The following is a 55714-nucleotide window of genomic DNA, read 5'->3' as shown; positions in this document are numbered from 1 at the left end:
GACGTCGCCCGAGAACATCTCGCCGCGCCCGACCGCCGCGAACACGTCCTCCGTCGAGCCGCGGGCGAGGCGGGGGAGGGCACCCCGCAGCTTGTCCTCGGAGAAGCTCTTGCCCGCCCGCTCGAAGGCGCGGTCGAGGATCTGGCGGCCGAGGCCGGCATATTGGCGGCGCACGGCCGAGCGCGTCGCCCGCCGGATCGCGGCGCGGGCCTTGCCGGTGACGACGAGGGATTCCCAGGCAGCGGGCGGCGTCTGCCCGTCGGAACGGGCGATCTCGACCTCGTCGCCGTTGGCGAGCTCGTGCAGGAGCGGCGCCATCCGGCCGTTGATCTTGGCGCCGACCGCCGTATTGCCGACATCCGTGTGGACCGCGTAGGCGAAGTCGATCGGCGTCGCGCCCCGCGGCAGGGCGATGAGCCGGCCCTTGGGCGTGAAGCAGAAGACCTGGTCCTGGAACAGTTCGAGCTTGGTGTGCTCCAGGAACTCCTCCGGGCTGTCGCCCTCGGCGAGCAGCTCGATCGTGCGGCGCAGCCACTGGTAGGCGCCGCTCTCCGTGGCGAGCTTCGGGTGGATCGAGCCGTCGCCGGCCCGGTTCGCCTCCTTGTAATGGGCGTGCGCCGCGATGCCGTACTCGGCGATCTCGTCCATCTCCGCGGTGCGGATCTGCAATTCGACGCGCTGGCTCTTCGGCCCGATCACCGTGGTGTGGATCGAGCGGTAATCGTTCTGCTTCGGGGTCGAGATGTAGTCCTTGTAGCGGCCCGGGACCATCGGCCAGCTCGTGTGGACGACGCCGAGCGCGCCGTAGCAATCGGCCACCGTGTCGACCACGACGCGGAAGCCGAAGATGTCGGAGAGCTGCTCGAAGGCGACCGACTTGCGCTCCATCTTCGACCAGATCGAGTAGGGCCGCTTCTGGCGCCCCGACACCTCCGCGGTGATGCCGCGGGCGCCGAGCTTGGCCGTCAGGTCCTGCTCGATGCTCTCCACGAGCCGCTCGGACTTCGCCGAGAGATCGGTGAGGCGCTGCGTGATGGTGGCGTAGATCTCGGGCTTGAGATTGCGGAAGGCGAGGTCCTCGAGCTCGTCGCGCAGTTCCTGCATGCCCATGCGGCCGGCGAGCGGCGCGTAGATGTCGAGCGTCTCCTCGCCGATGCGGATCCGCTTCTCGGGCGGCATGTGGTGGAGGGTGCGCATGTTGTGCAGGCGGTCGGCGAGCTTGACGAGGAGCACGCGCACGTCCGCCGCCACGGCCAGCAGAAGCTTGCGGAAGTTCTCGCCCTGGGCGGCCCGCTTCGAGACGAGATCGAGCCGCTTCAGCTTGGTCAGCCCGTCGACGAGGGCGCCGATCTCGGGGCTGAACAGCTCGCGGATCTCGTCGAGGGTGGCGGCGGTGTCCTCCACCGTGTCGTGCAGCACCGCGGCGACGATCGTCGCATCGTCGAGGCGCAGATCCGTGAGGATCGCCGCGACCTCGAGGGGATGGGCGAAGAACGGGTCGCCGGAGGCGCGCTTCTGCGTGCCGTGGGCCCGCATGGCGTAGACGTAGGCGCGGTTGAGCAGGGCCTCGTTCGCGGCGGGGTTGTAGCGTTTCACCCGCTCCACGAGTTCATACTGGCGCATCATCCGCCGACGGACCCTTCCCCTGCTTGCAATGCCGCGCCGCGAGACCGCGGCGGTCGCTGTCCCGCGCGATCGGGCGGCAAGTCTCCCGCATCGCACAGGCGCGCGCCAGACCCTCGGCGTCGCAGAGGCGCCGAATTCGGCCGGAAACGAGAAAACCCGGCCTCGCGGCCGGGTTTCGAGACAGGGAGCCTGTCCGTTCCGGCTCAGTCGCCCTCGTCGTCGGTCTCCACCGGCGGGGCGAGGTTCTCCAGGCCGCGCAGGAGGTCCTCCTCGCTCATCCGGTCGAACTGCACCGCGCTGTCGTCGCTGGAGGCGGCCTGCGGGGCCACCGCCGCGGCGGCGGGCGAGGAGGAGAGCAGCGGCACGGTCTCGGCCTCCGGCTCGTCCACCTCGACGTATTTCTGCATCGAGTGGATCAGCTGCTCCTTGAGGTCGTCCGCCGTGATGGTCTCGTCGCCGATCTCGCGGAGCGCCACGACGGGGTTCTTGTCGCGGTCGCGGTCGACGGTGAGCGGCGCGCCGGCGGCGAGCAGACGGGCGCGGTGGCTGGCCAGCAGGACCAGCTCGAAGCGGTTCTCGACCTTGTCGATGCAGTCTTCAACGGTGACGCGAGCCATGGGCGGCGGCTCCTTCCTGGACTTAAGACGCGAGGATTTTCGGAGATGATCGCGCGTCTTACACCGGTTGGCGCCATGCAACAAGCTGAACGGTGGCGGCGATTTGTGCGCTGCATTGTTGACACCCGAGGGCTTGCGATGCGACTGCGCCGCGCTTTCTCAAGCCTTCAGAGCGACGAAGGGCGGCTCTCCATGACGCGAGCACTCATCTTCCCCGGTCAGGGCAGCCAGGCGGTCGGCATGGGCAAGGCGCTCGCCGAGGCGCACCCGGCCGCCAGGGACGTGTTCGCCGAGGTCGATGCCGCGCTCTCGCAGAACCTGTCCCGGATCATGTTCGAGGGGCCGGTCGAGGAGCTGACGCTGACGGCGAACGCCCAGCCCGCCCTGATGGCGGCGAGCCTCGCGGTGCTGCGCGTGCTGGAGGCCGAGCGCGGCCTCGACCTTTCCCGGGACATCGCGAGCGTGGCCGGCCATTCGCTGGGCGAGTACTCGGCGCTGGCCGCCGCCGGGACCTTCTCGGTGGCGGATGCGGCCAAGCTCCTGCGCATCCGCGGCGAGGCGATGCAGCGGGCGGTGGCGCCGGGCGAGGGCGCCATGGCGGCGCTGATCGGCGCCGAGTTGGAGGCTGCCCGCGAGATCGCGGCGGAGGCCGCAGAGGAGGCCGCAGGGGGCGGGGTCTGCGACGTGGCGAACGACAACGGCGCCGGTCAGGTCGTGCTCTCCGGCCACAAGGCGGCGGTGGAGCGGGCCGTGTCCATCGCCCAGGGGCGCGGCATCAAGCGGTCCGTGCTCCTCAACGTCTCCGCCCCCTTCCATTGCAGCCTGATGGGCCCGGCGGCCGACGCGATGCGCGAGGCCCTGGGCGCGGTCCGCGTCGCCGCCCCGATCATTCCCGTCTACGCGAATGTCCGCGCCGCGCCCGTGACCGATCCGGAGGCGATCCGCGCCGCGCTCGTCGAGCAGGTGACGGGCACGGTGCGCTGGCGCGAATGCGTCGCCGCCATGGCCGGGGCAGGCGTCGACACGTTCTACGAGCTGGGTTCCGGCAAGGTGCTGACCGGCCTCGTCAAGCGCATCGTGCCGGGCGCCGCGGCCAGCCCCGTCGGGACGCCGGACGACGTCGCGGCCTTGCCCACGCTCTGACCATCCGCCACACGCGAGGGACGTAATCCCATGTTCGATCTCACCGGCCGCAAGGCCCTCGTCACCGGCGCCACCGGCGGCCTCGGCGGGGCCATCGCCCGGGCGCTGCACGCGCAGGGCGCCTCCGTGGCGTTGTCGGGCACCCGCCAGGAGGCGCTGGAGGCGCTGGCGGGCGAGCTCGGCCATGAGCGGGTCCACGTCACCCCCTGCAACCTCGCGGACGCGCAGGCCGTCGAGGCGCTGGTGCCGGCGGCCGAATCGGCGCTCGGCGGGCTCGACATCCTCGTCAACAATGCCGGCATCACGCGGGACAACCTGTTCCTGCGCATGAAGGACGAGGAGTGGGAGCAGGTGCTCGCGGTCAACCTCACCGCCGCCTTCCGCCTCTCGCGCGCGGCCGTGAAGGGCATGATGCGCCGCCGCTCCGGCCGCATCGTGAATATCGGCTCGGTGGTGGGCTCCACCGGCAACCCGGGCCAGGGCAATTACGCGGCGGCGAAAGCCGGCCTCGTCGGCCTCACCAAGGCGCTCGCCGCCGAGGTCGCCTCCCGCAATATCACCGTCAATTGCATCGCGCCCGGCTTCATCGCCTCGCCGATGACCGACGAGCTCAATGACAAGCAGCGCGAGGGCATCCTGACCCGCGTGCCGATGGGCCGGCTCGGCAGTGGCGCGGAGGTCGCGGCGGCCACCGTCTACCTCGCCTCGGACGAGGCGGCCTACGTCACCGGCCACACGCTGCACGTGAACGGCGGCATGGCCATGCTCTGACCGGCGGGGCTCCCCCGGCGCATCCTCCGGCCCCGGTACAACCCGAGGAAAACGTTCGGAAAACCACAGGGATGAACGGTTCGTGAACCGGCTCTCGCCAGCGCGGGAACCCTGTGTTAACACCCCGGCAGCCGTGCAAGGGGGGTTGACGGTTCAGCGGGTTGCAAGTCCAAGACGACACGCGATCGGACACCGGCCGCTTGAGCGAAACGCCCGGCAACGGGAGAGCGGCCACGGCGCCTTCACCATCACGATGGACACACGAGGACCAACAATGAGCGATATCGCTGAGCGCGTGAAGAAGATCGTCGTCGAGCACCTGGGCGTCGAGCCCGAGAAGGTGGTCGAGGGCGCGAACTTCATCGACGATCTCGGCGCCGACAGCCTCGACACCGTCGAGCTCGTGATGGCGTTCGAGGAGGAGTTCAACGTCGAGATCCCGGACGACGCCGCGGAGACCATCCAGACGGTCGGCGACGCGGTGAAGTTCCTCGAGAAGAACTCCGCGTAAGATATTTCGAGCGGCGCGGCCGGGGCCGAAACGCCCCGCCCGCCGTTCATAGGGAACGGAACGGTTCGGGATAGCGCGATGCGTCGGGTTGTCGTTACGGGTCTGGGCATGGTCACGCCGCTGGGCAGCGGAGTGGAGCACACCTGGAGCCGCCTGATCGCGGGCGACAGCGGGGCGGCGAAGGTCACGGCCTTCGCCACGGACGACCTCGCCTGCAAGATCGCCTGCTCGATCCCGTTCGGCGACGGCACCGACGGCACCTTCAACCCCGACCGGGTGATGGAGGTGAAGGAGCAGCGCAAGGTCGACCCCTTCATCGTCTACGCCATGGCGGCGGCGGACGAGGCGCTCAACGATGCCGGGTGGCACCCCAAGACGGATGACGATCAGTACGCCACGGGCGTGCTGATCGGCTCCGGCATCGGCGGCATCGGCGGCATCTACGACGCCTCGATCACGCTCCACGAGAAGGGGCCGCGGCGGGTCTCGCCCTTCTTCATCCCCGGCCGCATCATCAACCTCGCCTCCGGCCAGGTCTCGATCGCGCACGGGCTCAAGGGCCCGAACCACGCCGTCGTCACCGCCTGCTCGACGGGCGCGCACGCGGTGGGCGACGCCGCCCGCCTGATCGCCCTGGGCGACGCCGACGTCATGGTGGCGGGCGGGGCCGAATCACCCGTGAACCGCCTCTCGCTCGCGGGCTTCGCCGCCTGCCGGGCGCTCTCCACCGGCTTCAACGAGGAGCCGACCCGCGCCTCCCGCCCCTACGACAAGGACCGCGACGGCTTCGTCATGGGCGAGGGCGCCGGCATCCTCGTGCTGGAGGAGTACGAGCACGCCAAGGCCCGCGGCGCGAAGCTCTACGCCGAGATCGTCGGCTACGGCCTCTCGGGCGACGCCTACCACATCACCTCGCCCTCGCCGGACGGCGACGGGGCCTTCCGCTGCATGACGGCCGCCGTGAAGCGCGCCGGCATCGACCCGAGCGAGATCGACTACATCAACGCCCACGGCACCTCGACGCCGATGGGCGACGAATTGGAGCTGAAGGCCGTCGAGCGCCTCCTCGGCCCCGCCGCCGCCAAGGCCTCGATGTCCTCCACGAAATCGGCCATCGGGCACCTCCTGGGTGCGGCGGGCTCGGTGGAAGCGATCTTCTCGGTCCTCGCCATCCGCGACGGCGTGCTGCCGCCGACCCTCAATCTCGACAACCCGAGCGTCCAGACCGAGATCGACCTCGTGCCGCACGAGGCGAAGCGCAAGCGGGTGGACGTGGTTCTGTCGAACTCGTTCGGGTTCGGCGGGACGAATGCGTCGCTGGTGATGCGGCGGGTTTAATCACACCGTCACCACCGCCTCCGCTCCTCCTCACCCGGCACCCGCCCCTGCGGCGTCAGCCCGTTGATCACCTCCGGCAGCACCTGCGCGAGCTGCGAGAGCAGCGTGTCGCGGTTCATCCCGGTCTGGCGCTCCAGCGTGTCGAGCGTGTCGGGGCCGAGCGCCTGGGCGAGCTGGTTCGGCTGAACCGGCCGGTTCTGGCCGTGGCCGATCCAGGATCCGATCACGTCGCCGAGGCCGCCGCGCTGGAAGCGCTCGACCAGGCCGTCCAGTCCGCCGAGATCGGGGCCGCCTTGGCCGCCTTGACCGCCCTGCCCGAACGGGTCCCCGGGCTCGCGGTCGAGATGGGCGTAGGGGCCGGCGCCCGGGCCGCGGCCTGAGCCGGCATCGCCCGGCCCGTCGAGCATGCCGGAGAGGTCGCTGTAATCGCCCTCGCGCGGGGGAGGGCCGTCGCGGCGGGCGCCGCTCGGGTCATAGCCGCCCTGGTTGAAGCCGCCGATGTCGCCGGACGGGTCGCGGTCGTCGCGCCCGTAGGGGCCGGCGCCGCCGGAGCGGTCGTCCTCCGGGCCCGGCTCGTCGTCGGGGCGGTGCTGCGGGCCGCCGCGCCCGAAAATGTCGCCGAAGCCGCCGCTCGCGCCCTTGGCGAGGAGCAGCATCAGGAGGGCCTTCACCAGCGGCGACATGCCGGGGCCGCCCTGGGCGCTGCCGGGGCCGCCGGACCCGCGCCCGCCGCCGAGCACCTGTCCCAGCACCCCGCCGATGACCGAATCGAGAAGTCCCATGGCGCGCTCCCTTGCCGGCATTCCCGTCTCAACGGCGGAGATGCGGGCGCGGTTGCGCGAGCGGGGCGGTTCGGGCGCTGCGCCGCTATTCCCGGCGGCCGCTCAGGCCGGCGCGGTCGCTCTTCGGCAGGTGGTCGAGGGGGTTCGTCACCGCCGCCTTGCCGCCGCCCGAGGCGGGCACGACCGCCGTGGTCGAGCGGATCGCGCTCGGGGGCGCCACGCCGCCGACCCGCTGGTCGGCGGCGCGCTCGCCGCTCTTCACGGTCGGGAAATCGGCGGGGAGGGTCGAGGCGTTCGGCTGGTCGCGCCGGCTCTCGACGCTCTGCGCCTTCGCCGGCACGGCGATGGCGGCGGTGGCGGCGGCGAGGAGGCCGCCGAGGAACAGGCCGGTCGCCGCGCCGCCGGCGCGGGGACGAAGGCATCGACGAGAATGGGGCACGACGGCCTCCCGTTCAGGCAAGGTGAGCCGCAGCATCTGCGGTGTCTTGCCGAAGGAAAGCGCGAGGTCTCCCCAGGTTCCGGACCTGCCCGCCGCTCAGCGGTCCCGCGAGCCGCGGCCCTTGTATTTCGGGCGCTGGCCGCCGATCCCCTGCGTCGAGCGGGCCTTCGGCCGTTCCTGCCACGCGGGCGGCGGGCCGCCCACGGGCACTTCGCGGTCGGTGCCCGGTCCCATGTCGTCGAGGCTCGGCTTGGCGATGCGGCTGCCGCCGGAGGGCCGCCCACGTCCGCCGCGCTCGCCGTAGCGGCCGGCCTCGCGCTCCACGTCCGCCTGCCGGGCCATCGGGTCGTCGGCGACGAGGAGTTCGGTCGCCTGGAGCCGCTTCAGCTCGTCGCGCAGGCGCGCCGCCTCCTCGAAATCGAGATCGGCCGCGGCCGCCCGCATCCGCTTCTCGAGATCCGCCAGCACGGCCTTCATGTTGTGGCCGACGGTGACGGCGTCCTTGGCCAGCCCCGTATCGACCCGCACGTGGTCGCGCTCGTAGACGCTCTCCAGGATGTCGCCGATGTTGCGCTTGACCGATTGGGGGGTGATGCCGTGCTCGGCATTGTAGGCGAGCTGCTTCTGGCGCCGCCGCTCGGTCTCGGCCATCGCCCGCTCCATCGAGCCCGTGACCTGATCGGCGTAGAGGATGCAGCGGGCATCCGCGTTGCGGGCGGCGCGGCCGATCGTCTGGACGAGCGAGGTCTCGGAGCGGAGGAAGCCCTCCTTGTCGGCATCGAGGATGGCGACGAGGGCGCATTCGGGGATGTCGAGACCCTCGCGCAGCAGGTTGATGCCGATCAGCACGTCGAAGGCGCCGAGCCGGAGATCGCGGATGATCTCGATCCGCTCCAGCGTGTCGATGTCCGAGTGCATGTAGCGCACGCGCACGTTGTTCTCGTGCAGGTACTCGGTCAGGTCCTCGGCCATGCGCTTGGTCAGCGTCGTCACCAGCGTCCGGTAGCCGGCCTGCGCCACCTCGCGCACCTCGCCCAGCAGGTCGTCGACCTGGCTTCGGGCCGGGCGCACCTCGATCACGGGATCGACGAGGCCGGTCGGGCGGATGACCTGCTCGGCGAAGACGCCCGCCGTGCGCTCCATCTCCCACTTGCCCGGCGTCGCCGAGACGTGGACCGATTGCGGGCGCATCGCGTCCCATTCCTCGAAGCGCAAGGGGCGGTTGTCGAGGCAGGAGGGCAGGCGGAACCCGTACTCGGCGAGCGTCGCCTTGCGGCGGAAGTCGCCCCGGTACATGCCGCCGATCTGGGGCACGGTGACGTGGCTCTCGTCGGTGAAGACGAGGGCGTTGTCGGGCAGGTACTCGAACAGGGTCGGCGGCGGCTCGCCGGGCTTGCGGCCCGTGAGATAGCGCGAGTAGTTCTCGATGCCGTTGCAGGAGCCCGTCGCCTCGATCATCTCGATGTCGAAGGTGCAGCGCTGCTCGATGCGCTGCGCCTCGATCAGGCGGCCCATCCGGGTCAGCTCCTCGACGCGGCCCTTCAGCTCGTGCTTGATGCCCTTGATCGCCTGCTGCAGCGTCGGGCGCGGCGTGACGTAGTGGCTGTTGGCGTAGACCTTCACGAACTTCAGCTCGTTGATCTTCTTGCCCGTCAGCGGGTCGAACTCGACGATGCTCTCGATCTCGTCGCCGAACAGCCCGATCCGCCAGCCGCGATCCTCCAAGTGGGCCGGCCACAGCTCGATCACGTCGCCGCGCACCCGGAAGGTGCCGCGGGCGAAATCCGACTGGATGCGCTTGTACTGGAGCGCCACGAGGTCGGCGATGAGCTGGCGCTGCTCGATCTTCTCGCCGAGGCTCACGGTGAACGACATCGCCGTGTAGGTCTCGACCGAGCCGATGCCGTAGATGCACGAGACGGAGGCGACGATGATCACGTCGTCCCGCTCCAGGAGGGCGCGGGTCGCGGAGTGGCGCATGCGGTCGATCTGCTCGTTGATCGAGCTCTCCTTCTCGATGAACGTGTCCGAGCGCGGGACGTAGGCCTCCGGCTGGTAATAATCGTAGTAGGAGACGAAGTACTCGACCGCGTTGTCGGGGAAGAAGCTCTTGAACTCGCCGTAGAGCTGCGCGGCGAGCGTCTTGTTCGGCGCGAGGATGAGCGCGGGGCGCTGCGTCGCCTCGATCACCTTGGCCATGGTGAAGGTCTTGCCGGAGCCCGTGACGCCGAGCAGCACCTGGTCGCGCTCGGCCGCCTTCACGCCCTGGACGAGCTCGGCGATCGCGGTCGGCTGGTCGCCCGCGGGGGTGAACTCGGATTTCAGCCGGAAGGGGACGCCGCCCTCCGATTTCTGCGGGCGCTCCGGCCGGTGCGGCACCCAGGTCTGCCCGTCCTTGAAGAGCGGGTTGCCCTCGGTCAGAAGCCGCTGGAGGGCGTCGACCGTGGCCGAGACGCCGTCCGCGGCGAGCGAGGTCTGCCCGTCCTCGACCGCGCCCTCGGGCGCCGGCCCGTCCTCGCCGTCGCGCAGGCCGAGCGCCTGGGCGAGGCGCGGGTCGACATCGGCCGCGCTGCCATGCGCGTAGCTCGCCTGGGGCGCCTCGCCGAAGCCCGTCGCGGCGGCCGGATCGGCCTTCTTCGCGCGGCCCTTCCGCTTCGGCTCGCCGGGTCTCGCCGGCGGCGGCTCCGGCAGGCGGTTGCGGTTCAGGGCCGGGTTGAGGAGTTCGGCCAGGAAGGGGTCGAGCGGCTTCAGCTCGGGCTTCTCGGCCTTGCCCGAGGTGTGGCGGGGCTTCTTGGGAATCGGCATACCCCGAATATGGCGGCTGCGGCCCGCGCCGGAAAGGGCAGCCCCCGTCAGACCTTGGCGACGGCGATGGCACCGCCGTCGAGGAGCGAGAAGCGGATGCCGGCGGCGCGGAGCGCCGCGACCGCCGTGTGGCGCGACCGCGCGGCGGTAGCCTCGACATCCTCCTCAAGTCGTCGGATCGTCGAGAAGGACAGGCCGCTCGCCGCAGCCAGATCGTGCATCGACCAGTCGAGGAGGCCACGGGCCGCTCGCATGTGATGGCCGCCGACCCGCTCCTGCAGCGCGCGCAGCAGATCATCGGTCGGCAGCATGGCCTGGCGATCCGCCGGGAACGCGAAATTGTCCCACCTCTCGATCCCGCCATCCGCATTCAGCGTCGGAACGACGACGGTGCGGAAGCGGGCCGTCTGCCCATCTGCCAGTTTCAGAAGCGGCTTGGCGATGAAGGGCTTGCCGGACGGAAAGTACTCGTTCCCGAACGCGATCCAGAAGGCTCGTTCCTCCCTGGCGATGATGAGGCCACGCTCTGAGCGCAAGATTTCCGGAGGCAGGCCGGTCAGGACACTGAGTTCGTGAGGGAGATTTCCGACGGGGAAGTTCGAGACCGAGCACGTGAAGGAGCGGGTCTGCTCGAACAGGGCCCATTTCCGCCGCCTCTCGACAGCCCGCGCGCGGACCAGCGCCTCGCGGTCGGTGACGTTCAGCACGATCCCGGCGGCTGCCTGCGGGCGCCCGTCCGGCGCGACGTAGATCTCGGCCCGGATCGACAGGATGCGCATCGCGCCGTCCGGCCGGATCACCCGTACGGTGGCCTCGCGCGCCAGCCCCGCCCGCACCTCGGCGGCGGTGTCGATCGATGCGCGATCCTCGGGATGAACGAGGTGGAGGAGCAGGTCGTAGCTCGGCCGCACGAGTCCAGGCTCGAGCCCGAGCAGCCGGAACAGCCCAGGCGACCAGACGTGCTCGTCCGTCGCGAAGGTCCAGCCCCAATGGCCCGTCAGACCAAACTCCTCGATCATCCGCAGGAACTCGCGGGAGGAGAAGGCGAGGTCCGAGGCGGTGACGGGGCCGTTCACGGCAGGCCTCAGACCTTGGCCACCGCGATGGAGGAACCGTCGATCCGCGGGAACCGGATCCCGGCCTCGCGCAGGGCGGAGATCACGGCCCGGCGGGAGCGGTTGGCCGGCCCTTCCGCGTTCTCCTCGAGGCGCCGGATCGTCGAGAAGGAGAGGTTGCTGGCATTGGCGAGATCCGTCATCGACCAGTCGAGCAGGCCGCGCGCCGCCCGCAGGTGGTACCCCTCGATCCCCTCGTCGAACTCGGCGCTCTCCTCGGCGCGCAGATCGGATTCGGGGCTGGCCGGCTGCATCAGGCTGATCCATTCCAGGATGGAGCCGTCGACGTCGCGCATCGGCACGAGCGTCGTCTGGAAACGCTCCCGGCGCCCGTCGGGCAGGGCGAGTGTCCCGATCGAGGTGAAGGTGTTGCCGCTGCGGAAACCGGCCTCCAGCACCTCGCGCCAGAGCGCGTGCTCCCCCGGCTCCCCGCCAGCCCCGACCGCGGCCCCGACCGCGGCGCTGGAGAGGCCCGTCAGGGTGGCGAGGTCGGGCGTCTCGCCCTCGGCCAGCACGGGCGGCAGGGTGTGCGTGATCACGCCGGCCTGCTCGAACAGCGCCTGCTTCCGGCGCCGCTCCGCGGCCTGGGCGCGGGCGAGCTGTTCCTGGCCCGTCACGTCGAGGACGATCCCGGCCGCGGCCCGCGGCCGCCCGTCGGCTGTGAGGTAGACCTCGCCGCGGCCGGACAGGATCCGGAGCGACCCGTCCGGACGGATCAGCCGGTAGGTGTGGTCGTGCAGGATGCCGTCCTGCATCACCTGCGTCGTGGTCTCGATCTCGGAGCGGTCGTCGGGATGGACGAGGCTGAGGAAGTAATCGTAGCTCGGGCGCACGCGGCTCGGGTCCAGGCCGAGAATCCGGTAGAGCCCGGGGGACCAGACCTGCTCGTTCGTGGCGAAGGTCCAACCCCACGTCCCGGTCAATCCGCAGCTCTCGATGAGCCGCAGGAACTCGCGCGAGGAGAAGGCGAGCCCCGTCGGGGCGATAGAGGCTCGGTTCAGTGCGTCGTCCCGCATGCGATGCTCACAGGCGTCGTGTTTCGGTCTCTCTCAAGCCTCGGCTTGGCGCGTCGAGCCTCCGAGAAATCCGCGCCGTCCCGCTTCGCAGCCACAGTTCTGGCGCCGGCCTCACAAGGTTTGCGAGCGCTTCCAGTCGCGCCTCGGGGCGAAACGCAGGACCAAGCCCGGCGCGTCCGATCCATGCTGCGCCGGTAAGCGATCACAGTTAACATATGATAAGCGCGAAATGTGTTCGAAGCAAGCGGCGGAGCCGAACTTTTGTTCAGGTTGTTCCGGCGGGGGCAGGTTTTGCTTGAGCATGACGCTGTAGACTGAAAAGATTCCGTTCCTGGGCGGTTTCGCCCCATGCCGCATCAGTATCGGCTCCACCGCGTGCCCGCCGCCGCGAGCGGCGGGTCCGGTTGCGCCCGCGTCGAAGCGTGATGCGCGAGCGCTGGACAGGTGATGCGTCGAGTCCCAGATGCGCGGGCGTTCTTCCTGATCCGAGACCTCGATGCCCGACGCTCCCGACACCCCGCCCCGGACCCTCGACGACGACACCATCGCCTTCGCGGGCCGCGTCTTCCAGATGTCCCGGATGGGGCATGCGGAGGACCTCGCTTCCCTGTTCGGCCAGGGCCTGCCCGCGAACCTGCGCAACGACAAGGGCGACAGCCTGCTGATGCTCGCGGCCTATAACGGGCAGGAGGAGGCCACGCGCGTGATCCTGGAGGCGGGCGGGGACCCGGAACTCGCCAACGACCGGGGCCAGACGCCCCTGGCCGGCGCGGCCTTCAAGGGCGAGATCGGGATCGCCCGGCTCCTCCTCGCGCACGGGGCGGCGGTGGACGGGAGCGGCGAGGGCGGCCGCACCGCCCTGATGGTCGCGGCGATGTTCAACCGGACCGAGATGGTCGACCTGCTCCTCGCTCACGGGGCGGATCCGGACCGGCGCGACGCGGGCGGCCAGAGCGCGTCCGAGATGGCGCAGGCCATGGGCGCGGCCGACACCCCCGCCCAGCTCGCCAAGGCGGTGCGCTCATGATGGGCGGCCGGCTCGCCGCGGCGCTGGCTCTCGCCGCCGCCTTCCCGGTCTGCGGACCCGCCCACGCCGAGGATTGGCCGATGTTCGGGGGCGATCCCTCGAACCGGCACCATGCCGGGCTCGCGCAGATCGACCGCGGCAACGTCGCCGCGCTGCGGCCGGCCTGGATCTTCCAGACCGGGGTGACCGGCTACTTCCAGGCCGAGCCCGTGATCGTCGAGGGCGTGATGTACGTCTCGGCGACGGGCAACCACGTCGCCGCGCTCGAGGCGAAAACCGGCCGCGTCCTCTGGACCTACACCCACAGGGCGCGAACGGAGAAGATCTTCGGGCCGCCCTCGAACCGGGGCGTCGCCGTCGCGAACGGCCTCGTCTACGAGGCGACGATGGACGGGCGGGTCATCGCCCTCGACGCGAAGACGGGCAAGCTCGTCTGGGACAAGGAGGCGGTGCGCCCTGAGGAGGGCGAGACCGAGACGGCCTCGGCCCTCTCGGCGCAGCTCGGCGACAAGCCGGTCCAGGGCTCCAGCCGCCTTGGCTTCAAGATGCCGCCGCTCGTCGCCGAGGGGCTCGTCATCGTCGGCGTCACGGGCGCCGGCTACGGGCTGCACGTCGAGGACGACAAGGGCGGCCTCGACGGCGGCTCCGTCGTCGGCATCGAGGGCGGCTACGGCCGCCGCGGCTGGCTCGCCGCCTACGACGCGAAGACCGGGGAGGAGCGCTGGCGCTGGTACGTCACCAAGCAGGACGGCTGGGAGGGCGAATTCCGCGCGACGACGCCGGACGGCGTGCCCCTCCACCGGGACATCGCCGCCGAGAAGGCGGCGGCCCCGCAGCACCGCGAGGCGTGGCGGGTGGGCGGCGGCTCCCTCTGGATGACCCCGGCCTACGACGCGCAGGCCGGCCTGATCTTCCTCGGCACCGGCAACCCGGCACCCCAGAATTTCGGCCTGACCCGCCCCGGCGACAACCTCTACACGATGAGCCTCGTGGCGCTGGACGTGCGCACGGGCGCCTTGCGCTGGCACTTCCAGCAGGTGCCTCACGAGGAATGGGGCTACGACGTGGCGAGCCCGCCCTTCCTCCTCGACCACCCGACGCCGGACGGTCCCGTGAAGGCGGTGGCGCAGGCGAGCAAGACGGGCTGGATCTACGTGCACGACCGGGCGACGGGCCGCCTGCTGGCCCGCTCTGAGCCGGTCATCGCGCACAAGAACCTGTTCGCGCCCCCGAGCCCCGAGGGCACGATCGTGAGCCCCGGCCCCCTCGGCGCGATCTCATGGCACCCGGTCGCCTACGACGCGGCTCTCGGCCGGGCCTTCGCGCAGGTCCGCCACGGGGCCGCGACCTACACGGTCAAGACCGTGCCGGCGGCCGGCGGCCGGCCCGAGATCCGCTACACCGAGACGAGCGAGGCGAGAGGCGAGCCCGCCTTCAGCACGCTCACCGCGGTCGATCTCGCGCGGGGCGGCGCCATCGCGTGGTCGGTGAAGGCGGGAAGCCGCCTGTCGGGAGGCACCCTCTCGACGGCAGGGGGCCTCGTCTTCTCCGGGGAGGAGGACGGCCATCTCGACGCCCACGACACGCGGGACGGCCGCCTGCTGTGGCGCTTCCAGTGCGGCGCCGGCATCAGCGGCCCGCCCGTGACCTACGCGGTCGACGGGCGCCAGTACGTGGCGGTGGCGGCCGGCGGCTCCTCGTTCACCAAGGCGTCCGGCTTCGGCACGGGCGACGCGCTCGTCGTGTTCGCCCTGCCCGAGTGAGGGGGCGCCTCCCTCGTGCGGCGCGGGTCAGCGCCGCACGAGGGCGTGCTGCGTGCGCATCCGCAGCCCGAAGATCGCGAGCATCACCATGCAGCAGGTCGGGTTGTTGCCGTTGAAGAGCACCGACTCGAACGAGGCCGAGATCATCGCGAAGAACCACAGCCGGATGAACAGCATCGTGGTCGGGTCGATCGTGCGCGCGCCCGCGATGCGGTTCAGGTCGCGCAAGGGGCCGTAGAGATAGACGAGCAGCGCGATGCCGAGGCCCGGCAGGCCCGTGGTCAGGGCCGTGTCGAGGAAGGCGTTGTGGGCATGGCGCGCCCCGTTCACCCAGGTCGAGATCGTGGCGCTGCCGTACATGGTACGCTCGGTGAGCCAGAAGGCGCCGTAGCCCCAGCCCTGCACCGGCCGGACGAGGATATTGTCGACGGCGAATTGCCAGATCTCGCTGCGGCCCGTGAAGCTCGCGTCCTTGAGGAGGAGTTCGAGCACGTCCTTCACGGGAGGCAGGAAGATCGAGCCGATCGAGAGGATGGAGAAGGTGAGGATGGGCGCCACGAGGAGCAGGGCGCGCAGCCACGGGCCGCGGAAGACCTGGCAGAGGCCCGTCACCGCGAGGATGACCGGCACCGTGGCCATCGCGGTCTTCGAGTTGGTGCCGACGAGGAAGATCGCGGAGAGCAGCACGATGACCCAGCCGGTGAAGCGGCTCAGCGTCGCCGCCACGTAGAGGCCGACGAGGATCAGGATCACCATCACCGAGCCCGCCTCGTTCTTGTGCGGGAAGATGCCCCGCCAGAGGCCGGCATGGTCCGGCTCGGCCTGGACGTCGAAGGCCGAGTGAACCGAGAGCTGCGGCACCAGGGCCACCGCCAGGAAGGACGAGATGACGATGATGAGCGCGCTCGCCGCCAGGGTCAGCGCGAATTGGCGAGCCGAGCGCGCGACGACGAGCACGCCGGCGGCGAGCATCGCCGCGATCAGAAGCAGGATCGCGCGCCGGATCGAGAGGAGGGGCTCGACGGAGGTGAGGATGGTGAGGGCGAGCCAGCCCGCGCAGAGCAGGATCGGCCAGCTCATCAGCGGTCGCAGCCGCTCCAGGCCGAGCCGCCAGAGGGCGGCACCCATGGCCAGGGCCAGGGCGATGAAGATGCCCTGCGTCAGCAGGCTTCCCGATTCGGCCGCCTCCAGGAGGCTGCGGTCGCTGAGGTCGGCGAACCAGAGATGGTTCCAGAAGACGACGATGACGGTGCCGTTGAGGGCGATCCGCATCCAGTCGGGGATGTCCCGGGCGGCGCGCCCGGAGCGCGCCTCCGCGACCCTGCCGGCGTCGATCTGTGCGGCCGATGACACGGGGCGTGGCCTCTCAGCGGGGGGTGGGCGGCTGACCCGCGGACGGGGTTCATCCTAGCGCAAGCCCGCGCGCCTTCCGTGCGCGCAGGCCAGGTTCTGCCCCGAATTCGCGTCGTAAGGTTGACGGGCCAGAGCCGAACCCCCTGGTCAGGGCCGCGTCCGGTTGAGGCCCCGCTGTCCCTCGGACAGGGCGCGCAGGCGCGTCATCAGGAGCTGCGTCTCGCCGAGCGTCGCCTGGAGAGCCTCGCGCTGCTCGCCGACGGACGCGATCAGCCGGCGGGTGCGCTCGATCTCGGTCTGCGCCTTGATCGCCGAGGCGGGCATGCGGCGCGGCCGGGAGGAGAGTCCGTCGAGGACCTCCGTGAAGGGCACGTCCATCAGGAGGCGGCCCTCGGCGTCGGTGATCTCGAAGGCGTAGCACCGGACCTCCGTCCGCGGACGTCCCGTCTGCAGATACTCGACGGCGATCTCGCGGACCGCCTGGCACACGTCGAGATAGGCTTCGTCGAGCCCCGGAAAGCAGACGCCCTCCGGGTCCCATTGCAGCGCATCCCGGGTGCGGAGGTGGAAGTAGTATCGCGGCATCCAAGAACTCGGTTGCGCACAATCATGCACCGGGCCGGGTCGAGTGTCCAGAAGAGCACGCCCCGCCCAGTCGAGTTCTCTTCACATAGTTGAGTTTCGGGCGGGGGGTGTGTGCTACTGTGCCGCTACTCTGGCAGGAGAGGCATGGCATGCCGCAGCACTTCATCCGCAAGCTGGAGCAGTTCACGCGCCTGTCCGCCGCGGACCGGCGCGCGGCCTGGGACATCGCCAGCCAGCGTGTTCGCTGCCTCAGGCCCCACCAGGACATCATTCACGAGGGTGACCCGCCCGAGCACGTCAACCTGATGCTCGACGGCTGGGCCTGCCGCTACAAGACGCTGGAGGACGGGCGCCGGCAGATCATCTCGTTCTTCCTGCCCGGCGACCTCTGCGACCCGCACATCTTCGTCCTGCGCGAGATGGACCACTCGATCAGCACCATCACCCAGGTCCGCTTCGCGGAGATCGCGCGCGAGCAACTCCTCGACCTGACCGAGCGGCATCCCCGGATCACCCAGGCGCTCTGGTGGGAGATGCTGGTCACGGTCGCCGTGCAGCGGGAATGGACGGTCAATCTCGGCCAGCGCACCGGGCTGGAGCGGGTCGGGCACCTCTTGTGCGAGCTGTTCATCCGCCTGCGCGCGGTCGGGCTGACCGAGGGGGACAGCTGCCTCCTGCCGGTCACCCAGGTCGATCTCGGCGACGCGACGGGCCTGTCGAACGTGCACGTCAACCGCGTGCTGCAGGAATTGCGCGGCAACGGGCTCATCGTCCTCAAGGGCCGGCAGCTGACGATTCCCGATCTCGAGGCGCTGCAGCGCGTGTCCCTGTTCAGCGCGAACTACCTGCATCTCGACCGCGAGGGCCGCCACCTCGACGCCAACGGGACCGACCTGCTCCAGGCCTGAGCGGCCGGCGGGGCGGCTCAGTACCGGACGCCCACCGTCATCTGCTGGCGGGAGGCCGCCTGCGCCTTGAGGAAGGCCGCCATCTCGGCGAGTTCCGGCGCCTTCGAGCGGAAGGTCACGGAGAGGGCGAGCAGCGTGTCGCTGTGGTCGAGCCCCGGATAGATCCGCTCCTGCACCGGCACGCGGGCCGCGCGGAGCTTGGCCGCGAGGCTCTGCGTGTTGCGCGGGCGCACGACGGTGTCGGCCTCGCCGGTCGCCAGGAAGGTCGGCGGTGAGTGCGGGCCGGCGAAGGTGACGGGTTGGGTGAGGGTCGGGTCGGCCGCCTGACCGAAGACGCGCTTCGAGGTGTCGTGGTCGAAGGGTAGGAAGTCGTAGGGACCCGACAGGCCCGCGACCGCGCGGATCACCTTGGGGTCGACGCCCGCCGACCGCAGGTAGCGCGGGTCGAGCCCGAGCATCACCGCGTTGTAGGCCCCGGCCGAGTGCCCCGCGAGCACGATCCGGCGCGGGTCGCCCCCGTAGGCCGCGATGTTGTCGCGCACCCAGGCCACCGCCGCCGCCCCGTCCTCGAGGAAGCCGGGGAAGGTCACCTCCGGGTAGAGGCGGTAATCGGGCAGGACGGTGACGAAGCCCTGTGCGGCGAGCGCATGGCCGACGAAGGCGTAATCCTCCTTCGAGCCGCTCTGCCAGGAGCCGCCGTAGAAGAACACGAGGACCGGCGCCTGCGCCCGCGCGTCGACCGGCACGAACACGTCGAGGCGGCGGCGCGGGTTCTCGCCGAAGGGCTGGTTCCTCAGGGCCTGCCGTCCGCCGTGGTCCCGCGGCCCGAGCGCATCGAACAGGGCGAGCGGCGAGCAGCCGCCCATCCCGAGCGCCGTGAGGGCGAGGCAGACGAGACCGGCGAATGCGGTGATGGCTCTGAGCATGCGTCTCTCTGGTTCGCGCCGAGCCGCGTGATCGCACGCCGGTCGGGGCGGATTCATGGCCAAGGTATGGTTTCGGACGGATTCCGGCCGGGCCTTCGGGTGGTGCGGTCAGGTCTTCAGGACGATGCAGGCGCCGCCCACGGTGCGGATCTTGCCGCAAAGCGTGTCGGCGGCCTGCCGGCTCTGGGCCGGGATGCGGATGCGGTAGAAGGCGCGGGTGCCCCGGTTGCGCAGGCGGGTGCCGATGATCATCGGTCGGACCTCGCCGATCACGCTCGCGTAGAGGTTGCGTGCCCGCGAGAAGCTCTGCAGGGCGAGCGACTTCGAGAAATTGCCCGCGAGCTGGATGCCCCAGGGCGCGGCCGGCCCCTCGTTCAGGCCGAGGGCGAAGCGGTCGCCGCGCGACGGGATGCGGAGCGCTGCCGTCACCTGCAGGCAGGTCTGGGGGCCCTCGATGGCCACCGCGTTCCGCTCGTTGTTGCTCGTCCTCCCTGCGCCCCCCGGCGGACCCGCCCCGGGCGGCCCCGCGTTCGCGTCGGGCTGCGCCGGCGTCTTGTCGGGCTGCGCCGGCTTCTTGTCAGGCTGCGCCGCTTGGCCCCCCTCCGGCGCCCCCAGTTCGACGCTGCCCGCGCCCGGGCGCCAATCCTCGGCGGGGCGCCCCGTGATGGCGTAGACGTAGGAGCGCGTCTCGGCGGGCAGGCCGCCCGAGCCCGCGAGCCAGTTCGCGACGCGTGTCGGGCCGCCGTTATCGGCCGCGGCCGCGAGCCCGAGATTGCCGAACTGGCGCCGGTGGTCGGCCAGGAGATGCGCGGCGTGCGGGATCGCCTGCTCCGGGTCGAACGGGTCGAGGAGGCCGCGCTCGCGGGCGGTGCCCGGCATGAACTGGGCCACGCCCTGCGCGCCCGCCGGGCTCACGACGCCGACCCGGAAGCTGCTCTCCCGCCAGATCAGCCGGGTCAGGAAGGGCACGGGCAGGCGGTGGGTGCGGGCCGAACCCTCGATCAGGCGGCAGAGCGCCTGCTCGACGGTCTCGGTGGCGCCCTCCGTGGGAAGGGCCTGCGCGGGCGCGGCGAGGACGAGGAGGCAGGCCGCGGCCGCCGGGATCTTGGCTGAGGGAATCACCCGGCGGGTTCTAGAGCCCCCGGCCTCTCGTTCAATGCGCAAGCGGCGTCCGGTCTGCCGGGAGGGATTTGGCCGCGCCGGCTCAGGCGGAGGCCGGCCGCCGCCGCGCGCCAGATGTCGTGGGATTGCAAGAAGATCTCACTTTCAAATCGCAAGTTGTACTGTCGGGTCAAGGAGCGATCACCTGTCGATATCTGCCTTCGTAAAGTCTAAATTTCAATCGGTGTTGCTTTTGCGCTCTCGTCGATTGAGGCGCCCCGTCTAGGCTCGCGGCGGGGAGCACGGCGCGGCAGGCGAGGCGGGGGGCTTCGGCCGCCGGATACGCTCGGCGCATGCGCGCATCCCCTGGGGGAATCCGCATGCTCGCAGGCCGCGCTTCATCGTCCCGTCGCGTGCGGGCCGCGCTCTTCGTCTCGACCGCGCTCGCGGGTGCCGATCCGGCCCGAGCGCAGACGGCGCCGGACCTGACCACCTTCCCCTATTTTCAGCCCCGGACGCCGCCTGCGACGGAGCAGGATCCCTACGGCTTCGCCTTCCGGCAGCCGACGCTCGCGGCGGGCACGCCCCAGGGCACGGTGCTGGAGTTCAACGCGAACTGGGGCAACCGGGCGGTCGGGCAGGCCGCCGCGCTCAACGCGACGGCCCGTCCGGACGGCGCGCCGGTTGCCGGCGGGCTGACGGGGCAGGGCGTCACCGTGGCGGTGATCGATTCCGGCATCGACGCCACGTTCCGCACGGGGAACCCGGCGGAGGGCTTCGCCAGCACCCACCCGGAATTCGCGGGACGGATCGACGCCCGCAGCCGGGCCTTCCCGCGGGACCAGGACCCCACGCTCGCGATCATCGACGTCGACGGGCACGGCACCCACGTCGCCGGCACGATCGGCGCGGCCCGGGACGGCGGCGGCATGATGGGCGTGGCCCCGGACGTGAACCTCGTCGTCCTGAAGGGCATCGGCGCCGAGAGGGAGGGCGCCTTCGATTCCGATCGCGCCCTCGATTATGCCGCGGGTCTCGCCGACGTCCGGGTGATCAACGGGAGCTACGGGCCGACGATCGCGGCGGGGGCCCGGATCTGGCGGACGGGCGATCTCGGCCGGGAATACGAGGCGGCCTCGAAGGCGCTCGCGGCCGGCAAGATCCTCGTCTACGCCAATGGCAACGACGCCACGAATGCGCCCGCCACCGCCGGAAACCCGACCGGCGTCGCGCTCTTCCCCTATATCCGCCCGGAGAACCGGAGCCGCGGCGTCTACGACGATGGCGGCCGCTCCTACGACTTCTCCGCCCTGGGGCGGCTGCCCGGCAGCATCGTGGCGGTGGCCAATGTCGGCGCCGACCTCACGATCGCGCCGAGCTCGAACCGCTGCGGCGTCTCCGCCCGCTGGTGCGTCTCCGCGCCCGGCGGCGGCAACAGCAGCGGCGCGGAGGGCATCCTCTCGACCTATCCGCGCTCCGTGAGGACGGACGTCGTCGGTCCGAACGCCGAGGCGGTCTACCACTACACCGCCGGCACCTCGATGGCGGCGCCGCACGTGTCCGGCGTGCTCGCCGTCCTCTTCCAGGCCTTCCCGACCTACTCCTCCCTCGACATCGTGCGGCTGCTCTTCGGCACGGCGCAGGATCTCGGCGCCCGGGGCACCGACGAGATCTACGGGCGCGGCCTCGTGCGCCTCGACCTCGCATTGAGCAAGGCGCAGATCGACCCGGAGGCCGACCAGACCCTCGTGACGCTCGGCCCGGGCGAGGCGCGCTACTGGTCCGCCCCCGTCGCCGCGAAGGGCGAGATCACGGTCACGGGGGCGGGCAGCGCGGAGGGCACCGGCAGCAAGGTCGAGGTGGCCGGCCGCACCACCCTGCGGGGTGCCCTGCGGGCGCAGAACGTCGACATCGAGGTCGATGGGACCCTGACGACGCCGCGCCTGACCATCGCCCGCGATGCCGCCCTCAGCGGCGAGGGCGACATCTTCGGCACCGTCGAGGTGAAGGGTCTCCTGAGCCCCGGCTCCGGCAATTCCGGCGACCTCGTGGTCCACGGAAACCTGACGCTCGATCCCGGCGCGACCTTCCAGGCCATCGTCGACGGGGCCGACGCGGCCGAGGCCGGCCTCGGCTACAGCGTCGCGGTGGTCTCGGGCGCGGGCCACGCCTTCACCGCCGCCGGGCGGCTCGTGTTCGACATGTTCGGCATCCCGGCCGGGAGCGTCGTCGCGCCCATCGGCACCCGGTTCCCGGTCGTCATGGTCGAGGGGGGCGCCCGGATCCTCGGACGCTTCGCGAGCGTCGAGGTGACGTCCGAGACCGGCGCCACGGGCCTGCCCGCCGCCTCGCGGATCGATCTCCTCTACCGGCCGGACGCCATCCTCGGCGCGGTCACTCCCGCCGCCTACGGCCGCCTGGAGGCGAACGGCGTGCCGCTGAGCGCGCGCCAGCGCGCCGTCGGCGCGGCCCTCGACCGTGCCCGCGGCGCCCCCGGCGACGCGATGAGCGAGCGCGCCCTCGCCCTGTTCGACCCGCTTTTCGGCCGGGCCGCGGCCGATCTGCCGCGGGTCTTCGATGCGCTCTCGGGCGCCGGCAGCGGCGCCGTCGCCCAGGCCGCCGTCGAGGATGCACGCCGCCTGACGGGCCTCGTCGGCCAGCGCCTGGCCTCGCTCCGCTCCGGCACCGCCTCCGTGCAGGGCGGCTTCGCCCCGAGCCTCGCCACCGCCGCGACCGGCCTCGGCACGGGCGGCCTCTACCTGTCGCCGACCGCGACCCTGCCCACGCGCTTCTCCGCCCTCGACGGGGGCTTGCCCGGTGCGCCGGCCGCGGGCTCCGGCGTCTGGGGGCTCGGCTTCGGCAACGCCCTGAGGATCGGCGCCGACGCGGCGGGGCCGGGCCTGCGGGCGCAGGGCGGCGGCGTCATGCTCGGCGCCGACCGCGCCGTCGACGCGGACCTCCTCGTCGGCGCGGCCTTCGGCTACGCCCGCTCCGGCGTCTCGGCGCCGGGCGTCGGCGGCACGGCCGACACCTATCTCAGCGCGGCCTATCTCGGCGTCCAGCGGGGCGGCTTCGAGCTCGACGCGAGCGCCGGCGGTGCCTACGCGGATCTCGACGCGCGCCGCAGCCTCCAGCCCTTCGGCGCGACGCTCACGGCGCGCGGGCGCACGGAGGGGCTCGGCGCCCTCGCCTCGGTGGAGGCGGGCTACCGGCTCCTCGTCCCGACGCAGGCCGGGCTTCTCGGGGTCAAGCCGCTCGCGGGCCTCTCCTACAACGATCTGCACAGGGCGGGCTTCGCCGAGACCGGGGGCTTCGGCCTCGCCTTCGCCGGCCAGACCTTCGGTCGCGCCACCAGCCTCGTCGGCCTCGCCCTCGGCCTCGACGCGCTGCCGGAAAGCTGGGCGCGCCTGCGGCCGGACATCTGCCTCGGCTGGACGCACGACCTCGTCCAGGCGGCGCCCTTCGCCACGGCCTTCCTGCTCGACCAGCCGTTCCGCGCCCGCGATGCCCGCGCCGGGCGCGACGGGCTGCTCGTCGAGACGACGATGAGCCTGTGGTCCTCGGACAGGGTCAGCCTCTTCGTGGGCTATCGCGGGGAGTACCGCGCCCGGGCCGCGAGCAACCAGGGGCATGCGGGCCTGCGCGTGACGTGGTGAGGCGGCGGCCTCGCGGAGGATGAGGGGGACCCCGCGTCCCCGCGCCCCGGCGCAGCCGTTCGCCCTCGGCGCCGCCCGCGCTATAAGGACGGCACACGCCGTGTCCGCCCGCCGGGATCTCGATGACCGAACCCCTCCTGTCCGTCGAAGACCTGTCGGTCGCCTTCCGCACCCGCGAGGGCGAGGTCCGCGCGGTCGATCGGGTCAGCTTCACGATCGAGCCCGGCGAGACCGTGGCGCTGGTCGGCGAATCCGGCTCGGGCAAGTCGGTGACTGCGCTCTCCATCCTGCGCCTCCTCGACGGGGCGGCTCACCATCCGGGCGGGCGCATCGTCTTCAAGGGGCGCGACCTCCTCGGCCTGCCCGAGCGCGCGATGCGCGAGGTGCGCGGCGCCGACATCACCATGGTGTTCCAGGAGCCGATGACCTCGCTCAACCCGCTGCACACGATCCAGCGGCAGATCGGCGAGGTTCTCTCGCTCCACCGCGGCCTGACGGGCCGGAAGGCGCGGGCGCGCATCCTCGAACTGCTCGAACTCGTCGGCCTGCGCGACGCCGAGCGGCGCATGGGCGCCTATCCGCACGAGCTCTCCGGGGGCCAGCGCCAGCGCGTGATGATCGCGATGGCACTCGCCTGCGAGCCCGACCTCCTCGTCGCCGACGAGCCGACCACCGCCCTCGACGTGACGGTGCAGGCGCAGATCCTCTCGCTTCTGGCCGACCTCCAGAAGCGCCTCGGCATGGCGATGCTGTTCATCACCCACGATCTCGGCATCGTGCAGCGGGTCGCCTCCCGCGTCTGCGTGATGCTGCGCGGGCAGATCGTCGAGGCCGGTCCCGTGGCCGAGGTGTTCGCGCGGCCCCGCCACGAATATACGCGGCGCCTCATCGCCTCGGAGCCGCGGGGCCACGCCAACCCCGTGCCGTCCGACGCACCCTTCCTCGTGGAGGCCGGCCCGCTCAAGGTCTGGTTCCCGCTGAAGGAGGGCCTGTTCCGGCGCACCACCGGCCACGTGAAGGCGGTCGACGGGGTGAAGCTCCTCGTGCGCGAGGGGGAGACGGTCGGCGTCGTGGGCGAATCCGGCTCCGGCAAGACGACGCTCGGCCTCGCGCTCCTGCGGCTCACGGGCTCGGAAGGGCCCATCGTCTTCCTCGGCCAGAAGATCAGCCGCTACGGCGTCTCCGAGATGCGGCCCCTGCGGCGCGACATGCAGGTCGTCTTCCAAGACCCCTACGGCTCGCTCTCGCCGCGCATGTCGGTGGCCGACATCGTGGCCGAGGGCCTCGTCGTGCAGGGGCAGGTCCGCTCCTCGGCGGAGCGCCGGGCCGTGGTCGCGCAGGCGCTTGCCGATGTCGGGCTCGACCCGGCCACGATGGACCGCTACCCGCACGAATTCTCCGGCGGCCAGCGCCAGCGCATCGCCATCGCCCGCGCGATGGTGCTGAAGCCCCGCTTCGTCGTCCTCGACGAGCCGACCTCGGCCCTCGACCGCTCGGTGCAGGCCCAGATCGTCACCCTGCTGCGCGACCTGCAGCGGGAGCGCAAGCTCGCCTACCTGTTCATCAGCCACGACCTCAAGGTGGTGCGGGCGCTGGCCAACTACGTCCTCGTGATGCAGCACGGGCAGGTGGTGGAGGAGGGGCCGGCCGACCAGATCTTCGCCCGGCCGCAGACGGACTACACCCGCACCCTGTTCTCGGCGGCCTTCGCCCTCGAGAGCCGCGAACTCGCCGACACCGAGACGGCCTGAGCCCCGCGCCGATGCCCCGCACCCTGCTCATCGTGCTCGATTCCGTCGGCATCGGCGGAGCGCCGGACGGCGCGCGCTACGGCGATGCGGGGGCGGACACGGTCGGCCACATCGCGGAGGGCTGCGCGGCCGGGCGCGGCGACCGTCCGGGCCTGCGCGCCGGGCCGTTGCGCCTGCCGAACCTGACGGCGCTCGGCCTCGGCCTCGCCGCGCAGGGCGCCACGGGCCGCGTGCCGCCGGGCCTGGAGCCGCAGGGGCCGGTCCGGGGCGCGCACGGCCACGCCGCCGAGACGGCGGCCGGCAAGGATACGCCGTCCGGCCACTGGGAGATCGTCGGCCTGCCGATGCTGGAGGATTGGGGCCACTTCCCCGACACGCGTCCCGCCTTTCCCGCCGAGCTGACGCGGGCGCTGATCGAGGCCGGCAACCTGCCCGGCATCCTCGGCGACCGCCACGCCTCGGGCATCGCGATCATCGACGATTGCGGGGCGGAGCATGTCCGCACCGGCAAGCCGATCTGCTACACCTCCGCCGACAGCGTGGTCCAGATCGCCGCCCACGAGGAGGCGTTCGGCTTGGAGCGCCTCTACGATCTCTGCCGCATCGCCCGCGACCTCTGCGATGCCTACCGCGTCGGGCGCGTCATCGCCCGGCCCTTCGTCGGCACGGCGGAGGCGGGCTTTCGGCGCACCGGCAACCGCAAGGATTTCGCGGTGACGCCGCCGGCCCCGACGCTCCTCGACATCCTCGCCGATGCGGGGCGCGCCGTGGTGAGCGTCGGCAAGATCGGCGACATCTTCGCCCATCGCGGCACCGGCCGCGAGATCAAGCCCGGCAGCAACGCCGCTTGCCTGACAGCGGCGCTCGACGCCCTCCGCGACCTGCCCGATGGCGGCCTCGTCTTCGTCAATCTCGTCGATTTCGACACCGAATACGGCCACCGCCGCGACCTGCCGGGCTATGCCGCCGAACTCGAAGCCTTCGACGCGCGGGTGCCGGAGATCGAGGCGGCGCTCGGCGCGGGCGATCTCTGCATCGTCACCGCCGACCACGGCAACGACCCGACCTGGACCGGGACCGAGCACACCCGCGAGCAGGTGCCGATCCTCGCCTTCGGGCCGGGCGTTGCGGCGCGCGACCTCGGGGCGCGGGCAAGCTTTGCCGATATCGGCGCGACGGTCGCGGCGCATCTCCGGGTCCGGGCGCCGGAGCACGGGATCTCGTGGCTGTAGCGAGTGGAGCGGCAGGCCCCTCTCCCGAATGGAAGAGGGGACCCGCGGCTGATCGGTTCAGGGTCGTGTGGAGGGGCCGACGCCCCACCTCTCCCGTTCGGGAGAGGTCGAGTTGGCGCGAGACGACCGGGTGAGGGGTGCGACCCGTCCGGACGTGCGATCCGGCCCGCGATCACGCCGTGCCGGCTGCCCGCCGCCCGCGCTCCTCCTCCGCCATCGTCTCGATGTCGGCGGCCTCCACCGCCTCCAGGGGGCGGCGGATGCGGAAGGCGCGGGTCGGCTCGCGCGCGCGCATCACGAGGACCACCGTCTCGATGTCGGGGCAGCCCGGGTCGGGGCAGGCGATCGCGTTGACCGTGAGGGCGTCCTCCGGGCCAAGCGCGAGGGCCGCCGCGATCTCGGATTTCAGGCGGGCCGACTGGGCGGCCTGCTCGGCCGAGCGCGCCTTCCAGGCTTTCAGGCTGATGAAGGCCATCGTGTCAGGCCGCGAAGGCGTCGGGATCGCGCATCGCGCCAGCGTTACAGGCGGGCGGCGGCCGCCTCAAGGCGCCCGCGGAGCCAGACTCCTGTCTACTGTTGCACGTTGCAGGTCGAAAACGGCCGGTCCCGTGATAGGGAAGGCCTCCGCGATTGAAACCATGCGGCCGCTCGCCCGTATGCGGATGGGCGGATGCGTGTGAGGAGAGTTCTGTGCGACCGTGGCGCGAGGGACCGGGCGACCGGCGCAGCTACCATCACGGCAACCTGAAGGAAGCCCTGATCGAGGCCGCCCGCCGCTTCATCGCCGAGCGCGGCGTCGGCGGCTTCACGCTGGTCGACGCAGCCCGCCTCGTCGGGGTGACGCCGGCCGCGCTCTACCGCCATTTCCGCGGGCGCGAGGCCCTGCTCGAAGAGGTAGCCGGCCGCGGCTTCACGGACCTCGCCGAGCGCCTCGCCCGGGCGCTCACCTCCCGCGGCACGCCGCTGGAGCGCTTCACCCGCATGGGCGAGGCCTATCTCGCCTTCGCGGAGGAGGAGCCCGGCTACTACGCAGCGATCTTCGAGACGCGCAGCGTCCAGCTCGGCCCCCCGCAGCCGGGCCGGCCGAGCCCGTTCGACCTCCTCGTCGAGGCCCTGCAATCGACCTTCCCGGAAGGCTTCGGCGGGGTGGATCCGCGCTTCATCGCCCTCGAGGTCTGGGCGCTCTCGCACGGGCTCGCAACCCTCTCGGCGGCGGGCCAGCTCCCGAAGGGGCCGGGCGTGCCCGACAAGTACGAATTGCTGCGGGCCGGCGTGCTCGCCCTCGTGCACGGCGCGAAGGCCGCGAACCCCTCCTGACGCGCCCGCCCTGCGCGGCATCCGGACGCGCCGCGAAAACAGGAGGCGGCTACCCTTGAAAGCCCGCGGCCTCGCCTGCATGTGAATGTGGTTCACATTAACATCGGAGCCGTGAACCGTGAGCTTCTCCTCCACTTCCTCCTGGTCGAGCGGCAAGGTGTGCCGCAGCGGCCCCTTCCCGCGCCGATCGATCGAGATCGGTGCGATCGTCGTGAGCTTCATCTACTGGTGGCCGCTCGCGGTCGCCTACATCGCCTGGAAGCTCGCGGGCTACCCGGCGCTCACCGAGATGCGTGACCTCGCCACCCGCGGCGTCTCCTCCTGGAACGGCGGCCCGCGCCCCGCCTCCCGCTTCGCCCGCGCTTTCGAGGCGGCGAACGGCAGCACCGGCAACCTCGCCTTCGACGAGTACCGCAAGGCCGAGCTCGACCGGCTCGACGCGCAGCGCCGCGCCCTCCAAGAGGAGAGCCGGGCCTTCGCCGAGTTCGTCGAGGAGCTGAAGCGGGCGAAGGACCGCGAGCAGTTCGACGCCTTCATGGCCAAGCGCCGGTCGCAGGGGCCGAACGGCACGACGAGCGTCTGAGCCGCCCCGCATCGGGACCGCACGGATCCGGGCTCCCCGCCTCACGGTGGGGAGCCCGTCTTGCATGTGGGCCTCCGTTGCGCCTTTCGTGTCGGCGCGCGCTACGGCAGGAGAGGATCGATGCACGTCCAGACCGCGACCGTCACGGTGGTCGATCACCCGCTCGTCCAGCACAAGCTGACCCTGATGCGCGACCGGGAGCGCTCGACCCAAGGCTTCCGGCGCCTCCTCAACGAGATCGGGATGCTGATCGCCTACGAGGTGACCCGCGACCTGCCTCTGGAGCCCGTGACCATCGAGACGCCGCTCCAGGCGATGGAGGGGCGCCAGATCCAGGGCAAGAAGCTCGTCCTCGCGCCGATCCTGCGGGCGGGCGTCGGCTTCCTCGACGGGATGCTCTCGCTCCTGCCCTCGGCGCGCGTGGCGCATGTGGGCCTCTACCGCGATCCCGAGACGCTGGAGGCCGTCGAGTACTACTTCAAGGCCCCGTCCGACCTCGCCGACCGCACGGTGCTGGTGCTCGATCCCATGCTCGCCACCGCCAATTCCGCGGTCGCCGCCCTCGACCGGCTGAAGCAGCGGGGCGCGCAGGACCTGCGCTTCGTCTGCCTTCTCGCCGCGCCCGAGGGCATCGCGCGGCTGCAGGCCGCCCACCCGGACGTGCCGATCTGGACGGCGGCGATCGACAGCCACCTGAACGACCACGGCTACATCGTGCCGGGCCTGGGCGATGCCGGCGACCGCATGTACGGGACGCGCTGACGGGCCGGAAGCAGGTGGACGGGCGGGACGCCGCCCTTGCCAAGGCAGCGCCCGGCCGCAACTAAGGGCGCGACTCGAGAGCCGCCAACCCTCAGGAGACGCCGCGATGCCAGCCACCGGGACCCTGCCCGAGACCATGCGCCAGATCCGCTTTACCGGAGCCGGCGGGCCGGACGTGATCGCGGTGGAGACGGCGCCGCTGCCGGTGCCCGCATCGGGGCAGGTGCTGATCGAGGTGGCGGCGGCGGGCATCAACCGGCCCGACGTGATGCAGCGCCTCGGCAATTACCCGCCGCCGAAGGGCGCGACCGAGATCCCGGGCCTCGAGGTCGCCGGCCGCATCGCGGCCCTCGGCGAGGGCGTCTCGGGCCTCTCCCTCGGCGACGAGGTCTGCGCGCTGACGATCAGCGGCGGCTACGCGGAGTTCGCCGTGGCCGAGGCGGGCCAGGTCCTGCCGAAGCCGAAGCCCCTGTCGCTCGTCGAGGCGGCCGGCGTCCCCGAGACCTTCTTCACGGTCTACTCGAACGTGATCCAGCGCGGCCGCCTGAAAGCCGGCGAGACCTTCCTCGTCCATGGCGGATCGAGCGGCATCGGCTCGACGGCGATCCAGATCGCCAAGCGCCACGGCGCCCGCGTCTTCGCCACCGCCGGCTCGCCCGAGAAGTGCCGCTTCTGCGAGGCGCTCGGTGCGGATGCCGCGATCAATTACCGCGAGACCGATTTCGTCGAGGCGGTGAAGGGCCTGACCGAGGGCAAGGGCGTCGACGTGATCCTCGACATGATCGGCGCGAGCTACCTCCAGAGGAATCTCTCCTCCCTCGCTGTCGAGGGCCGCCTCGTGATGATCGCGCTCATGGGCGGCTACAAGGTCGAGGGGCTCAACATCACGCCCGTGATGCTCAAGCGCCTGACCTTCACCGGCTCGACGCTGCGGGCGCGCCCGAAGGGCGAGAAGGCCGAGATCGCCGAGGGCCTGCGCCGGGACGTCTGGCCGGACCTCGAATCCGGGGCGATCAAGCCCGTCATCCACGCGACCTTCCCGCTGGAGGAGGCCGCCAAGGCGCACGAGTTGATGGAATCGAGCGCCCATCTCGGCAAGATCCTGCTCGTGACGGGGCGCTGACATCCGGCTCGGCCCAGGCGTTCCACCTCTCCCGTTCGGGAGAGGTGGCGCGAGGTGCCTCCCGCACCGGCTTCGATGCCTCGCCGTCCAGGACGACCGGGCGGGATTTCCGCCCGGCAGCGGCGCCTCGCGGCGCCCCTCATCCCCAGCCGTCGGGCCTGCCCGGAGGAACTTGGCCCCGGAGCGCCGCGTTTTCGGCCGTCACGATCGCGTGTCGATCCCGAAGATTCACCCGCCCCCGGTGGCGGAAAGACGAGGTTTGCAATGGCTGAACGGCTTCCCGACGAGAATGCGCGCCAAGGATCCCGGGGCAAGCCGGTCCTCTACGTCCTGCTCGCGAGCCTCGTGCTGCTCGCGATCGCGACGGTCGGCCTGCTGACCTGGAACGGCGCCAACTCCCCCAAGGACTATGCGAGCCAGAGCCAGGACGCCTCCCGCAAGGAAGTGACGGGCTCCGTCACCGGCAAGTCCAACGCGCCCGCCTCCTCGAACAGCGGCAGCGTGCCGACCGAGAACCCGGCCTACCCGCAGCCCGCCCAGCCGAACGCAAACGGCAACGCGCGCTGATCTTGGAGAGGCAGCCCCGGGCCGGCCCGCTCAGCGGGTCGGCACCGGGTGCTCGCCCCGGTAATCGTAGAAGCCGCGCTTGGTCTTGCGGCCGAGCCAGCCGGCCTCGACGTACTTCACGAGGAGCGGGCAGGGCCGGTACTTCGAGTCGGCCAGCCCCTCGTACAGGACCTGCATCACCGACAGGCAGGTATCGAGGCCGATGAAATCGGCGAGCTGCAGCGGACCCATCGGGTGGTTCGCCCCGAGCCTCATCGCCGTATCGATCGCCTCGACCGAGCCCACGCCCTCGTAGAGCGTGTAGATCGCCTCGTTGATCATCGGCAGCAGGATGCGGTTGACGATGAAGGCCGGGAAATCCTCCGACATCGTCGAGGTCTTGCCGAGCTTGGCGATCAGGGCCTTCGCGGATTCGTAGGTCGCATCCTCGGTCGCGATGCCGCGGATCAGCTCCACGAGCTGCATCACGGGCACCGGATTCATGAAATGGATGCCGATGAACCGCTCCGGCCGGTCGGTCGCGGCGGCGAGCCGCGTGATCGAGATCGAGGAGGTGTTCGTCGCGACGAGCGCCTCGGGCTTCAGCTGCGCGCAGAGCATCGAGAAGATCTGCCGCTTCGTGGCCTCGTCCTCGGTCGCGGCCTCGATGACGAGGTCGCTCGGTGCGAGGTCCGCGAAGCCCGGGGCCGGGACGATGCGCTCGCGGGCGGCCCGGCGCTGCTCCTCGGTGATCTGGCCCTTCGAGACCGCGCGCGCGAGATGGCCGTCGATCGTGGCGAGCCCCGCGGTGATCCGGTCCGGATCGCGGTCGTTCAGGAGGACATCGAGCCCGGCGATCGCGCAGACCTGGGCGATTCCGCTGCCCATCTGGCCCGCGCCGATGATGCCGATCGTGTTGACGTCGATACCCATGTCAGCCCTGTGCCCCCGCCGCGCGGCCCCCGGGCCACGCTACCTACACCGAACGGCGCCGATTCCGCCGAGGCCTGCCGGGGACGCGTCGTCTCGGTTACTTAGAACATTCCCGCGTCGCGGTGGAGCCCATCTCCGCAGGAACGGGGACGGGCGCGCGAACGCCCGTCCGAGGCTGTCGCGCCTCAGGTCACCCCTTGGCCTTGCCGATCTCGGCCTGCAACTCGGGGACGATCTGGAACAGGTCGCCGACGAGGCCGTAATCCGCCACCTGGAAGATCGGCGCGTCCTCGTCCTTGTTGATCGCGACGATCACCTTCGAATCCTTCATGCCGGCGAGGTGCTGGATCGCGCCCGAGATGCCGACGGCCACGTAGAGGTCCGGCGCCACGACCTTGCCGGTCTGGCCGACCTGCCAGTCGTTCGGGGCGTAGCCGGCATCGACCGCCGCGCGCGAGGCGCCGACCGCCGCGCCGAGACTGTCGGCCAGCGGCTCGATCAACTCCTTGAACTTGTCGGCCGAGCCGAGCGAGCGGCCGCCCGAGACGATGATGCGGGCGGCGGCGAGTTCCGGACGGTCGGACTTGGCGATCTCCTCGCCCTTGAAGGTCGAGCCGCCGGCCTCGGGCGCGGGCGCCGAGAGGGCCTCGACCGCGGCCGAGCCGCCTTCGCCCGCCGGCTTGAAGGCGGCCGTGCGCACGGTGATGACCTTCTTGGCCTCGCTCGTCTGCACGGTCTGGATCGCGTTGCCGGCGTAGATCGGCCGCTCGAACGTGTCGGGCGAGACGACCTTGATGATGTCCGAGACCTGCGCGACGTCGAGGAGGGCGGCCACGCGCGGGAGCACGTTCTTGCCCGTGGTGGAGGCTGCCGCCACGATCGCCTCGTAGGGCCCGGCGAGTCCCGCGATCAGCGCCGCGGTCGGCTCGGCGAGGAGGTGATCGTAGACCGCGTCCTCGGCGTTCAGGACCTTCTCGAGGCCCTCGAGCCTGGCGGCGGCTTCCGCGGCCGGCTTCGAGCCGGAGCCGAGGACGAGGGCGTGGATGGGGGCGCCGAGTTCCCGGGCGGCGGAGAGAGCCTTGAGGCTCGAATCCTTCACCGCGCCGTTGTCGTGCTCGATCAGGAGGAGGGTTGCCATGTGTCTCAGACCTCGGATGGTCGGCCCGGGATCCGCGTCGGGACCGCGCGCGGGCTTCTGTGACGGGAGGGCGGGGCGGCGGGCGCCCCGCCGGTCAGAGGACGCCGGCCTCGACCTTGAGCTTCTGGACGAGCTCGGCCGGTGAGCCGACTTTCACGCCGGCCTTGCGGCCCGGGGGCTCCTCGGTCTTCAGCACCTTGAGGCGCGGGGTCACGTCGACGCCGAGCGCGTCGGGCGCCACCTCCTCCAGGGGCTTCTTCTTCGCCTTCATGATGTTGGGCAGGGAGGCGTAGCGTGGCTCGTTCAGGCGCAGGTCCGTGGTGACGATCGCGGGGAGCTTGAGGGTCACCGTCTGCAGGCCGCCATCGACCTCGCGGGTCACGTCGAGCGTGCCCTCGCCGAACTCGACCTTGAAGGCGAAGGTGCCCTGTGGCCAGCCGAGCAGTGCGCCGAGCATCTGGCCGGTCTGGTTCGAATCGTCGTCGATCGCCTGCTTGCCGAGGATGACGAGTTCCGGCCCTTCCTTCTCGACCACCGCCTTGAGGAGCTTGGCGACGGCGAGCGGCTCGCAATTCACGTCGGTCTTGACGAGGATCGCGCGGTCGGCGCCCATGGCGAGGGCGGTGCGCAGCGTCTCCTGCGCCTGCTGCGGGCCGATCGAGACGGCGACGATCTCGGTGACCTTGCCCTTCTCCTTGAGGCGGATCGCCTCCTCGACGGCGATCTCGTCGAAGGGATTCATCGACATCTTGACGTTCGACAGCTCGACGCCGGAGCCGTCCGCCTTGACGCGGATCTTGACGTTGTAGTCGACGACCCGCTTGACGGGCACCAGAACCTTCATGGCGGTCTCAATCCTCCGCACGGGACATCGTGGACGGGCCGGCGCGTGATTCCGCGCGGCCTCATTGCGATCTCAAGGGATCGAACCCCGCTCGCGCAGGGCGGCGGACCGTAACGGCCACATTTCCGCCTTGTCAACGCGTGTGCGAAGGCTCCGGCGCCGCGCTGCGGCAATGCCGGTATCGGGGCCGGATTTGAAAAGGCGGTACGGTGACGGCCTAGCGGTTCTTGCCGGGGACCCAGAGCACGTCCTGGGCGCCGTTCGCGTTGGCGGAACGGCTCGCCACGAACAGGAAGTCCGACAGCCGGTTGAGGTATTGCAGGGCCTCCGGCGAGATCCGCTCGCCCTCGACCGAGGCCAGTTCGACGGCGAGGCGCTCGGCGCGCCGACAGATCGTGCGGGCGAGGTGGAGCGCGGCCGCGGCCGGGCTCCCGCCCGGCAGGACGAAGGATTTCAGGGGCGCGAGGTCGGCGTTCAGCGCGTCGATATCGGCCTCGACCCGCTTCACCTGCGCCGCGACGATCCGCAGGGGCTCGTAGGCGGGCGGCTCCGGCCCCTCGGGCGTGGCGAGGTCGGCGCCGAGATCGAACAGGTCGTTCTGGATCGCGGCGAGCATCGCGTCGAGCCGCGGCTCGGCGTGGAGGCGGGCGAGACCGATGCAGGCATTGGTCTCGTCGACCGTGCCGTAGGTCTCGACGCGCAGATCCGCCTTCGAGCGGCGCTCGCCGTTGGCCAGCGCCGTGGTGCCCTTGTCGCCCGTACGGGTGTAGATGCGGTTCAGCGTGACCACGGCGCCCGGACGCTCCCTCGGAATGGACCTTCGCTCAGAAGGTATAGCCGATCTTGCCGCCGAAATTCGTCAGGCCGCGATTCTCGATGCAGAGCCCGGCATTCGACATGTGCTCGACCGTCGCCATGATGCTCAGGTGCTCGGTGATGCGGAAGCCCAAAGCCGCCGCCTCGCGGAACAGCGGGTTGCAGCCCAGCGCGTTGAAGCCCGGCGGCAGCAGCGCCTTCGGCCCGGTCTTGCCGTCGTGGAAGCCCGCGCCAAAGAAGCCTTCGAGGAAGACCACCCGGTTGAAGGTCTCGGGGAACAGGTCGACCGTCCAAGTGGCGCCGAGATAGCCGTAGCTGGTGCGGCCGCCGAAATTGTAGCTGCCGCCGGCGGTCGGGCGCGGCACGAAGGCCTGCCAGAACGGATCGATGCTCACGAGCGGCTTGGCGAACAGGATCTCGCCGTTGATGTTCGAGGTGTTGCGCTCCGCGCTCCCGGGATCCTGCACCGAGCCGCCGATGCGGACCTCGGAGACGATGCTCATGGGCGCCACCGGGGGGGCGTAGGCGACGGGCGCGGGGGCCCGGCTCACGAGATCCGCCGCGCTCCCCGGATGGCCGGCCAGGGCGGTCGCCGAGAGGGCGAGCGCGCCGACGAGGGAGCGGAGGGATCGAGCGATCATGCGGTGCAAATCCGGTTGTACCGTCCGTGACTAGCACGGGGTCCGGAAGGCCGGCAGTCGGCGCCGCGCCTCGCCGCCGCGAAATCATCCCGCCCCGGGCCGATCCGGGGCCTGTGCGGCGTTCACGCCACAGTGGCGCTCAGGCCGAGCGCCACCAGACCACGCCCATGATCAGGAGAATCGCCAGGAATTGCAGCAGCACGCGCAGGCGCATCAGGCGCTGCGAGAGGTTGGCGCTGCCGCCCCGCATCATGTTGGCGAGGCCGAGAAACAGCACCAGCGCCACGGCGAGGCAGGCGATCAGGACGAGCGTGTTCGAGGACATGGGGCCGGATGGTTCGGGACGGATGCGCGTGCGCGCACCATAGACGCGCCCGCCCCCGAGGGGCAGGGGTCGGCCCTGCTCAATTGCGCCGCAGCAGGCGCTCGAAATAATCGAGTTCCTCGCGCGGCCGGGTCGGGTCGCCGAGCTTGCGCCGCAGCTCCTCCATGATGCGCCGCGCCCGCTGCACCGCCGACTCGTCGGCGGTGGGCACGCGCACGCGCCCGTCCGACATGTCGCGGCCCCGGGTCGGGCGGCCGAGGGGGTCGTCGTCGCGGGCGCCGGCCTGGCCCTGCTGCCCGGGCTGCTGACCGCCCTCCTGCTCGCCCTGGCCCTCGCCCTCGGCCATCTCCTGCGCCTGCTGCTGCATGCCCTCGGCGCCGCGCTTCAGCCCGTCGAGGGCGCGGCCCTGCGCGTCGACCGCCTCGCCCTCCTTGCCCTGGCGGAGCGCGTTCTCGGCCTGCCGCATGGCGTCCTCGGCGTCGGAGAGACCCTCCTCGCCGCGCATGCCGTTCTCCTTCATGCGCCGCTGCAGGTCCTCCAGGCGCTGGCGCAGGGCCTGCTGGCGCTCGCCGACGCTGCCGCTGCCCGACCCGCCGCCGCTGCCCGGGCTGCCCTGGCCCCGCTGGCCGCGCTGCTCCTCGCCCTGGCCCTGCTGGGCGCCCTGGCCGGGATCCTTGCTCTGCCCCTGGCCGCGCTGGCCCTGCTGCTCGCCGCGCTGCTGCGGGCGCTGGCCGCCGCGCTGGCCCTGCTCGGCGCCGCGCTTCTGCTGGCCCTCCTTGAAGGTCTCGTCGCGCAGGTCCTGCTGGTCGCGGGCCATCTGGTCGAGGTCGCGCATCTGCTTGCGCATCTCGCGGGAGGCCTGGTCGGACTTGCCGCCCTGCTCGGCGGTCTGCAGGTTCTCCAGGATGTTGCGCAGCTGCTCCATCAGGCGCTGCGCCTCGGCGGTGTCGCCGCGCTTCATCGCCTCGGCGAGGTCGTTCAGCATCTTGTCGAGATCGTCCGGCGTGACGGTCTTCGATGATTGCTGGCCCTCCTTCTGGCGCTCGCCGGGCTCCCGCGGCTCCCGGCGCTGCTTGTCGGCCAGCTCCTTCATGAATTTCGAGAGGGCCTGCTTCAGGTCCTCGGTCAGGCGCTTGATCTCCTCGTCCGGGGCGTTGCGCTCAATCGCCTCCTTGAGCCGGTCCTGCGCCTGGCGAAGCTGCTTCTCGGCGTCGGAGAGATCGCCGTCCTCGATCTTGAGGGCCATCTCCCACAGGAGGTCGGCGACCTCCGTCAGCGCCTCGTCGGTGCCGGCCTGCCGCAGGCGGCGGGCGGCGGTCTTGAGGCCGAGGAAGATCGCGGGCTGGGGCGTGAACTGGTCCGGCGCGATGAGCAGGGCGTCGAGGGCGGTCTGCACCCGGCGGCGCTCCTCGTCCGGCGCCGTCACGAGGCGGCGGCGCTCCTCGGCGAGGGAGCGGGCGAGGGGATCCTTGAAAGGGCGCGCCGGCAGCGTCATCTCGACGGGCGCGGTGCGGCCCTCTTGCCCCGCCTCGTCCCTGACGACGATCGTGAAGCGGATGCGCGCGCCGGACCAGGGATTGTCGGTCAGGTCGACCAGCGTCTTGGTGTCGGCCTCGCCGCTCGCATCAGCGGGCAGCGCCAGCGCGATCTTCGGCGGCGGCACGAGCGAGCGGCCGGGCTTCAGGGGCTCGACGAGCCCTTCCGCCGCGCTGATCCCGTAGTCGTCCTTGGCGCGGTAGGTCAGGTTGAAGGTGCCCCGGCCGTTCACCTCGGGGCCGCCGACGCTGCGCACCTCCGGCGGGTTGTCGGGGATCGCCTCCACCACGAGGCGCTGGTTCTGGCCCCCCGCCGCGATGGCGAGCTCGGCCAGCGGCCCGACGACCTGGAAGCGGTCCTCGCGCAGGTCCGCGCGCGCCTCCTTGCCGGGCAGCGGCTTGAGGCCTGGATTCGGCGTCAGCGCCGCCTGGCCCTCGCCGGCGATGCGCACGATCAGCTGTGAGTTCACGGGCGCGCGCAGGCGCTGCTCGGCGCCGTTCATCGTCACGATGAGGGGCGGCATCCGGGTGTAGAGGGGCGGGTCGATCCAGCCGTCGACGCGGAAGTTCGGGCCGGCGGCCGGCGGCTCGCGCCAGTCGAAGGCCGTGCCGATGCGGTCCCGCCACTCGGAGCCGGCGACGAACAGGCTCGCCACCGCCGCCACCGTGAGCGCCGCGCGCAGGGCGTAGGGGTCGTGCCGCACCATCATCGGCCGCGGCAGGCCGACCTGCAGCCGCGCCACCGCCTCGGCCGCCCGCCGCTGGTGGAGCGCCCAGAGGGCGCGGGTCGCCGGGTCCTGCGTGCCGACGGCGAGCGTGTCCTCGATCGCCCGGGCCGGGCCGTGGGCGAGCGCGCCGTCGCGGGAGGCGGCCTCGCGGTCGATCCGGGCGAGCGCCTCGCGCCGGTCCGGCCGGCCCGTGCGCAGCAGCGGCAGCAGCGCCGCGGCGAGGGCGAGGGCGAAGGCGGCGAGCCCCGCCATCCGCCAGGGGGGCGAGAGGTCGAGCCAGAGGCCGAGCCAGGAGGCGGCGAGGACGGCGAGGAGAACGCCGAGCCCCCGCCACAGGACGGGCCAGGCCCGCTCCCACAACCCCGCCGCGCGGGAGCGCGCGACGAGGCGGTCGAGGCGCGCACGCATGTCGGTCGCACGCATGTCGGTCCCGGCCGGTCTCGGAGAATCCATGCTCACGCGCGTCGTCGTCCCGTGCCCCGCCCGTTCCTGCCGCAAGGTGGCGCGCTTTCGTTGGCGCATCCACCGCCCGTCCAGGCTAGCATGCTGGGACAGACGGGCGCATTTGGTCAAATGCGCCCAGGCCGAGGCTCTCCTCACCGTCGCGCCGTCTGTTCAGGAATGGATGGCGGGCCTATGAGACGGTTGCAGGGGCAACGGTGGGGTGCCAAGCTGATGACGACCGGAGCCGAGGCCATGCCGACCTACCGCCTTCGCGTCGCCTGGCGGGAGCGGAACGGCATCGTCCGATCCCCGGTGAGCGACGAGGGAATCGAGGCGCCGAGCCTGCGCGAGGCCATCGCCGTCGCCCTGACGCGGTCCCACCAGCTCCTCGCCGCGGACACCAACCTCGCCTGGATCGTCGATCCAGACGGGCACGTCGCCTGGACGCTGCGCATGGACGAGGGCAGCGCGGTCGCCGTCTGACGGGCGCCGCGTTATCGTCGGACGAGACGCGGCGAGGGCTCCCCAGATGCCATCCGACGACGCACAGCAATTCGCGAGCGACAATTACTCCGGCATCTGCCCCGAGGCCTGGGCGGCGATGGCGGAGGCGAACCGGGGCCACGCGGCTGCCTACGGCGAGGATGCCTGGACGGCGCGGGCGGCGGACGGTTTCCGCGCCCTGTTCGAGACGCCCTGCCAGGTCTTCTTCGCCTTCAACGGCACGGCGGCGAACTCGCTGGCGCTCGCCTCCCTCTGCCAATCCTACCACAGCGTGATCTGCGCCGATTCGGCCCATGTCGAGACGGACGAGTGCGGCGCGCCGGAATTCTTCTCGAACGGCTCGAAGCTCCTCACCGCCCGGACGACGGGCGGCAAGCTGACCCCGGAGGCGATCCGCGCGTTCGCCACGAACCGCAGCGACATCCACTTCCCGAAGCCCCGCGTCGTCACGATCACGCAGCCGACGGAGACGGGGCAGGTCTACAGCCTCGACGAGTTGCGGGCGATCTCGGCGACCTGCCGGGAGCTGGCGCTCAGCCTGCACATGGACGGGGCGCGCTTCGCCAATGCCTGCGCGAGCCTGAAGTGCAGCCCCGCCGCGATGACGTGGCAGGCGGGCATCGACGTGCTCTGCTTCGGCGGCACCAAGAACGGCATGCATGCGGGCGAGGCGGTGCTGTTCTTCGATCCCGATTTCGCGGAGGATTTCGGCTACCGCTGCAAGCAGGCGGGCCAGCTCGCCTCGAAGATGCGCTTCCTCGCCGCGCCCTGGGTCGGCATGCTGGAGAGCGGGGCCTGGCTCGCCAATGCCCGCCACGGCAATGCCTGCGCCGCCCGCTTCGCGCAGGCCGTCGCCGGCCTGCCCGAGGTCGAACTGATGTTCCCGGTCGAGGCGAACGCGGTGTTCCTGCGGATGCCGTCCGCCCGGATGGAGGCGTTGCGGGCGCGGGGCTGGCGCTTCTACACCTTCATCGGCGGGGGCGCCCGCTTCATGTTCGCCTGGGACGCCGACCCGGGCCGGGTCGACGCGCTGGCGCGGGACCTGCGGGCGGTGGCGCTGGACGAGGCGGCCTGAGGGTCGCCTGCCGGACGCGGGAGGGCTCGACGCCATGACGCTCACAGGGCTGTCCGCCTTCCCGATCACGCCGGCCGCCGCCGACGGCCGGGTCGACGAGACCGCCCTGCGCCGGCTCGTCGAGCCGCTCTGCGCAGCAGGCGTCGACTCGGTCGGCCTGCTCGGCAGCACGGGAACCTACGCCTATCTCACCCGCACGGAGCGCCGCCGCGCCCTCGATGCCGCCCTCGACCTCGACGTGTCGGGGGGCCGGGTGCCGATCCTCGTCGGAATCGGCGCCCTTCGGACCGACGAAGCGGTGCGCCTCGCGCAGGACGCCAGGGCGGCCGGCGCCGCCGCCGGGCTCCTGGCTCCCGTCTCCTACACGCCGCTCACCGAGGACGAGGTCTTCGCGCACGTCGCCGCGGTCGCGCGGGAGGGCGGCCTGCCGGTCTGCCTCTACGACAACCCGGCCACGACGCATTTCCGGTTCACGCCGTCCCTTGTCGGGCGCCTCGCGGATGTCCCCGGGATCGTCGCCCTCAAGAGCCCGGCGCCGGACACGCAGGCGGCCGGGGATTACCTCGCCGCATGGCGCGGCGTCGTCCCGAACGGGTTCTCGCTCGGCGTCAGCGGCGACTGGAACTCCGTCGAGGCGCTGATCGCCGGCGCCGACGCCTGGTACTGCGTGATGGCGGGCCTGTTCCCGAGGACCGGCCTGCGGATCGTCCGGGCGGTTCGGGACGGAAACGCCGCGGAAGCGCGGCGGCTGAACGCCACGCTCGCGCCGCTCTGGGACCTGTTCAAGGCGTATTCGAGCCTCAGGGTGATGTACGCGAGCGCCGACCTGCTCGGCCTCTGCCGCGCCGAGCCGCCGCGCCCGATCCTGCCGCTGACCGGCCTGCCCCGGCAGCAGGTCGCGGACGCGCTGCGCAGGCTCGATCTGAGCTAGGGGCGGGGCTCAGCCCACGGCCTTGCGGCTCGCTTCCGCCAGAACCTCCTCGCCCCACGGGTTGAGGCTCTTCCCGGCCAGCCTTGCGGCCAGCGCCGCGCGGGCATGCACCTCCGGCGCCACGCGCAGCATCACCTTGCCGGAATAGGGTTTCTCCGGGGCCTTTCCCACCGCTTCGCACGTCGCGACATAGTCCTCGACCGCCTCGTGAAAGGCTTCGGTCAATCCGGCCACGGTATTCGCGTGGAAGCCGACGACGTCGTTGATCCCGGAGAGTTGCCCGACGAAGAGGCCATCATCCGGGTCGAACGCGACGCGGGCGTGGAAGCCCCTGTAGGCCATCGTGTTCACGGCTTCACTCCGAGCTTGAGCAAGAACTCGCGAGCGGCACGCACCTGATACCGCTTCGCTTCCTTCGCAGGGTGCGGGCGATGAAAGCTGGCGATGATGCGTTGCTTCTCGAAGCGGACGCGAGATCCGGCCCCTTCGACGCGTTGGTAACCCACCGCCAGAAGCACAGCCTCGACATCCTGCCACGCGATCGCCCGTTAGGCCGGATCGGGGAAGACGGCCTGCAGCCGTTCGCGCCTGCCTCGCGTCTCTGCATCGCCTCCCAGGCAAGCCTATCATGCGAGTCAGACGAGGGCAGCAGGAACACAGGGAAAGTCGGCCGCCTGCTCAGCCCAGCCAGTCCGGCACCCGGTCGAGGCCGATCAGGTCCTCGTAGCTCTGGCGCGGGCGCACGATGGCCGCGTCGGCGCCGCGCACCAGCACCTCCGGCACGAGGCGGCGCGTGTTGTAGGTGCCGGCCTGGACCGCCCCGTAGGCGCCGGCCGTCATCACCGCGATCAAATCGCCAGGCGCCACCTCGGGCATCTCGCGATTGAGGGCGAGATAATCCCCCGTCTCGCAGACGGGGCCGACCACGTCGGCGACGATGCGGGGGGTGTCTGGCGCGGGCTCCCGCACCGGGCGGAGCGCGTGGAACGCCTCGTAGAGGGTCGGGCGGATCAGGTCGTTCATCGCCCCGTCCACGATCACGAAGGTGCGCCCCTCGGAGTGCTTCACGAAGATCACGCGGGTGACGAGGATGCCCGCATTGCCCGAGATCATGCGGCCGATCTCGAAGACGGGGCGCAGGCCGAGCGGCCGGAAATGCGGGCGCAGCACCGCGGCGAGCGCCGCGGGGTCGGGCGGGGGCGCGTTGTCGTCCCGGTAGGGGATGCCGAGGCCGCCGCCGAAATCGATGTGGTGCAGGTCGTGCCCCGCCGCCATCAGGTCGCGGGCGAGGTCGGCGAGCAGCCGGGCCGCGCTGTCGAAGGGCGCGAGGTCCGTGATCTGGCTGCCGATATGCATGTCGACGCCCGAGACCCTGAGGCCCGGCAGCCGCGCGGCCTCGGCGTAGACGGCGGGCGCCCGCGTGATCGGGATGCCGAACTTGTTCTCGTATTTGCCGGTCGAGATCTTGGCGTGGGTGCCGGCGTCGACGTCCGGGTTCACCCGGATCGAGACCGGTGCGGTCAGGCCGAGGCTCGTCGCCACCGCGGAGAGGGCGGCGAGTTCGGGCTCGCTCTCCACGTTGAAGCAGAAGATGCCGGCCCGCAGCGCCGCCTCCATCTCGTCGCGCGTCTTGCCGACGCCCGAGAAGACGATCCGCTGCGGATCGACGCCGGCGGCCAGCGCCCGGCGCAGCTCGCCCTCCGAGACGATGTCCATGCCTGCGCCCGCGCGGGCGAGGGTGCGCAGCACCGCCTGGTTCGAGTTCGCCTTCATGGCGAAGCAGACGAGGGCGTCGTCGCCCGCGAAGGCGTCGGCGAAGACGCGGTAGTGCCGCTCCAGCGTGGCGGTGGCGTAGCAGTAGAAGGGGGTGCCCACCGTGTCGGCGAGGCCGGTCAGGTCGACGTCCTCCGCGTGCAGGCGGCCGTCGCGGTAGTGGAAATGATGCATGGCAGCGGCCGGCGCGGGGCGGGTTCGGGTCTCGGGGATGTGGGGGGGCGGGGGCCGGGGCGCGAGCCCGCGCCGATCGTCCCCTAGAGCAGCGGATCGAGGAGGAAGGGCTGCCTGGGTACCGTGTAGCCGCGCCGCGCGCCGCGCCCCGTCGTCTGCGGCGCCTCGGTGCCGCTCGGCGGGATGGCGGAGAGGGGCAGTTCGTCGCCGGCCTGGACCGCGGCGGGATCGGGGGAGGCGGCGCCGTTGCCGAGGCCGATGCTCGTCGGCAGCGAGCGGGCGCTGGCGGGCGCCTGGGGGCCGCCGGCCACCGGGCCGGGCCGGGCGGCGCCGTCCGGCGGCTCGAGCGCGCCGCGCCGCCCGCAGGCCGAGACCGCCAGGGCGATCGCGCCGGCCGCGATGAGGAGCTTCAGGGAGCGGGAAGGCAGCATCGACGCGGGTCCGGCACGCTTGGCGGTTTCGCCCGGGGGGCGCTCCACCTTAGCCGCAGGCGATAGCCGAGACGAGCGCGCGGGCGCAACAGCCGAGCTGAAGCCCCGCGCGCCGATCGCTCAGCCCCGCGTGTTGCCGGCGCCGGGCTGGGTCTTCTGGTAGGCGTCGATCGCCCGGCGGCAATTCTCGGAGAGCTTCTTCCAGTTCGTCTCGAAACAGGCGTCCGTCGCCGGATCCTCGGGGGCGAGGTTGCCGCAATAGGTCAGGTAGTCGCCCGTGCAGTACTTCTTCAGCGTCTCGTTGCCCCGCTTCGTCTGCGGCGCGGGGTCGGCGAGGGCCGGGGCGGCAAGCGCGGCGGCGAAGCCGAGCGCGAGGGCGAGGGACGGGAACTTCGAGGCCATGAATGGACGGTCCTGGTCGATCGAGAAACGAATGATGCCCCGATGATGCCACTCGATGGTCGAAACAAGGCACGGGGCGGTGATCCGGTGTCGATGCGGCGGCCTTCAGGTGCGGGTCCGCACGCTCAAGGCAGCGCCCGGGCGCGGCGACGTCATGATCGCGCCGCCGCGGGGAAGGCGTCGACGCTGGGCAGGCGCTCCCGCCCGGCCACGGCGTCGGCCACCTCGGTGATGCGCCGGCGCAGGTCGGCGTTCTCGCGGGCGATGTCGGGGCCCGCACCCTCGCCGCGATCGGACAGGGATTGCGCGAGGGCATCCTCCGCGGCGGCGAGGCTCGCCCGCAGCGCCTCGCGCTCGGCGAAGAGCTCCGCGTGCTGCCGGCGCAGGTCGGCGACGGCCGAATCCACCGCGAGCGGCTCGGGCTTGGCGGCGGCGTCCGCCTCGGCCGCCCGCTCGGCCGCGGCCCGGGCCGCGTCGCGCTCGTGGCGGGTGGCGATGAGGTTGTCGAGAAGCTCGCAATGCGCCTCCTCGAGGGCGTGGAGCGTCGCGAGCCCCGTCGCGCCCTCCGAGCGGGCGGCGTCGAGGTCGCCCGAGAGCCGCACGATGTCGCCCCGGGCCGCCGCGATCTCGCCGACGCGCTCGGCGAGCGTCGTGTCGCGGGCCTCGACCAGTTGCGCGAGCTTGGCGACCTCCATGCTGCGCGCGCCGATCTCGGCCATGTCGGCGTGGCGCTTGGCGAGGGCGGCCTCGACCCGGCGCTCCAGCCGGCGCTGCTGCACGGCGAACTGGGCGCGCAGGAAGTCCTTCTCCGCCGCGATCTCTCCCGAAGAGAGCGGGAACATGGCCTCGACCCGGCGGCGGGCGAGCCGGGCGGCGCGCGCGTTGACCGCCGGCAGCACGAGCAGGATGCACAGGCTCGCCGCCAGGAAGCCGAGCGCGAAGATCAGCAGGGTTTCGATCACGCGGGCACGCTCATCGATCGGACAGGCCTCCGCGGCCGGGTCCCGCCTCGCGGGCCCCGTCGCGGCCGAACCCCGTCTTTAACCCATCTTCGCGCGCAGCGGGCAAGTTCCGCAATGCGGCCGGGCGGGATGCCCCTGCGCGGGGCGCGGCGCGGCCTCAGAACGGGTTCCAGGTTGGCCGGCTGGTGAATTTCAGGTAGCCGACATTGATGCCGAGCCGGGCCCCGACGCCGCTGCGGATCGGCACCACGACGATCCCGTCCGCGGTGGCCGCCGTCATGCCGAAGCCGCCGACGAGATAGGCCGAGCCGTCGACGCCGCCGAAGCGGCGGTAGAGGTCCTGGACCGAGGTCAGGTTGTAGACGAGCATCATGGTGCGCGCCCCGTCGCCGCCCACGTCGAAGCCGAGCGTCGGCCCCTGCCAGTAGACCCGCCGCTGGCCCGCGTTGCGGGTGTAGAGCGTGCCCTCGCCGTAGCGCAGGCCGCCGACGATGGCGCCGGAGGCTTCCTGGCCGAGGATGTAGCCGTTCGGCTCGCCCCAGCGGCGGCTCGCCTCCTGCACCGTGAGGGCGAGGCCGCGCGAGACGGTGCCGAAGAAGCGGTGCCCGGAATCGACGATCTCGGCCGGCCGGAAGGAATCCGGGTTGCCCGGGTCGTCGCCCGGCCGGGCGAGCGCGGCGACGGGGCCGAGGGCGAGGGCCGCGCCCGCGGCGAGGGCGCCCGCCAGGATGCGGCGCCGGTCGGAATCGTGGTTTCGGTCTGGCTTCGACATCGGTTCCTCCTCGCTCGCCATCGGGCGTTCCGAGCGGTCGGGCTTCGGCGCCCGGCGGCGGGATCCGCCGGCCGCCTCCATCCCGCCGGCCCCATTGTGGCGAAATGCCGGGTCGTCGGGCCCGCCGCGGCGTCGCAGGCCGGCGGCGGGATTGCCAGCGCCCCCGCGCTGCGCTCGAAGGCGGCTGGCCGGGCGCGACCTGATTCGGCGAGTCTGACGCGAAATTTTGCAGGATGTGGTTAACGCGCCGTCAATGCTTCGTGATCATCGCCGCGGCGGCCGGCCGGCCCGCGCGGGCCGGGGGCGGGCCGGAGGCGGAGGAGCGCCTGCGCCGTCTCCCCGCGCTCGCGCCGCTGGCCCTGCACGGCTACGACGCGGTGAGCTACTTCCTGCCCGGCGGCCCCGTCGCCGGGCTCCCGGCCCATGAAGTCGCCTGGGCCGGGCGGAGCTGGCGCTTCGCGAAGGGCGCCAACCGCGAGGCGTTCCGGCGCGATCCCGAGATCTACGCGCCGCGCCTCGGCGGCCACGATCCGGTCGGCGTCGCGCAGGGGCGCATCGTCGATGCCGATCCCCTCGTCTTCGCGATCCTCGATGCGCGGCTCTACCTGTTCCGCGACGCGCAGCGCCGGGCGCGCGCCCTCGCCGAGCCGGAGATCCTGGGCCGGGCCGAGGCGGGCTGGCCGGCCCTGCGGCCGCTGATCGAGGACCCGCCGGGCTAGAGCCCGTCCGCCGAATGCGGCCGGATCAGCGGCCCGCGATCCGGCAGGCCGACGCGGGCGGCGTAGCTCCGGTCGCCCAGCGCCGCGAAGGGCCCGTTGCGGTAGGAGAGGGCGTGGCGCCCGTAGATCATCGGCCGGCCCGTGGGCGTCAGGGTGCAGCCGCCGGCCACGGTGAGGACGTGGTCGCCGGCCGCCGTGTCCCATTCCATGGTCGGGCCGCAGCGCACGTAGATGTCGGCCTCGCCGGAGGCGATCAGGCAGAATTTCAGGGCCGAGGCGGCGCCGCGCCGCGCCCCGATCGGCAGGGCGGCGAGGCAGGCCTCGGTCTCGACGTCCCCGTGGCGGCGGCTGACGAGCGCCACGAGGCCGCTCGCCGGGGCGGTGCGCACGCGGATCGGGCTCGCCTCGTCCGGGCGGCCCTCCCGGATCGGCGCCTCGCTGGGCTGCGCCCCCGCGAACCAGACCCGGCCGAGGCCGGGCGCGGCGAGCGCGGCGGCGACGGGCCGGTTGCCCGCGATGAGGCCGATATTGACCGAGTATTCGGGGTTGCCGGCGAGGAAGTCGCGCGTGCCGTCGAGGGGGTCGACGAGGAAGAACAGGTCGGCCGGCGGCGCGTCGTGGGAGGTCTCCTCGGCCACGACCGGGATCTCGGGAAAGGCCTGGGCGAGGGATTGCAGGATGTGCTGCTCGGCCGCGAGGTCGGCCACGCTCGAGGGCGAGCCGTCCGGCTTCAGCACGTGCGGGCAATCGCCGCCATGGTGAGCCCGCAGGATCTCGCCGGCCTCGCAGGCGATCCCCGCCAGCGTCGCGGCGATGCGGTCGCGTTGCGGCTCCGTGAGCGTCATCGGGCCGTCATGCCCGAGGCGTTCGCGCTTGTCGACCCGAGGCGGCGGGCGACGCCGCCGCTTTTCAAAGCGGGATGCGCCGTCTATCCGTGCGGCATGGGCCCTCGCGGCGCGAGCCGGCGGCCCGAGCCGACACCCGATGAACCACGCGCGGAGCGCGCCATGACCACCGTGAATCTCGATTCCCTCGACCTCTCGGCCCTGCTCTGCTCCCGCGTCTGCCACGACGTGATCAGCCCGGTCGGCGCGATCGTCAACGGGCTCGAGGTGCTGGAGGACGACAACGACGCCTCCATGCGCGACTTCGCCCTGGATCTCATCCGCAAGAGCGCGCGGCAGGCCTCGGCGCGGCTGCAATTCGCCCGCATCGCCTTCGGCGCCGCCGGCTCGGCCGGGGCGGCGATCGACCTCGCCGACGCGGAGAAGGTCTCCCGCGGGATGTTCGCGGACGACAAGACCCAGCTCACCTGGAGCGCGCCCCAGGCCCTGTTCCCGAAGAACAAGGTCAAGCTCCTGCTCAACCTCGTCATGATCGCCACGAGCGCGATCCCGCGCGGCGGCCTCATCGACGTGAAGGTCTCCGGTGACGGCGAGGCGCCGACCCTCCTCTTCAAGGCCAAGGGCTCGCACGCCCGCATCCCCGCCCATGTCGAGGAGCTCATCGCGGGCCGCCCGGAGAGCGGCACCGTCGACGCGCATGGCATCCTGCCCTTCTATGCCGGCCTCGTGGCCCGCGCCGCGGGCATGAGCGTGCGCTTCTCGATCGAGGGCGACGAGGTGACGATCCTCGCCGAGCCGGTCTCGGCCTCCGCCGAGCCCGAGGCGCCGGCCCCCGCCGCCACGCCCGAGGATGCGCGCCCCGCCGACAGCGAGCCCTCGGACACGCAGCTGGCCTGAACTACCCCGCCGCTCCCGTTCGGCAGAGGTCGCGGGCAGGGCTCGCGCACCGGGCGAGGATCGCGGTCTCTCCGGATTCGGCGAATCCCCACCCCTCTCCCGAACGGGAGAGGGGAGACGCGCTCAGCCCCGACGGCCCCGTGAGCGTTTTCGTCTCTCGCCGCCCACGCGGCCTGCGCCTCTGTGCGCGCACCCGTCCGGCCGGCCCGGAACCAGCCCCGGCGCCCCTTCCGCTCGCGATCCGTCAACCGAAACCGCTCACGGAGACCGCCTCGACGGCCGGTCGCCGGGTGCTTGCTGCAACGGTTCTCTAACCCATCCCGGTCACATTCGGTGAAGTACGAATACCGTGCGGATCTCGAACCGAGCACTTCCGATGGACGACTTGCTGCGTGAGTTTCTGACCGAGAGCAGTGAGCATCTCGACACTGTCGACACCGAACTGGTGCGGTTCGAGCAGGATCCCAACAACCAGCAGATCCTGAGAAACATCTTCCGCCTCGTCCACACCATCAAGGGCACCTGCGGCTTCCTCGGCCTGCCGCGCCTCGAGGCGCTGGCGCACGCCGCCGAGACGCTGATGGGCCGCTTCCGGGACGGCCTGCCCGCCACCGCCGCCTCGGTCACCCTGATCCTCTCGACCCTCGACCGCCTCAAGGCGATCCTCGCCGATCTCGAGGCGACCGGCACGGAGCCCGCGGGCTCCGACGAGGACCTGATCGGCGCGCTGGACAAGATGTCCGAGGGCACGGTCGAGGCCGCTCCCGCCCCGGCGCCGGTGGCGCCGCCGCCCCTGCCGGACCCGGTGGTCCGCGAGCTGAAGCCCGGCGAGGTCTCGCTCGACGATCTCGAGGCCGCCTTCCTGGCCGCGCCCGGGCCGGACGAGTTCGCGCCCGAGCCCGTTCTCGCCGAGCCCGCCTTCGCCAAGCCCGCCGTCGCCCCGCCCGCCGTGGCGGAGCGTCCCGCAGCGCCCGCTCCGGCACCGGAGCCGGCCCCCCCCGTCGCCGCGCCCGCGAAGGCGGCCACCCCCGAGGCCCCGGCCGCCGAGGGCGAGGCGGCGGTGAGCAAGGTGCAGACGATCCGCGTCAACGTCGACACGCTCGAGCACCTGATGACGATGGTCTCGGAGCTGGTGCTGACCCGCAACCAGCTCCTCGAAATCGCGCGCCGCCACGACGACACCAGCTACAAGGTGCCCCTGCAGCGCCTCAGCCACGTCACGGCCGAGCTGCAGGAAGGCGTCATGAAGACGCGCATGCAGCCCATCGGCAATGCCTGGCAGAAGCTGCCGCGGGTGGTGCGCGACCTCTCCTCCGAACTCGGCAAGCAGATCGACCTCGTGATGCAGGGCGCCGAGACGGAGCTCGACCGTCAGGTCCTGGAGGTCATCAAGGACCCGCTCACCCACATGGTGCGCAACTCGGCCGACCACGGCATCGAGGGCGCCGCCGAGCGCAAGGCCGCCGGCAAGCCCGCCCGCGGCACCATCCGGCTCGCCGCCTATCACGAGGGCGGCACGATCACGATCGAGATCTCCGACGACGGCAAGGGGCTCGACCTCTCCGCCATCCGCCGCAAGGCGGTCGAGCGCGGCGTCGCCTCCCAGGCCGACATCGAGAAGATGACCGACGCGCAGGTCGCGAAGTTCATCTTCCACGCCGGCTTCTCGACGGCCAAGGCCGTCACCTCGGTCTCGGGCCGCGGCGTCGGCATGGACGTCGTCAAGACGAACATCGAGACGATCGGCGGCGTCATCGACATCAACACGCAGCTCGGCCGCGGCACCACCTTCACGATCAAGATCCCGCTGACGCTGGCCATCGTCGCCGCCCTCATCGTCAAGGCGGGCGAGAACCGCTTCGCGGTACCCCAGGTCGCGGTGCTGGAACTGGTGCGCGTCGACAAGAGCACCGGCCAGCGGGTCGAGCGCATCAACGGCTCGCCGGTGCTGCGCCTGCGCGAGCGCCTGCTCCCGATCGTCACGCTCACGGGCCTCCTCGGCCAGAGCGACGGCGCCGAGGTCGATACCGGCTTCGTGGTCGTGGCCCAGGTCGGCCGCCAGCGCTTCGGCATCCTCGTCGACGAGGTCTTCCACACGGAGGAGATCGTCGTGAAGCCGATGTCCTCCAAGCTCCGCCACATCCCGCTGTTCGCCGGCAACACCATCCTCGGCGACGGCGCCGTGGTGCTCATCGTCGATCCGAACGGCGTCGCCCGGCAGGTCAGCCAGAGCGCCCAGGCCGGCTCGATCCCGGTCGAGTCCGAGGTCGAGGAGACGGAAGCCGGCGACGCCAAGGCGACGCTCCTCGTCTTCAAGGGCGGCAACAGCACCTTCAAGGCGGTGCCGCTCTCCCTCGTCACCCGGCTCGAGGAGATCGACGCCTCGAAGGTCGAGTGGCTCGGCGGGCGCCCCCTCATCCAGTATCGCGGCCGCCTGATGCCGCTGGTGCCGGCCGACGAGGCGATCACGATCCGCTCGGAGGGGACGCAGGCGCTCGTCGTGTTCTCGGACGGCGAGCGGGCGATGGGCCTCGTCGTCGACGAGATCGTCGACATCGTCGAGGAGCGCCTCGACATCGAGATCACGGCCGAGCGCTCGGACCTGATCGGCTCCGCGGTTCTGCGCGGCCGGGCGACCGACATCATCAACATCGCCCACTTCCTGCCGCTCGCCTACGACGACTGGGCGCGCGGCCCGAAGAAGGCCGAGAAGCGCGGCTCGACCCTGCTCCTCGTCGACGATTCCGCCTTCTTCCGCGACATGCTCACCCCCGTCCTCAAGGCCGCGGGCTACGCCGTGGTCTCGGTCGAGAGCGCGGAGCAGGCGCTCGCCGCCCTCCAGGCCAATGCCCGCATCGACGTCGTCGTCACCGACCTCGAGATGCCGGGCCGCAGCGGCTTCGACCTCGTGGCGGCCATGCGCGGGGCCGACCAGCGCCTCGCCGGGCTGCCCGTCATCGCCCTGACGGGCTCCGTCGGCGCCGACGCGGTCGAGCGCGCCCGCTCGCTCGCGATCAGCGACCTCGTCGCCAAGTTCGACCGCTCGGGGCTGATCGCGGCGCTCGCCGAGGTCGACGCGGTCACCCTCGCTCAGGCGGCCTGAGCCCGCTTTCCGGAGTACGATCATGATGCAGGCCGCCAACACCAACGCCGATGCCGGCGCCACCACCGAGTTCGTCACCGTCTTCGTGGGCGAGACCATGTTCGGTCTCGCCATCAACCGGGTGCACGACGTCTTCATCCCGGCGGGCGTCACGCCGGTGCCGCTCTCGCCGCCGGAGATCGTCGGCCTCCTCAACCTGCGCGGGCGCGTCGTCACCGCGCTCTGCCTGCGCCGCCGCCTCGGCCTGCCGCCGGCCGAGACCGAGGGCAACAAGATGGCGATCGGCCTGGAGCAGGGGGGCGAGACCTTCGCCCTCGTGGTCGACGGCGTCGGCGAGGTGCTGAAACTCGGGGCGGACACCCACGAATCCGTGCCAATCAACCTCGATGCCCGCTGGCGCGACCTCGCGCTCGGCGTGCACCGCCTCGACGGGCGCCTGCTCGTCATCCTCGACGTCGACGCGCTCCTCGCCTTCGGCGGCGAGCGGCGCGGTTCCGTCGCCGCCTGATCGATCGGACAGCGTGAGGAGTACCATGAAGACCTGTCTCGTCGTCGACGATTCCGCCGTGATCCGGAAGGTCGCCCGCCGCATCGTGGAGACGATCGGCCTCCGGGTGATCGAGGCCGAGGACGGCGCCAAGGCGCTCGACCATTGCACCGAGGCGATGCCCGACGCGATCCTCCTCGACTGGAACATGCCCAATATGGACGGCTACGCCTTCCTCCGCGCGCTGCGTCAGGCGCCGGGCGGGACGGCGCCGAAGGTGCTCTTCTGCACCACCGAGAACGACGTCGGCGCGATCGCCCGCGCGCTGCACGCGGGCGCCGACGAGTACATCATGAAGCCCTTCGACCGGGACATCCTGACGGCGAAGCTGGAGCAGGTCGGCCTCGCGGAGGCGAAGGCGGCCTGAGCCTGCAACCCGGGGGCGGGCACGCCCCCGGCACCGACCCCGTCACGCGTATTGAAGGCGTAACCCCCCCCATGCTGGCAGCCACCGCCACCCATCCGCCCGCGCCGGGGGGACATGCCGCGCCGGGCCGGATCAAGGTCCTCATCGCCGACGACTCGGCCGTGGTGCGCGGGCTCGTGGCCCGCTGGATCGGGGAGGCGGGCTTCACCGTGGTCGGCACCGCCGCCAACGGCCGCATCGCCCTGGAGATGATGGCCCGCCACGACCCCGACGTGGTGCTCCTCGACATCGACATGCCGGAACTCGACGGCACCCAGGCGCTGCCGCTGCTGCTGGCCAAGAGCCCCGGCCTCCAGGTCGTGATGATGTCGACGCTGACGACCCGCAATGCCGACATCTCCCTGAAATGCCTCGCGCTCGGCGCCGTCGACTACCTCGCCAAGCCCGAGAGCAACCGCGGCGTCACGACCTCGGACGCCTTCCGCGTCGAGCTGATCGAGCGCGTGCGGGTGTTCGGCGCCGCCCGCGCCCGCCGCCGCGGCCCCCCGCCCGCGCCCGCGCCTCTGCCGGGGGTGCCCGCCGCGCCCGCCCCGCTGCCGCCGCGCCCCGCCGCGCCGATCGCCCTGCGCCCGCGGACCCGCACGGCGGCGCCGCCGAAGGTCTTCCTGATCGGCTCCTCGACCGGCGGCCCCCGCGCCGTCGGCGAGGTCCTGGAGAAGATCGGCGCGGCCACCCTGCGCCGCCTGCCGGTGCTGATCGTGCAGCACATGCCGCCCGTCTTCACCGCCGTCTTCGCCGAGCATCTCGGGGCCCGGGTCGGGCTGCCCTCGGCCGAGGGCAAGGCGGACGAGCCGCTCCAGCCCGGCCGCATCTACGTGGCGCCGGGCGGGCGCCACATGCGCCTCCACGGCGGCGGGGGCCGAGAACCGGTGATCCGCCTCGACGACGGGCCGCCGGTCAATTTCTGCCGCCCCGCGGTCGACGTTCTGTTCCAGGACGCCGCCGCCCTGTTCGGGGCGGCCACCCTCTCGGTGATCCTCACCGGGATGGGCTCGGACGGCACCAACGGCGCCCGCAGCCTCGTCGAGGCCGGCGGCGCGGTGCTCGCCCAGGACGAGGCGACCAGCACCGTCTGGGGCATGCCGGGCAGCGTCGCCAAGGCCGGGCTCGCCCAGGCCGTGCTGCCGCTCGGCGAGCTCGGCCCGGCGCTCCGCAACCTGATCACGGGGCAGGGCGCATGACCGAGCTCGAGTTCGACTTCCTGCGCGGCTACCTCAAGCAGCGCTCCGGCCTCGCCCTGACCGCGGAGAAGCGCTACCTCGTCGAGAGCCGGCTCGGGCCGGTCTGCCGGCGCTTCGGCCTCGCGAGCCTGCGCGACCTCGTCGGCGCCCTCAAGGTCTCCCGCGACACCGCCATCGAGCGCGCCGTCGTCGAGGCGATGACGACGAACGAGACCTTCTTCTTCCGCGACCGGGTGCCCTTCGACCTGTTCCGGGAGACGCTGCTGCCGGGGGCGCTGACCCGCCGCGCGGCCCAGCGCCGCCTGCGGATCTGGTGCGCCGCCTCCTCGACGGGCCAGGAGCCCTATTCCCTGGCGATCCTCCTGCAGGAGGCGGCTCCCCGCCTCCAGGGCTGGCAGGTCGAGATCGTGGCCACCGACCTCTCCACCGAGGTGATCGAGAAGGCCCGGCTCGGCCTCTACAGCCACTTCGAGGTCCAGCGCGGCCTGCCCGTGCAGATGCTGCTCAAGTACTTCACCCAGGTGGGCGAGCAGTGGCACATCGCGCCCTCGATCCGCAGCATGGTCGATTACCGGCAGCTCAACCTGCTGAACCCGTTCGAGTCCCTCGGCCAGTTCGACATCATCTACTGCCGCAACGTGCTGATCTACTTCGACGCGCCGACCAAGGCCGACGTGCTCGGCCGGCTCGCCGGCTGCCTCGCGCCGGACGGGGCGATCCTCCTCGGCGCGGCCGAGACCGTGATCGGCCTGACCGACCGCCTCGCGCCGAACCCGGAGCACCGGGGCCTCTACGGCCACCCGCCGGGCGCCCGCATCGCCGAGGCCGCCCCGCGGCCCCTGCGCTTCGCCGGCCTGCGCTGAGGGCAGGGGAGGGCGGCGCCCGCCGCCCGCTTCCGCCGCGCCGCCACGCTGGCGGGCAGGACCCGGCCTCCCTAACTGCCGCCTCAGCGGGGGCGGCAATCGGGAAGGATCGGACATGGCAGGCAGCGCACTCATCGTCGGCGCGAGCGGCATCGTCGGCAGCGCCACGGCCGAGCTGATGGTCGCGCAGGGCTGGGAGGTGGCCGGGCTCGCCCGCAATCCCGGCGACCAGCCCGGCGTGCGGCCGGTCGCGGCCGATCTCCAGGACCCGGATTCGCTGGGTCGCGCCCTCGCGGGCCTGCGTCCGAGCCACGTCGTGCTGGCGACCTGGGCCCGCCGGCCGACGGAGGCCGAGATGATCGCGATCAACGCCGCGATGGTGCGAAACGTGATCGCTGCGCTCGCCCCCGCAGGCACGATCAGGCACGTCGCCCTCGTCACCGGCCTCAAGCATTATCTCGGGCCGTTCGAGGCCTACGGGCAGGGCCGCGTGCCCCAGACCCCCTTCCGCGAGGAGCAGGGCCGGCTCGACATCGACAACTTCTACTACGCGCAGGAGGACGCCGTCTTCGAGGCCGCCGCCCGCGACGGATTCAACTGGAGCGTGCACCGCCCGCACACGATCATCGGCAAGGCCGTCGGCAACGCCATGAATATGGGCACGACGCTCGCCGTCTACGCCACGCTCTGCCGCGAGACCGGCCGCCCCTTCCGTTTCCCCGGCTCTGCCGCCCAGTGGAACGGCCTGACCGACATGACGGACGCCCGGATCCTCGCCCGCCACATCCTCTGGGCCTCGACGAATCAGCAGGCCGCCAACGAGGCCTTCAACGTCGTCAACGGCGACGTCTTCCGCTGGCGCTGGATGTGGGGTCGCCTCGCGGACTGGTTCGGCATCGAGGCCGCGCCCTTCGACGGCACGGTCCGCCCCCTGGAGGAGCAGATGGCGGGGGACGCGCCCCTCTGGGCCGGGATCGCGGCCCGCCACGGGCTGGCCGAGCCCGATCTCGCCCGCCTCGCCTCGGCCTGGCACACGGATGCCGATCTCGGGCGCCCGATCGAGGTCGTCACCGACATGAGCAAGAGCCGCCGGCTCGGCTTCCTCGACTACCAGCCGACCGACGACGCCTTCTTCGACCTGTTCGCCCGGCTGAGGGCGGACCGGCTGATCCCGTAGGCTGAGCGTCCCCGGACACGAAAAAGCCCCGCCGAGGCGGGGCCGTTCGCGAGGGGAGGGGACCGGCCGGATCAGACGGCGATCCGCTCCTCGCCGTCGACGGGCTCGCGCAGCACGTAGCCGCGGCCCCAGACCGTCTCGATGTAGTTCTTGCCCTGGCTGGCATTGGCGAGCTTCTTGCGCAGCTTGCAGATGAAGACGTCGATGATCTTCAACTCGGGCTCGTCCATGCCGCCGTAGAGGTGGTTGAGGAACATCTCCTTCGTCAGGGTCGTGCCCTTCCGCAGGCTGAGGAGTTCCAGCATCTGGTACTCCTTGCCGGTGAGGTGCACCCGCGAGCCGGAGACCTCGACGGTCTTCTGGTCGAGGTTGACGATGAGGTCGCCCGTCGTGATGACCGATTGGGCGTGGCCCTTCGAGCGGCGCACGATCGCGTGGATGCTGGCGACGAGCTCGTCCTTGTGGAAGGGCTTGGTGAGGTAGTCGTCGGCGCCGAAGCCGAGGCCCTTCACCTTGTCCTCGATGCCGGCCATGCCGGAGAGGATCAGGATCGGGGTCTTCACCTTCGCGACGCGGAGCGACCGGAGCACCTCGTAGCCCGACATGTCGGGCAGGTTCAGGTCGAGCAGGATGATGTCGTAATCGTAGAGCTTGCCGAGATCGACGCCCTCCTCACCGAGATCGGTGGTGTAGGTGTTGAAGTTCTCGGACTTGAGCATCAGCTCGATGCT

The 55714-nt window shown here is 71.8% G+C and carries 54 protein-coding genes (1 of these 54 cut by a window edge); 26 read left to right on the top strand and 28 right to left on the bottom strand.

What is annotated here, in order from left to right; genetic code table 11:
- Both E1J50_RS04440 and rpoZ read right to left on the bottom strand, forming a co-directional pair.
- Positions 1 to 1626, bottom strand: partial view of a RelA/SpoT family protein gene (locus E1J50_RS04440; RefSeq protein ID WP_132250814.1) — the 5' portion only. It extends 615 nt beyond the left edge of the window; 1626 of the gene's 2241 nt are visible here — the first part of the coding sequence; the start codon lies at positions 1624 to 1626; the stop codon falls past the left edge of the window.
- 203 nt (positions 1627 to 1829) lie between these two features.
- Positions 1830 to 2243: a DNA-directed RNA polymerase subunit omega gene (gene rpoZ, locus E1J50_RS04435; RefSeq protein WP_109890881.1), complete on the bottom strand. Its 414-nt coding sequence runs from the start codon at positions 2241 to 2243 to the stop codon at positions 1830 to 1832.
- Between the two features lie 192 nt (positions 2244 to 2435).
- On the opposite strand from rpoZ, the gene fabD reads away from it, so the two are divergent.
- The 4 genes from fabD to fabF all read left to right on the top strand — a co-directional run bounded on the left by fabD (position 2436) and on the right by fabF (position 6006).
- Entirely contained in the window at positions 2436 to 3386 is a 951-nt protein-coding gene (gene fabD / locus E1J50_RS04430; RefSeq protein WP_132250812.1) for an ACP S-malonyltransferase, read from the top strand.
- A 30-nt stretch (positions 3387 to 3416) separates the two neighbouring features.
- Complete coding sequence (gene fabG, locus E1J50_RS04425) at positions 3417 to 4157, top strand: 3-oxoacyl-[acyl-carrier-protein] reductase (protein WP_132250810.1); 741 nt, start codon at positions 3417 to 3419, stop codon at positions 4155 to 4157.
- A 274-nt stretch (positions 4158 to 4431) separates the two neighbouring features.
- Positions 4432 to 4668, top strand: a complete 237-nt coding sequence (locus E1J50_RS04420; RefSeq protein ID WP_018044468.1) for an acyl carrier protein — start codon at positions 4432 to 4434, stop codon at positions 4666 to 4668.
- Positions 4669 to 4746: 78 nt separating this feature from the next.
- Complete coding sequence (gene fabF / locus E1J50_RS04415) at positions 4747 to 6006, top strand: beta-ketoacyl-ACP synthase II (protein ID WP_132250808.1); 1260 nt, start codon at positions 4747 to 4749, stop codon at positions 6004 to 6006.
- An 8-nt stretch (positions 6007 to 6014) separates the two neighbouring features.
- Here fabF and E1J50_RS04410 read toward each other — a convergent pair whose 3' ends face one another.
- From E1J50_RS04410 to E1J50_RS04390, 5 genes are all read right to left on the bottom strand, one after another.
- Positions 6015 to 6788 (bottom strand): YidB family protein, encoded by a 774-nt coding sequence (locus E1J50_RS04410; protein WP_132250806.1) that lies wholly within the window; start codon positions 6786 to 6788, stop codon positions 6015 to 6017.
- A gap of 85 nt (positions 6789 to 6873) precedes the next feature.
- Positions 6874 to 7263: a hypothetical protein gene (locus E1J50_RS04405; protein ID WP_245516426.1), complete on the bottom strand. Its 390-nt coding sequence runs from the start codon at positions 7261 to 7263 to the stop codon at positions 6874 to 6876.
- A 60-nt stretch (positions 7264 to 7323) separates the two neighbouring features.
- Positions 7324 to 10032 carry an excinuclease ABC subunit UvrB gene (uvrB, locus tag E1J50_RS04400; protein WP_132250804.1) on the bottom strand — a complete coding sequence of 903 codons (2709 nt, stop codon included), beginning with the start codon at positions 10030 to 10032 and terminating at the stop codon, positions 7324 to 7326.
- A gap of 47 nt (positions 10033 to 10079) precedes the next feature.
- Positions 10080 to 11108 carry a PAS domain-containing protein gene (locus tag E1J50_RS04395; protein WP_165937773.1) on the bottom strand — a complete coding sequence of 343 codons (1029 nt, stop codon included), beginning with the start codon at positions 11106 to 11108 and terminating at the stop codon, positions 10080 to 10082.
- Positions 11109 to 11116: 8 nt separating this feature from the next.
- Positions 11117 to 12163 carry a PAS domain-containing protein gene (locus tag E1J50_RS04390; RefSeq protein ID WP_132250800.1) on the bottom strand — a complete coding sequence of 349 codons (1047 nt, stop codon included), beginning with the start codon at positions 12161 to 12163 and terminating at the stop codon, positions 11117 to 11119.
- 496 nt (positions 12164 to 12659) lie between these two features.
- On the opposite strand from E1J50_RS04390, the gene E1J50_RS04385 reads away from it, so the two are divergent.
- Both E1J50_RS04385 and E1J50_RS04380 read left to right on the top strand, forming a co-directional pair.
- Positions 12660 to 13190, top strand: coding sequence for an ankyrin repeat domain-containing protein (locus tag E1J50_RS04385; protein ID WP_132250798.1), 531 nt, complete (start codon positions 12660 to 12662; stop codon positions 13188 to 13190).
- Positions 13187 to 14953 (top strand): pyrroloquinoline quinone-dependent dehydrogenase, encoded by a 1767-nt coding sequence (locus tag E1J50_RS04380; protein ID WP_132250796.1) that lies wholly within the window; start codon positions 13187 to 13189, stop codon positions 14951 to 14953. Before E1J50_RS04385 ends, E1J50_RS04380 begins: the two co-directional genes overlap by 4 nt.
- Before the next feature lie 27 nt (positions 14954 to 14980).
- Here the strand turns inward: E1J50_RS04380 and E1J50_RS04375 are convergent, their stop codons facing one another.
- Together E1J50_RS04375 and E1J50_RS04370 are read right to left on the bottom strand one after the other, a co-directional pair.
- Entirely contained in the window at positions 14981 to 16306 is a 1326-nt protein-coding gene (locus E1J50_RS04375) for an O-antigen ligase family protein (protein WP_245516425.1), read from the bottom strand.
- 147 nt (positions 16307 to 16453) lie between these two features.
- On the bottom strand, positions 16454 to 16891 hold the full coding sequence (locus tag E1J50_RS04370; RefSeq protein ID WP_132250794.1) for a DUF6894 family protein: 438 nt from the start codon (positions 16889 to 16891) through the stop codon (positions 16454 to 16456).
- A gap of 149 nt (positions 16892 to 17040) precedes the next feature.
- On the opposite strand from E1J50_RS04370, the gene E1J50_RS04365 reads away from it, so the two are divergent.
- Positions 17041 to 17799, top strand: coding sequence for a Crp/Fnr family transcriptional regulator (locus tag E1J50_RS04365; protein ID WP_132250792.1), 759 nt, complete (start codon positions 17041 to 17043; stop codon positions 17797 to 17799).
- Positions 17800 to 17816: 17 nt separating this feature from the next.
- Here E1J50_RS04365 and E1J50_RS04360 read toward each other — a convergent pair whose 3' ends face one another.
- Both E1J50_RS04360 and E1J50_RS04355 read right to left on the bottom strand, forming a co-directional pair.
- The gene (locus E1J50_RS04360; RefSeq protein WP_132250790.1) at positions 17817 to 18725 is read right to left on the bottom strand and encodes an alpha/beta hydrolase; all 909 of its coding nucleotides are present in this window, start codon (positions 18723 to 18725) and stop codon (positions 17817 to 17819) included.
- 108 nt (positions 18726 to 18833) lie between these two features.
- Positions 18834 to 19844 carry a lytic transglycosylase domain-containing protein gene (locus E1J50_RS04355; RefSeq protein ID WP_132250852.1) on the bottom strand — a complete coding sequence of 337 codons (1011 nt, stop codon included), beginning with the start codon at positions 19842 to 19844 and terminating at the stop codon, positions 18834 to 18836.
- 362 nt (positions 19845 to 20206) lie between these two features.
- Between E1J50_RS04355 and E1J50_RS04350 the strand changes: the two genes are divergently transcribed.
- The 3 genes from E1J50_RS04350 (at position 20207) to E1J50_RS04340 (ending at position 26465) form a co-directional block, all read left to right on the top strand.
- Positions 20207 to 23482, top strand: a complete 3276-nt coding sequence (locus E1J50_RS04350) for a S8 family serine peptidase (protein ID WP_165937772.1) — start codon at positions 20207 to 20209, stop codon at positions 23480 to 23482.
- A 122-nt stretch (positions 23483 to 23604) separates the two neighbouring features.
- Positions 23605 to 25233, top strand: coding sequence for an ABC transporter ATP-binding protein (locus tag E1J50_RS04345; RefSeq protein ID WP_132250786.1), 1629 nt, complete (start codon positions 23605 to 23607; stop codon positions 25231 to 25233).
- 11 nt (positions 25234 to 25244) lie between these two features.
- The gene (locus E1J50_RS04340) at positions 25245 to 26465 is read left to right on the top strand and encodes a phosphopentomutase (RefSeq protein ID WP_132250784.1); all 1221 of its coding nucleotides are present in this window, start codon (positions 25245 to 25247) and stop codon (positions 26463 to 26465) included.
- A 172-nt stretch (positions 26466 to 26637) separates the two neighbouring features.
- Here E1J50_RS04340 and E1J50_RS04335 read toward each other — a convergent pair whose 3' ends face one another.
- Entirely contained in the window at positions 26638 to 26940 is a 303-nt protein-coding gene (locus E1J50_RS04335; RefSeq protein ID WP_132250782.1) for a hypothetical protein, read from the bottom strand.
- A gap of 215 nt (positions 26941 to 27155) precedes the next feature.
- On the opposite strand from E1J50_RS04335, the gene E1J50_RS04330 reads away from it, so the two are divergent.
- The 5 genes from E1J50_RS04330 (at position 27156) to E1J50_RS04310 (ending at position 30817) form a co-directional block, all read left to right on the top strand.
- Complete coding sequence (locus E1J50_RS04330; RefSeq protein ID WP_132250780.1) at positions 27156 to 27782, top strand: TetR/AcrR family transcriptional regulator; 627 nt, start codon at positions 27156 to 27158, stop codon at positions 27780 to 27782.
- A gap of 118 nt (positions 27783 to 27900) precedes the next feature.
- Positions 27901 to 28365: a DUF2852 domain-containing protein gene (locus E1J50_RS04325; RefSeq protein ID WP_132250777.1), complete on the top strand. Its 465-nt coding sequence runs from the start codon at positions 27901 to 27903 to the stop codon at positions 28363 to 28365.
- Between the two features lie 120 nt (positions 28366 to 28485).
- Positions 28486 to 29127, top strand: coding sequence for a uracil phosphoribosyltransferase (gene upp, locus E1J50_RS04320; protein ID WP_132250775.1), 642 nt, complete (start codon positions 28486 to 28488; stop codon positions 29125 to 29127).
- Between the two features lie 106 nt (positions 29128 to 29233).
- A complete protein-coding gene (locus E1J50_RS04315; RefSeq protein WP_132250773.1) occupies positions 29234 to 30250 on the top strand; it encodes an NAD(P)H-quinone oxidoreductase in 1017 nt (338 codons plus the stop codon).
- Between the two features lie 264 nt (positions 30251 to 30514).
- On the top strand, positions 30515 to 30817 hold the full coding sequence (locus E1J50_RS04310) for a hypothetical protein (protein ID WP_132250771.1): 303 nt from the start codon (positions 30515 to 30517) through the stop codon (positions 30815 to 30817).
- 30 nt (positions 30818 to 30847) lie between these two features.
- Here E1J50_RS04310 and E1J50_RS04305 read toward each other — a convergent pair whose 3' ends face one another.
- From E1J50_RS04305 to E1J50_RS04275, 7 genes are all read right to left on the bottom strand, one after another.
- The gene (locus tag E1J50_RS04305; protein ID WP_132250769.1) at positions 30848 to 31729 is read right to left on the bottom strand and encodes a 3-hydroxybutyryl-CoA dehydrogenase; all 882 of its coding nucleotides are present in this window, start codon (positions 31727 to 31729) and stop codon (positions 30848 to 30850) included.
- A gap of 190 nt (positions 31730 to 31919) precedes the next feature.
- Entirely contained in the window at positions 31920 to 32867 is a 948-nt protein-coding gene (locus E1J50_RS04300) for an electron transfer flavoprotein subunit alpha/FixB family protein (RefSeq protein WP_132250767.1), read from the bottom strand.
- Positions 32868 to 32961: 94 nt separating this feature from the next.
- On the bottom strand, positions 32962 to 33711 hold the full coding sequence (locus E1J50_RS04295; protein WP_132250765.1) for an electron transfer flavoprotein subunit beta/FixA family protein: 750 nt from the start codon (positions 33709 to 33711) through the stop codon (positions 32962 to 32964).
- Between the two features lie 217 nt (positions 33712 to 33928).
- Entirely contained in the window at positions 33929 to 34501 is a 573-nt protein-coding gene (locus E1J50_RS04290) for a cob(I)yrinic acid a,c-diamide adenosyltransferase (protein WP_132250763.1), read from the bottom strand.
- 34 nt (positions 34502 to 34535) lie between these two features.
- Positions 34536 to 35168, bottom strand: coding sequence for an acyloxyacyl hydrolase (locus tag E1J50_RS04285; protein WP_132250761.1), 633 nt, complete (start codon positions 35166 to 35168; stop codon positions 34536 to 34538).
- Positions 35169 to 35307: 139 nt separating this feature from the next.
- Positions 35308 to 35493, bottom strand: a complete 186-nt coding sequence (locus E1J50_RS04280; protein ID WP_109890937.1) for a twin transmembrane helix small protein — start codon at positions 35491 to 35493, stop codon at positions 35308 to 35310.
- A 79-nt stretch (positions 35494 to 35572) separates the two neighbouring features.
- Positions 35573 to 38209, bottom strand: coding sequence for a TIGR02302 family protein (locus tag E1J50_RS04275; RefSeq protein ID WP_132250759.1), 2637 nt, complete (start codon positions 38207 to 38209; stop codon positions 35573 to 35575).
- Between the two features lie 222 nt (positions 38210 to 38431).
- On the opposite strand from E1J50_RS04275, the gene E1J50_RS04270 reads away from it, so the two are divergent.
- From E1J50_RS04270 to E1J50_RS04260, 3 genes are read left to right on the top strand one after another with little or no spacing between them, the layout of a single operon-like run.
- Entirely contained in the window at positions 38432 to 38683 is a 252-nt protein-coding gene (locus tag E1J50_RS04270) for a hypothetical protein (RefSeq protein ID WP_132250757.1), read from the top strand.
- Positions 38684 to 38729: 46 nt separating this feature from the next.
- Positions 38730 to 39779, top strand: a complete 1050-nt coding sequence (locus E1J50_RS04265; protein WP_132250755.1) for a threonine aldolase family protein — start codon at positions 38730 to 38732, stop codon at positions 39777 to 39779.
- A 34-nt stretch (positions 39780 to 39813) separates the two neighbouring features.
- A complete protein-coding gene (locus E1J50_RS04260; RefSeq protein ID WP_132250753.1) occupies positions 39814 to 40710 on the top strand; it encodes a dihydrodipicolinate synthase family protein in 897 nt (298 codons plus the stop codon).
- A 9-nt stretch (positions 40711 to 40719) separates the two neighbouring features.
- Here E1J50_RS04260 and E1J50_RS04255 read toward each other — a convergent pair whose 3' ends face one another.
- The 7 genes from E1J50_RS04255 to E1J50_RS04225 form a co-directional block, all read right to left on the bottom strand.
- Positions 40720 to 41061 (bottom strand): type II toxin-antitoxin system HicB family antitoxin, encoded by a 342-nt coding sequence (locus tag E1J50_RS04255; protein ID WP_132250751.1) that lies wholly within the window; start codon positions 41059 to 41061, stop codon positions 40720 to 40722.
- The gene (locus E1J50_RS27960) at positions 41058 to 41252 is read right to left on the bottom strand and encodes a type II toxin-antitoxin system HicA family toxin (protein ID WP_132250749.1); all 195 of its coding nucleotides are present in this window, start codon (positions 41250 to 41252) and stop codon (positions 41058 to 41060) included. Before E1J50_RS27960 ends, E1J50_RS04255 begins: the two co-directional genes overlap by 4 nt.
- Before the next feature lie 136 nt (positions 41253 to 41388).
- Positions 41389 to 42657 carry a diaminopimelate decarboxylase gene (gene lysA / locus E1J50_RS04245; protein WP_132250747.1) on the bottom strand — a complete coding sequence of 423 codons (1269 nt, stop codon included), beginning with the start codon at positions 42655 to 42657 and terminating at the stop codon, positions 41389 to 41391.
- Between the two features lie 83 nt (positions 42658 to 42740).
- Positions 42741 to 43088: an LPS translocon maturation chaperone LptM gene (lptM, locus tag E1J50_RS04240; RefSeq protein WP_132250745.1), complete on the bottom strand. Its 348-nt coding sequence runs from the start codon at positions 43086 to 43088 to the stop codon at positions 42741 to 42743.
- A 120-nt stretch (positions 43089 to 43208) separates the two neighbouring features.
- The gene (locus E1J50_RS04235; protein ID WP_132250743.1) at positions 43209 to 43490 is read right to left on the bottom strand and encodes a 3',5'-cyclic-nucleotide phosphodiesterase; all 282 of its coding nucleotides are present in this window, start codon (positions 43488 to 43490) and stop codon (positions 43209 to 43211) included.
- A 152-nt stretch (positions 43491 to 43642) separates the two neighbouring features.
- Positions 43643 to 44452, bottom strand: coding sequence for a coiled-coil domain-containing protein (locus E1J50_RS04230; RefSeq protein ID WP_132250741.1), 810 nt, complete (start codon positions 44450 to 44452; stop codon positions 43643 to 43645).
- A 157-nt stretch (positions 44453 to 44609) separates the two neighbouring features.
- Positions 44610 to 45224, bottom strand: a complete 615-nt coding sequence (locus tag E1J50_RS04225; protein WP_132250739.1) for a DUF1134 domain-containing protein — start codon at positions 45222 to 45224, stop codon at positions 44610 to 44612.
- A 260-nt stretch (positions 45225 to 45484) separates the two neighbouring features.
- On the opposite strand from E1J50_RS04225, the gene E1J50_RS04220 reads away from it, so the two are divergent.
- Entirely contained in the window at positions 45485 to 45943 is a 459-nt protein-coding gene (locus E1J50_RS04220; protein WP_245516423.1) for a YHS domain-containing (seleno)protein, read from the top strand.
- Here the strand turns inward: E1J50_RS04220 and E1J50_RS04215 are convergent.
- Positions 45940 to 46788, bottom strand: coding sequence for a 3'(2'),5'-bisphosphate nucleotidase CysQ family protein (locus E1J50_RS04215; protein WP_132250737.1), 849 nt, complete (start codon positions 46786 to 46788; stop codon positions 45940 to 45942). The two genes, E1J50_RS04220 and E1J50_RS04215, sit on opposite strands and share 4 nt — an antisense overlap.
- 162 nt (positions 46789 to 46950) lie before the next feature.
- Between E1J50_RS04215 and chpT the strand changes: the two genes are divergently transcribed.
- The 7 genes from chpT (at position 46951) to E1J50_RS04180 (ending at position 54983) form a co-directional block, all read left to right on the top strand.
- Positions 46951 to 47685 carry a histidine phosphotransferase ChpT gene (chpT, locus tag E1J50_RS04210; protein ID WP_132250735.1) on the top strand — a complete coding sequence of 245 codons (735 nt, stop codon included), beginning with the start codon at positions 46951 to 46953 and terminating at the stop codon, positions 47683 to 47685.
- Between the two features lie 376 nt (positions 47686 to 48061).
- Positions 48062 to 50788, top strand: coding sequence for a hybrid sensor histidine kinase/response regulator (locus E1J50_RS04205; protein ID WP_132250733.1), 2727 nt, complete (start codon positions 48062 to 48064; stop codon positions 50786 to 50788).
- A 25-nt stretch (positions 50789 to 50813) separates the two neighbouring features.
- On the top strand, positions 50814 to 51296 hold the full coding sequence (locus E1J50_RS04200; RefSeq protein ID WP_132250848.1) for a chemotaxis protein CheW: 483 nt from the start codon (positions 50814 to 50816) through the stop codon (positions 51294 to 51296).
- Between the two features lie 25 nt (positions 51297 to 51321).
- Positions 51322 to 51702: a response regulator gene (locus E1J50_RS04195; RefSeq protein WP_132250731.1), complete on the top strand. Its 381-nt coding sequence runs from the start codon at positions 51322 to 51324 to the stop codon at positions 51700 to 51702.
- A gap of 71 nt (positions 51703 to 51773) precedes the next feature.
- Positions 51774 to 52943 carry a protein-glutamate methylesterase/protein-glutamine glutaminase gene (locus E1J50_RS04190; protein WP_132250729.1) on the top strand — a complete coding sequence of 390 codons (1170 nt, stop codon included), beginning with the start codon at positions 51774 to 51776 and terminating at the stop codon, positions 52941 to 52943.
- Positions 52940 to 53806, top strand: a complete 867-nt coding sequence (locus E1J50_RS04185) for a CheR family methyltransferase (RefSeq protein ID WP_132250727.1) — start codon at positions 52940 to 52942, stop codon at positions 53804 to 53806. The genes E1J50_RS04190 and E1J50_RS04185 overlap by 4 nt, the downstream gene beginning before the upstream one ends.
- 115 nt (positions 53807 to 53921) lie before the next feature.
- Positions 53922 to 54983 carry an SDR family oxidoreductase gene (locus E1J50_RS04180; protein WP_132250725.1) on the top strand — a complete coding sequence of 354 codons (1062 nt, stop codon included), beginning with the start codon at positions 53922 to 53924 and terminating at the stop codon, positions 54981 to 54983.
- Positions 54984 to 55054: 71 nt separating this feature from the next.
- On the opposite strand, the gene ctrA is transcribed toward E1J50_RS04180, so the two are convergent.
- Positions 55055 to 55714, bottom strand: a 660-nt coding sequence (ctrA, locus tag E1J50_RS04175) for a response regulator transcription factor CtrA (RefSeq protein WP_132250723.1), incomplete at its 5' end; no start/stop codon positions are given.

Source organism: Methylobacterium segetis (genome assembly GCF_004348265.1).
GTDB lineage: Bacteria > Pseudomonadota > Alphaproteobacteria > Rhizobiales > Beijerinckiaceae > Methylobacterium > Methylobacterium segetis.
The sequence above is the reverse complement of the archived record's forward strand: the minus strand, read 5'-3'. Positions and strand labels throughout refer to the sequence as shown.

Bases quoted from the DNA above. Each gene is read 5' to 3' on its own strand.
- rpoZ (WP_109890881.1), bottom strand. From the start codon at position 2,243: ATGGCTCGCGTCACCGTTGAAGACTGCATCGACAAGGTCGAGAACCGC.
- fabD (WP_132250812.1), top strand. From the start codon at position 2,436: ATGACGCGAGCACTCATCTTCCCCGGTCAGGGCAGCCAGGCGGTCGGC.
- fabG (WP_132250810.1), top strand. From the start codon at position 3,417: ATGTTCGATCTCACCGGCCGCAAGGCCCTCGTCACCGGCGCCACCGGC.
- E1J50_RS04420 (WP_018044468.1), top strand. From the start codon at position 4,432: ATGAGCGATATCGCTGAGCGCGTGAAGAAGATCGTCGTCGAGCACCTG.
- fabF (WP_132250808.1), top strand. From the start codon at position 4,747: ATGCGTCGGGTTGTCGTTACGGGTCTGGGCATGGTCACGCCGCTGGGC.
- E1J50_RS04410 (WP_132250806.1), bottom strand. From the start codon at position 6,788: ATGGGACTTCTCGATTCGGTCATCGGCGGGGTGCTGGGACAGGTGCTC.
- E1J50_RS04405 (WP_245516426.1), bottom strand. From the start codon at position 7,263: ATGCTGCGGCTCACCTTGCCTGAACGGGAGGCCGTCGTGCCCCATTCT.
- uvrB (WP_132250804.1), bottom strand. From the start codon at position 10,032: ATGCCGATTCCCAAGAAGCCCCGCCACACCTCGGGCAAGGCCGAGAAG.
- E1J50_RS04390 (WP_132250800.1), bottom strand. From the start codon at position 12,163: ATGCGGGACGACGCACTGAACCGAGCCTCTATCGCCCCGACGGGGCTC.
- E1J50_RS04385 (WP_132250798.1), top strand. From the start codon at position 12,660: ATGCCCGACGCTCCCGACACCCCGCCCCGGACCCTCGACGACGACACC.
- E1J50_RS04380 (WP_132250796.1), top strand. From the start codon at position 13,187: ATGATGGGCGGCCGGCTCGCCGCGGCGCTGGCTCTCGCCGCCGCCTTC.
- E1J50_RS04370 (WP_132250794.1), bottom strand. From the start codon at position 16,891: ATGCCGCGATACTACTTCCACCTCCGCACCCGGGATGCGCTGCAATGG.
- E1J50_RS04365 (WP_132250792.1), top strand. From the start codon at position 17,041: ATGCCGCAGCACTTCATCCGCAAGCTGGAGCAGTTCACGCGCCTGTCC.
- E1J50_RS04360 (WP_132250790.1), bottom strand. From the start codon at position 18,725: ATGCTCAGAGCCATCACCGCATTCGCCGGTCTCGTCTGCCTCGCCCTC.
- E1J50_RS04350 (WP_165937772.1), top strand. From the start codon at position 20,207: ATGCTCGCAGGCCGCGCTTCATCGTCCCGTCGCGTGCGGGCCGCGCTC.
- E1J50_RS04345 (WP_132250786.1), top strand. From the start codon at position 23,605: ATGACCGAACCCCTCCTGTCCGTCGAAGACCTGTCGGTCGCCTTCCGC.
- E1J50_RS04340 (WP_132250784.1), top strand. From the start codon at position 25,245: ATGCCCCGCACCCTGCTCATCGTGCTCGATTCCGTCGGCATCGGCGGA.
- E1J50_RS04335 (WP_132250782.1), bottom strand. From the start codon at position 26,940: ATGGCCTTCATCAGCCTGAAAGCCTGGAAGGCGCGCTCGGCCGAGCAG.
- upp (WP_132250775.1), top strand. From the start codon at position 28,486: ATGCACGTCCAGACCGCGACCGTCACGGTGGTCGATCACCCGCTCGTC.
- E1J50_RS04315 (WP_132250773.1), top strand. From the start codon at position 29,234: ATGCCAGCCACCGGGACCCTGCCCGAGACCATGCGCCAGATCCGCTTT.
- E1J50_RS04310 (WP_132250771.1), top strand. From the start codon at position 30,515: ATGGCTGAACGGCTTCCCGACGAGAATGCGCGCCAAGGATCCCGGGGC.
- E1J50_RS04305 (WP_132250769.1), bottom strand. From the start codon at position 31,729: ATGGGTATCGACGTCAACACGATCGGCATCATCGGCGCGGGCCAGATG.
- E1J50_RS04300 (WP_132250767.1), bottom strand. From the start codon at position 32,867: ATGGCAACCCTCCTCCTGATCGAGCACGACAACGGCGCGGTGAAGGAT.
- E1J50_RS04295 (WP_132250765.1), bottom strand. From the start codon at position 33,711: ATGAAGGTTCTGGTGCCCGTCAAGCGGGTCGTCGACTACAACGTCAAG.
- E1J50_RS04285 (WP_132250761.1), bottom strand. From the start codon at position 35,168: ATGATCGCTCGATCCCTCCGCTCCCTCGTCGGCGCGCTCGCCCTCTCG.
- E1J50_RS04280 (WP_109890937.1), bottom strand. From the start codon at position 35,493: ATGTCCTCGAACACGCTCGTCCTGATCGCCTGCCTCGCCGTGGCGCTG.
- E1J50_RS04275 (WP_132250759.1), bottom strand. From the start codon at position 38,209: ATGGATTCTCCGAGACCGGCCGGGACCGACATGCGTGCGACCGACATG.
- E1J50_RS04270 (WP_132250757.1), top strand. From the start codon at position 38,432: ATGACGACCGGAGCCGAGGCCATGCCGACCTACCGCCTTCGCGTCGCC.
- E1J50_RS04265 (WP_132250755.1), top strand. From the start codon at position 38,730: ATGCCATCCGACGACGCACAGCAATTCGCGAGCGACAATTACTCCGGC.
- E1J50_RS04260 (WP_132250753.1), top strand. From the start codon at position 39,814: ATGACGCTCACAGGGCTGTCCGCCTTCCCGATCACGCCGGCCGCCGCC.
- lysA (WP_132250747.1), bottom strand. From the start codon at position 42,657: ATGCATCATTTCCACTACCGCGACGGCCGCCTGCACGCGGAGGACGTC.
- lptM (WP_132250745.1), bottom strand. From the start codon at position 43,088: ATGCTGCCTTCCCGCTCCCTGAAGCTCCTCATCGCGGCCGGCGCGATC.
- E1J50_RS04235 (WP_132250743.1), bottom strand. From the start codon at position 43,490: ATGGCCTCGAAGTTCCCGTCCCTCGCCCTCGCGCTCGGCTTCGCCGCC.
- E1J50_RS04225 (WP_132250739.1), bottom strand. From the start codon at position 45,224: ATGTCGAAGCCAGACCGAAACCACGATTCCGACCGGCGCCGCATCCTG.
- E1J50_RS04215 (WP_132250737.1), bottom strand. From the start codon at position 46,788: ATGACGCTCACGGAGCCGCAACGCGACCGCATCGCCGCGACGCTGGCG.
- chpT (WP_132250735.1), top strand. From the start codon at position 46,951: ATGACCACCGTGAATCTCGATTCCCTCGACCTCTCGGCCCTGCTCTGC.
- E1J50_RS04205 (WP_132250733.1), top strand. From the start codon at position 48,062: ATGGACGACTTGCTGCGTGAGTTTCTGACCGAGAGCAGTGAGCATCTC.
- E1J50_RS04200 (WP_132250848.1), top strand. From the start codon at position 50,814: ATGCAGGCCGCCAACACCAACGCCGATGCCGGCGCCACCACCGAGTTC.
- E1J50_RS04195 (WP_132250731.1), top strand. From the start codon at position 51,322: ATGAAGACCTGTCTCGTCGTCGACGATTCCGCCGTGATCCGGAAGGTC.
- E1J50_RS04190 (WP_132250729.1), top strand. From the start codon at position 51,774: ATGCTGGCAGCCACCGCCACCCATCCGCCCGCGCCGGGGGGACATGCC.
- E1J50_RS04185 (WP_132250727.1), top strand. From the start codon at position 52,940: ATGACCGAGCTCGAGTTCGACTTCCTGCGCGGCTACCTCAAGCAGCGC.
- E1J50_RS04180 (WP_132250725.1), top strand. From the start codon at position 53,922: ATGGCAGGCAGCGCACTCATCGTCGGCGCGAGCGGCATCGTCGGCAGC.